This window comes from Corynebacterium oculi, assembly GCF_001412105.1.
GTDB lineage: Bacteria > Actinomycetota > Actinomycetes > Mycobacteriales > Mycobacteriaceae > Corynebacterium > Corynebacterium oculi.
In genome coordinates this window covers 340,925-397,045 of sequence record NZ_LKST01000003.1, presented here as the reverse complement: position 1 = coordinate 397,045, position 56,121 = coordinate 340,925, and the positions used below count along the sequence as shown (strand labels likewise).

Sequence of the window (56,121 nt, the reverse complement as noted above, 5' to 3'; positions counted from 1 at the left end):
GATGTTGAGCAGGCTCTTGGGCAGCGGGCGCACGCCGGGCTGGGTGGAAAAGGAAAGGCCCATCGCGTGTCCGGGGGTGGGATAGGGGTCCTGGCCGATGATGAGCACCTTGACCTCATCAAAGGGGTATTGGAAAACACGCAGGACATCGCTGCCCGCAGGCAGGTAGCCACGCCCGGCCGCGTTTTCTGCGCGGAGAAAATCCCCCATCCGGTGAATCTGATCGGCCACCGGGTCAAGGATGGGCTGCCAGCTTTCGTGCACGGGAAGGCTCATGGCTTAAAAGCTTAGCCACCCCGCGTGATAGGCGGGGGCCTCTCCCCCCACGGTCACGCCGTCGCCGCGCTGCACCGTGCCGATGCGACGAAAACCCGAGGGGATATTGCCGGGCGTGGTGGCCAGGATCGTGTGGTCCTCTCCGCCGCCGAGCACCCAACGCCAGGGGTCGATCCCCAGGTGCTCCCCCACCGCGCGCATGGCGGGGGTGGGGGCGATGGCCTGGGGATCGAGGTCGATGCCCACCCCGGAGCGGCGGGCCATCGTGCCGAGATCCGCGATGAGGCCATCGGAGTTATCAGTGGCGGCGGTGGCGCCGGTGGCGCGCGCGATCATACCGCGCCCGGGGGGCAGCTGGGGGTTGGTGTGCGCGTCGCGGAAGGCCCTAAACTCCTCGGGCACCCCCCGGCCGTGGCGCTCCAGGAGGGCCATGCCGGCGGCGGAGTCCCCGATGGCTCCGGCGGCCACGAGGACTTGGCCGGGACGGGCGGCGTCGATAGTTAAGGGGCGGCGATTCCCGCCGAGGGAACCCACCGCGGTAACGGCCAGCACCAGGTGTTCTCCCGAGGTGAGATCCCCGCCCACCAGTTCCGCGGAGAAGCGCTCTACTTGCTGCTCGATCCCCTCCGCGATGCCGCGCACCAGGCTCACCGGGGTCTGCGGCGGCGCGGAAAGCGCGAGCAGGGCGCTGATGGGGCGCGCGCCCATCGCCTCGATGTCCGCAAAGTTTTGCAGGATCGCCTTGCTGCCTACCTCCTGCGGGGTGGACCAGTCGAGGCGGAAGTGGCGGCGTTCCACCAGCATGTCCGTACTCACCACCACCCGGGAGTTGGGCTGGGCGCTCACCAACACGGCCGCGTCATCGCCGTTAACCGAGGAGGGCGCGGCCGCCATAATCTCCCGGATGACCTGGTGTTCACCGACCTCCGCGATGGTGGGGCCTGGCGGGGAGGTAGGCATCACTGTGTCCTTTCATTAGACTCACAAGCCATGAGCGATGTGGATAGCACGGAAAGCGCCGAGGGAGCCGAGCACACCGGGAATACTGTGAGCACGGCTACACCCGCGCGGACTTCCCCTGAGTTTAGCCGCACTCCCATTTATCTGGCGCTGATCCTGGCCATCGTGGCCGTGCTCGGCGCCATCATAGGCGCGCGGGTGGTATTTGAGGGAGCCGCCAACCAGCCGGTTGCGCTTTCCACTATCGACGCCCCCGAGGCCGAATCCCCCGCCTGCCGGGATCTTCTAGGAAGCCTGCCCGACGAGATCGACGGCTTCAAGCGCGCCGATCTTGCCGACCCCGCCCCCGCCGGCGCCGCCGCCTGGGCGCGCACCTCGCAGGATCGGGTCACGCTGCGCTGCGGGGTTCATTTCCCCGAGCAGTACACCCGCGTTTCCGAGACGGAGACCATCGACGGCGTGCGCTGGCTTCAGGTTTCCGATTCCGAGACGGATCTGAGCACCTGGTACGCGGTGAACCGCGGCCCCACCGTGGCGATCACCGCCGAGGGATTAAATCCCACCGAGGCGGTGTCCGCAGCCGTGTCCGCGCTGCCGGAGCAGCACCGCGACCCGCACCCGCTGCCCCTCGACGATGCCGCGACCCCCGAGGCCGAGCGCTGCGCGCGGTTGATGGATCGCCTCCCCGAAGCACTCGGCGATCACGCCCTCCGGGAGAAAAACCAGGCTAAGGCCGTGTGGACGGCCCCCGGAGGCGATCCCATCGACCTCGCCTGCGGGGTAGACATGCCCGCCGGATACGCGGCGGGGGAACAGCTCACGCAGATCGACGAGGTGCCGTGGCTCAACGATGACGGCGTGTTCTATGCCCTGGGCCGCGAGGCCATCGTGGCGGCCACCGTTCCCCCCTCCGTGGGCAACGCCCCCCTGGTGGACCTCAGCGCCGCCATCACCGCGAACCTGGCAGCCGCCGAGTAATCCCTGTTCAGGGCCCTAGCGGTGGCTCAGGGCGGTGTCCACCATCACCCCGAGCAGTTCCTGGTAGCCCACCCCGCTGGCTGCAAAGACCTTGGGGTACATGGAAATGGGGGTAAAGCCCGGGAGCGTGTTGATCTCATTGAGCATGGGCCCGGATTCCGTGACAAAGAAGTCCACGCGAGCCAGGCCCTTGCAGTTCAGCGCCCGGAAGGCCGTCAAGGCCATGTCCTTGAGTTGCGCGGTGGTTTCCGCCGGGAGCTGGGCCGGGATTTCCGCCGAGACCACGTTGTCCAGGTACTTGGTGTCAAAGCCATAAAAGCCCTCCTCCGAGTCCTCCGTTCCCACCAGGCGCGCCGGTGCCGAGGCCACCAGCCTGCCATCCGGGTACTCCAGCACCCCCACCTCCACCTCCGCGCCGGCGATCTCCGCCTCCACGATCACCTTGGAATCCTGCTGCCGGGCCGTGGCCACGGCAGCCTCCAGATCGACCCAATCCTCCACCTTGGAGATGCCGATGGAGGACCCACCCCGAGCGGGCTTCACAAACACCGGCAGGCCCAGGCGATCCTTCTGCTCCTCGGTGAGTTCCTCCCCTCCGCGCAGCACCGCCTCGGCCGTGACCGGCAGGCCCGCGGCCACCACGAGCTTCTTGGTGTATTCCTTATCCATGCCGCAGGCGGAGGCCAGCACGCCCGGCCCCACGTAGGCCACCCCGGCCAACTCGAATAGCCCCTGCACGGTGCCGTCCTCCCCGCACGGGCCGTGGAGCACCGGGAAGAAAACATCGGCGGTGGCGTAGGTGCCGCTGCCGTCGGTAAAGCGCAGCGCCCCGCGGTGTGCCGGGTCGAGGCTCAACGCGATCTCGGCGGCGTCGGCCACCTCGGGCAACTCCGCATTCCCCACGGGATCGGTGGTGCCCACCACCCAGCGGCCCTGGCGCGTCACGCCCACCGGAATGACCTCATAACGCTGGGGGTCAAGGTGGCTCATCACCGCCGCCGCGGAAATACAGGAGATGGAATGCTCGGGGGAATGGCCGCCATACACCACGGCCACACGGATCTTCTCCGCCATCATTGCTTTAATACTCTGCTTTCTTTGATCGTTCCATCAGCGAGGTCATCATCGCCTCCACCGACATTCCATCGTGGCATACCGCATGCACCGCCTGGGTGATCGGCATATCCACCCCGTGCCGGCGGGCCAGCTGCGCGATAGACGTGGAGGACACCACCCCCTCCGCCACCTGGCCCCCGGTGGCCTGCCGCGCCTCCTCCATGCTGCCGCCCTCCCCCAGGCGCACCCCAAAACGGTGGTTGCGTGAAAGCGAGGAGGAACACGTGGCCACCAGGTCGCCCAGGCCCGCCAACCCGGCCAGGGTACGCGGCTGCGCGCCGAGCGCCTGGCCAAGCCGGGTGATCTCCGCCAGGCCCCGGGTGATCACGGTGGCCAGCGTGTTATAGCCCAGCCCCAACCCCGTGACGATCCCACAGGCCACCGCGATGACGTTCTTGCAGGCCCCACCCACCTCGCAGCCCACCACGTCCGCATTGGTATAGGGGCGCAGATACTCCGTGGCCACCGCGTGCTGCACCGCCACCGCCCGCTCGGTATCCGAGCAGGCGATCACCGTGGCGGCCACCTGTTCCTCGGCCACCTCCTTGGCCAGGTTCGGGCCGGTGAGAACGGCGATGCGCTCGTGCTCAATCCCGGAATCCTCGATGACCTGATTCATCAACTTGCCGGTGCCCATCTCCACCCCCTTGGAGATGCTCACCACCGTGGCGCGCCCGGGTATGGCCGCGCCCCACTGCGCGAGGTTCGCCCGCAGGGTTTGGCTGGGCACGCCCAGCACCACGATCTGCGCCTGATCCAGGGCCCACTGCGGGTCCGCGCTGGCCCGGATCTGCGCGGGAAGCACAATATCGGGAAGATAATCGCGATTGCGACGCTCCGCGTTAATACCGCGCGCTACCTCCTCGCGCCGGGCCCACAGGCGCACGCTGTGTCCGGCGTCCGCACAGACCTTGGCCAGGGTGGTGCCCCACGACCCCGCACCCATCACCGCTACCGCCACCATCCGCGTGCTCCTTTCCTCTGGCCGCTTCCCGCCGCGCACCCCGTACTCATGTGCCCAGGGTAACTTTTCTCCTTGAGCATAGTGTCCCCGGCTCTCCCGCGTGGCGTGGTGGCGCGGGCCGGAGAATGCGGGGAGAATGGGCGACGATTAATGTGAATTACGGAAAGGGCTAGTTCTCGTGAGCACGCACTCCGCCGCCACCTACCTCACCGGCCGGCACCACAGCATTCCCAAGGACCCGGCCAGCGAGTTCCCCAAGACCACCCTGGCCGCCGGTGCCGTGCTGTGGCGGGTAAAAGAAGAAACATTCCAGGTGGCCGTGGTGCACCGCCCCCACTACGATGACTGGTCTCTGCCCAAGGGCAAGGTCGATCCCGGGGAATCCCTGCCCACCACCGCCGCCCGCGAGATCTTTGAGGAAACCGGATACCGGCCCGCCCTGGATCACCTCCTGGGCAAGGTCACCTACCCCGTGGGCGAGCGCACCAAGGTGGTGTACTACTGGGCGGCGCGCGTCACCGACGGGACGTTCCGGCCCAATGACGAGGTGGATGAGCTGCGCTGGGTGACTCTCGACGCCGCCCAGACCCTCCTCAGCTACGACGTGGACGTGGAGGTGGTGAACGCCGCCGCCGAGCGGCTTAACGAGCGCGCCACCGCGCGGGTGATTCTGGTGCGGCACGGCCGCGCCCACCAGCGCCGCAACTGGGCCGGAGACGATGATCGCCGCCCCCTAGATAAAAAGGGCCGCCGCCAGGCGGAGATGCTGGTGCCCATGCTCCTGCCTTACCAGCCGGAGCGGCTCTACAGCGCGCAACCGGATCGCTGCCAGCTCACCGCCGCCCCCCTGGCCGATGAGTTGGGGCTCAACGTGGCCGTGAACCCCGGCTACGGGGATCAGGGCTGGGTGGGTGATCCCGATCAGGCCCGGCGAAAGTTGCGGGAGATCATCGCGGGCGGGGGCACCTCCGTGGTGTTTAGCCAGGGCATCTACATCCCCGAGGCGGTGGCATGGCTGGCCGCCGAGGTCGGCCTGCCCCTCGATGGGGCTGAGACTGCCAAGACGCCGGAGGCCAAGAAGGCGAGTTGCTGGGTGCTCTCCTTCCGCGACGAGGCCCTGGTGGCGTCCGAGTACCTGGCTAGCCCGCTGCCGGTGAAGTAAGCGGGGTAACCCTGGGCTTGAACCCGGCTCTGGTTCCTTCAAAGGCCTCGATCTGCTCCTCCTTGCGCAGGGTCAGGCCGATGTCATCCAGGCCCTCCATGAGCCGCCAGCGGGTGTAATCATCTACCTCGAAGGAGTAAACGCTCTCCCCCGCGCTGACCGTGCGGTTTTCCAGATCCACGGTGAGCGCCAAGCCCGGTTCCTGCTCCATCTGCTTCCACAGCAACTCGATGTCGCTTTCTTCCATGCGCCCGGCCAACAGTCCGGCCTTGCCGGCGTTACCCCGGAAGATGTCCGCAAAGCGCGGGGAAAGCACCACGCGGAAGCCGTAATCCATCAGCGCCCACACGGCGTGCTCGCGCGAGGAGCCGGTACCAAAGTCCGGGCCGGCCACCAGCACGGAGCCGTGGCGATAGGTGTCCTGATTGAGCACAAAGCCGGGATCATTGCCCCGCCAGTTGGCAAAGAGGCCGTCCTCAAAGCCCGTGCGGGTAACCCGCTTGAGATACACTGCCGGAATGATCTGATCCGTGTCCACGTTGCTGCGCTGAAGCGGCACGCCGATGCCGGTGTGGGTGGTGAATTTTTCCATGATCGCTCGTCCTCTCTCTCGCTGCCGTTGGTGCTGCCTTAGAGCAGGTCTGCCGGGCTGGCCAGGTGCCCGGCGATAGCGGTGGCCGCCGCCACCGGGGGTGAAACCAGGTGGGTGCGCCCGCCAGGGCCCTGGCGGCCCTCAAAGTTACGGTTGGAGGTTGAGGCCGACCGCTCTCCTGGCTTGAGCTGATCCGGGTTCATGCCCAGGCACATGGAGCAGCCCGCCGTGCGCCACTCCGCCCCGGCCTCCAGGAATACCCGATCCAGGCCCTCCTTTTCCGCCTGCTGCTTCACCATCGTGGAGGAGGGCACCACCATCATGCGCAGCCCCTGAGCAATGCGGCGGCCGCGCAGAATATCCGCCGCGGCGCGCAGATCCTCGATGCGGGCGTTGGTGCAGGAACCCAGGAACACCGTGTCAATGGCAATGTCCCGCAGCGGGGTGCCGGGGGTGAGATCCATGTAATCCAGGGCTTTGGCCGCTGCGGCCTTCTCCGCCTCGCTGGTGAAGTCCTCGGGATTGGGCACGGCGGCGGACAGGGGCAGGCCCTGCCCGGGGTTGGTGCCCCAGGTGACAAAGGGGGTCAGGGCGTCGCCGTCGATATGCACCACCGTGTCAAAGGCCGCGCCCTCGTCCGTGGGCAGGGTCTTCCAGTACTCCACGGCGGCGTCCCACTGCGCGCCCATGGGGGCCAGTTCTCGCCCACGCACGTATTCAAAGGTCGTCTCGTCCGGGGCGATCATGCCCGCGCGCGCTCCCGCCTCGATGGACATGTTGCAGATGGTCATGCGGGCCTCCATCGAGAGTTGACGGATCGCCTCCCCGCGATACTCGATGATGTGCCCCTGCCCGCCGCCGGTGCCGATCTTGGCGATGATCGCCAGGATCAAGTCCTTGGCCGTGACCCCCGGTTGCAGGGTGCCGGATACCTCAATGGCCATCGTCTTGAAGGGCTTCAGGGAGAGCGTTTGGGTGGCCATCACGTGCTCCACCTCGGAGGTACCGATGCCCATGGCGATCGAGCCGAAGGCCCCGTGCGTGGAGGTGTGGGAATCGCCGCACACGATGGTCATGCCCGGCTGGGTGGCCCCCAGCTGCGGGCCCACGGTGTGCACGATTCCCTGGCGCACGTCGCCCATCGGGTGCAGGCGAATACCAAACTCCTCGCAGTTCTTGCGCAGGGTGGCTACCTGCGTGCGCGAGGTCTGATCCGCGATGTCGAGCAGGTTGCCACCGATGACCCCCTCCGTGGGCACGTTATGGTCCTCGGTGGCCAAGTGCAGATCGGGGCGGCGGATCTTGCGGCCGGTCATGCGCAGGCCGTCGAAGGCCTGCGGGGAGGTAACCTCATGGAGGAGTTGCAGGTCAATGTAGATGAGGTCCGGCTCCCCGTCCTTGCCGGGGGAAACGATGTGATCCCGCCAGACCTTCTCGGCCAGCGTCAGCTTCTCACTCATGATGGCACTCCCGTTTCATTATATGGAATCTGCGTGTCACTATGTGAGATACCATACGCCATGCGCCACCCTTACACACCTTACCTTCCCCTAACTTCCCATCTTACGGAATGATAGGATCACTGTATGGGACATTACGACGCCTCCGGGATCAAGGTGCTCGACCGCGCCGTCTCCATCATGGTGACGGTGGCTCATCAACCCCGCAGTCTCACCGAACTCTGCGAGGCCACGGAACTCCCCCGCGCCACCGCGCACCGGCTCGCCACCGCGCTAGAGGCCCACCGGATCCTCGCCCGCACCGCCGAGGGAAAGTGGACCATCGGCCCCACGCTCACCAGCATCGGGGCGCGCTCCAAAAATCACCTCATCGAAGCCGCCAGCCCCACCATGACCGCGCTCATGGAGCGCACCGGGGAATCCGTGCAGCTCTACCAGCTCACCGGCACATCCCGCACCTGCATCGCCGCCCTGGAGCCCTCCTCCGGGCTGCAAAACACCGTGCCCATCGGCTCGCGCATGCCGCTCACTGCGGGATCGGCGGCCAAGGTATTTCTGGCCTACGCCTCCCCCGACCTGCGCGAGAACATTCTCCCCCAGGCTTCCTTCGACGCCGCCGCGCTCGACGAGGTGAGAAGCCGCGGCTGGGCCGATTCCATCGGGGAACGCGAGGTGGGCCTCTCCAGCCTCTCCGCCCCCATCACCGATTCCGCCGGGGAATTCCTCGCTGTGCTCTCCCTCTCCGGGGTTTCCGAGCGGCTGCGCCCCAGCCCCGGAGAACTCTGGGGCGCGGCCATCGTAGACTCCGCCAGACGCCTCTCCCAGGCGCTCTAGGCCTTGCGCTGGCCTTGGAGGAAATTCCAGGTCATCTCCGCCGCGTTCGGGTTGGAGTACCACTCGTGCCCTCCGCCGGGAACCAGCACCTCCTCCACCGGGCGGGTGCAGCCCGTATGCGAGGTCGTGATGCCGTTATGTGTCTCCCCCGTGCATCCATTGCGGGAGGCGTAGGAGGCCACCACGTCCCGGGTAGCCGCCACCGGGACGCCATGACGCGAACCCCCCTCATAGGGCGCGGTGGAGTCCGCGTCGCCATGAATATCCATGAACGGCACGGCAGCGGAAGAACAGCCCTCGTTGGTGGGTAGGTAATACGCCCCCGAGACCACGGCCACTCCCGCCACCAGATCGGGAGCCTTGCACGCCAGGGTGGCCGCCATGCCACCGCCATTGGACATGCCCGCCGCGTACACGCGGCCACGATCCACGTTGAGCACCAGGGAAACCTGATCCACGATCTGCCGCACCGCCGCGATGTCCTGCTCCGCGGTGGTCTTGGCGTAGGGGCCACCCGCCCAGGCGTTCTCGATGCCGCGCGGATAGATCACGATGGCCTCGTCGGCCGCGGAAGAAGAGGCATAGTTGGAGTAACCACGGAACTTCTCCGGGCTATCGCCCCAGCCGCCAAAGGCCAGGAGAACGGGGGTGGGCTTGAGCGGATTGTAATTGCGGCTCACGCTCACCAGATAGCTACGATCCGGGCCGTTGGGCACCGGAACTGTGATCTCCCGCAACTCTCCCGCCAGCAAGCGCTGCGGCAAGGAACTGAGCTCCGTGGGAAGGTCAAAGGTTGAGGCGGAGGCGGCGGTGCCAGCGGCTCCGACGCCAAGGAGGGAAACACTGGCCGCAAACGCGGCGACGGCGTTCTTGAGAAGTTTCACACCGGACTACTTTAGACGAAAGGAGATGCCGCCGCGCAAGGCTGGGAACCGGCTGAATGCCTGGTCAGGGCGGATGGAGAAATAAAATCCCCTCCACGGCTGATGCGTGGAGGGGAGATAAAGAGTACCCCGTACGGGATTTGAACCCGTGTTACCGGCGTGAGAGGCCGGCGTCCTAGGCCACTAGACGAACGGGGCGCGCCGTCATACTGACTCGGATTACAGTAGTGTAAGCACAAGGAAACAAACAAATTGCCTGCTCAAGCCCCTAAGAGGGGGCTACCTCGGCGTCCGGCTCGCCCGTGGCGCGGTTGCGCAGATCCCGGCGCACGATCTCAATGCTCCACATCCACACGATGTGCCCAAAGAACTCGGAAAAATGCTCCGCCGCCGGCTGATCCCACGGCGCGGGCACCACGCCAATGAGCGGCATGAGCACCACGTGGAAGGCCACAAAGATCACCACGCCGAACACCGCCCCCTGCCACATCTTGATAGCCGGCCAGTACTCCGCCACCAGGCAATAGAGCACCGCGAAGGAAATGGCGAAGGCAAAGTGAAGGATAAAACTCACGTAGGGGAGCTGGTTACCCAGATAGGAGTAGGTGGCGTGCGTGGCCTCGGGGCTCATGCCGAGCAGTTCCAGGAGCGCCTGGGGTGGGTTGGTGGCGTTGCGTTCCGGCGTGCGGGGCGGGAACGGCACCTCCCAGCCGAACTTGACGATCCCGGAGAAAAACCCGGCCACGATCCCCACCCACAGGGCGGTTCCTAGGCGTCGGCGGGCGGGCTCGGTGATAGTTCTTGGTGAAACGTGCGGCATGTGTGCTCCTCGGCATAAAAAAATCCCTCACCGAAAATCTCGGTGAGGGATGAAGTGGTACCCCGTACGGGATTTGAACCCGTGTTACCGGCGTGAGAGGCCGGCGTCCTAGGCCACTAGACGAACGGGGCGCGGCGATAAAATCGCTGCTGGCCTACCAGGACTCGAACCTAGAATGACGGTACCAGAAACCGTAGTGTTGCCAATTACACCATAGGCCATTGCTGCTTCCCAGCGGCTTTCCGCGCTGTGCAACGGGGAATACTATAACCATAACCCCGGAACACCCACAAACCACCAGGTTGCAGGGCTTTATGCGGCCCTAGGCGCCGAACGGGGTGCTCTGGCGCGCCGCCCGCAGGCGGGCCAGGGTGGATTCCTTACCCAGGAGTTCCATCGACTCAAACAGCGGCGGGGACACCGCGGCCCCCGTGATGCCCACGCGCAGCGCGCCGTAGGCCTTGCGGGGCTTGAGCCCCATCTCCTCGATGAGCGCGGCGGAGAGCGTCTTTTCAATCTCCGGGTGCGTCCATTCCCCCAGGGCTTCCAGGCGCTCAATGGAGGTATCCAGCACCGCCACGGCGTCCTCCTTGAGGTTCTTGCGGGCGGCCTTCTCATCAAGAACCAGGGCATCATCGGCCACTAACAGGAACTTCAGCAACCCATAGGCATCGCCCAGCACCTTGATCCGGGTGTGCACCAAATCCGCCGCGAAGGTGAACTTCTCCTCCGGGTAGTCCGCGGGGAAATCCGTGTGTTCGCTGAGGTAGGCGCGCAGGCGCTCGCGGAAATCCGCCGGTTCGAGCAGGCGGATCTGATCGGCGTTGATGGCCTCCAACTTCTTTTGATCGAAGCGGGCGGGGTTGCCCAGCACGTCGGCCACGTCGAAGGCCGCCACCATCTCCTCGCGGGAGAAAATGTCCTTCTCCGAGGACAAAGACCAGCCCAACAGCGCCAGATAATTAAGCATTCCCTCCGGGATGATGCCCGCCTCCACGTGATTGAAGAGGTTGGACTCGGGATCGCGCTTGGAAAGCTTCTTATTCCCCTCTCCCATCACGAAGGGCAGGTGCGCAAACTCCGGCACCCTGGTGGCCACCCCGATGCGGATCAGGGCTTCATACAGGGCCAATTGGCGGGGGGTAGAGGAAAGGAGATCCTCTCCGCGCAGCACGTGCGTGATCCCCATGAGGGCGTCATCCACCGGGTTGACCAAGGTGTAGAGGGGCTGGCCATTGGAGCGCGCCACCACGTAATCGGGCTGGGTTTCCGCCTTGAAGGCCATGTCCCCGCGCACCAGATCGTGCCAGGACCAGTCGTGATCCGGCATGCGCAGCCGCCACACCGGCTTGCGCCCCTCGGCCTCGAAGGCGTCGATCTGCTCCTGGGTGAGGTCGCGGTCGAAGTTATCGTAGCCCAGCTGCGGATCGCGGCCGGCGGCGAGGTGGCGTTCCTTGACCTCCTCGGCGGTGGAGTACGCGGGGTAGACCTCCCCGGCGTCGATAAGCTTCCTCAGCACCTCCGCGTAGATGTCCATGCGCTGCGACTGGCGGTAGGGCTCCTGCGGGCCGCCCACGTCGATGCCCTCGTCCCAGTCCAGGCCCAACCAGCGCAGGGAGTCGATGATGGCCTGGTAGGATTCCTCGGAATCGCGCGCGGCGTCGGTGTCCTCGATGCGGAACACCATCCGGCCGCCGGTGTGGCGGGCATAGGCCCAGTTAAACAGGGCGGTACGCACCATGCCCACGTGCGGGGTGCCGGTGGGCGAGGGGCAGAATCTCACGCGAATGTCACTCATGCCCCCTATTTCACCACACCCGCCCCGCCGATGTTGTGCTTGGCCACACCGCACTGTAGGCATAGAAAGATGAAAAACCTTTCTGTCTCCGAACACACCATCACCGTCCCCCTGAACCGCGCCGATCCGCAGGACCCGCGCCGCATAGAGATCTTTGCCCGCGTGCTCAGCCGCGATCCGAACCAGCCTTACCTGCTCTATTTGCAGGGCGGGCCCGGTTACGAGGCCCCTCGGCTCTGGCCCGCCTGGATTCGGGTGGCCTTGGAGCGCTACCAGGTGGTGCTGCTGGATCAGCGCGGCACGGGCCGCTCCACCCCGGTGGGTGTCCCGCAGGCCGCGGACTACCTGCGCCACCTGCGTGCCGACGCCATCGTGGAGGACGCCGAGGATCTCCGCGAGCACCTCGACCTGAGCCGGTGGTCCGTACTGGGGCAATCCTTCGGTGGGTTTAGTACCCTGCGTTACCTCAGCACCCACCCGGACTCCCTCGACCAGGCGTTCTTCACCGGCGGGCTCCCCTCCCTCACCCATAGCCCGGAGGAGATTTACGCCGCCACCTACGCCTCCATGAAGCGGCACACCGAGGACTACTACCGGCGTTTCCCCGAGCACCGCCCGCGCGTGGCGGCACTGATGGAGCGCGCGGCCCGGGGAGAGCTCGTGCTTCCCGACGCCGAGGTGGTCACCCCCTCGCGCCTGCGCAGCATAGGGCACCTGCTGGGCACCAACGACGGCTGGATCCAGCTCCACGGCCTGCTCGACCTGCCCTGGGACGCCCCCACCTTTGGCCACGACCTCGCCGCCGCGCTCCCCTTCACCGGCCGCAACCCCCTCTACTACGTGCTCCACGAGTCCTGCTATGCCAACGGCACCACCACCGACTGGGCCGCGCACCGGGCGCTACCGCAGGAATACCGAGACGACCCCACCCTGCTCACCGGGGAGCACGTCCACCCCGAGTGGCTGGACTCCGTGCCCGCTTTCCTCCCCTGGAAAACCATCGCCCAGGAGATCGCGGAAACCGCCTGGCCGCGCCTGTACGACCCCGCGGCGATCCGGGATGCGCACGGGGCCGCCGCAATCTACGCCAAGGACGCCTACGTGCCCCTGGAGTTCTCGCTGGATACCGCCCGCCTCATGCCCGCGCTGCGCACGCTGATAACCAGCGAGCACGAACACAACGGGTTAAGCGCCAGCGGTGGCGAGATTCTGCGTCACCTCTTTGACCTCAGCGAGGGGGCGAGGCTGCGCTGATTCTTGCGCGGCGCCCCGCTCAGCTCCCCCGCTAGGCGTGCTCCCGCTAGGCTCGCTCCACCGGGTTGCCCAGCGTACCCACGCCGGGGATCTCAATCTCGATGAAGTCCCCCGGCTCCATCGCCGCCGTGCCCGCCGGGGAGCCGGTGCAAATGATATCCCCGGGCAGCAGAGTCATCGAGGCGGTGATGAACTCGATCATCTCCCCCAGGTTCATAATCATCTGGTTGGAGTTGGAATCCTGCTTGATCTCCGTGACGCCCTCGTGGGTGAGCCGGGCCTTGATGGGAAGATCATCGACGTTATCCAGGTGCGTCTCGATCCAGGGGCCCAGCGGGCAGAACGTATCAATACCCTTGGCGCGCGCCCACTGACCGTCGGCAAATTGCAGGTCACGGGAGGAGACGTCGTTGACCACCGTGTACCCCAGCACCACGGAACGCCAGTCCTGTGCCTTGACGTTCTTACATGGCTTGGCGATCACCAACGCCAACTCGCCCTCAAATTCCACGCGAGTGGCAAACTCCGGGATCTTAATGGGTGCGCCTGGCCCCACCACCGCTGTGGGCGGCTTCAAAAAGAGCGTGGGAGGCAGGGTCTCCGCGGACTTCTTAAACACCTCGGCTACGTGATCCGCATAATTACGCCCGATGGCCACCACCTTGCTCGGCAGCATGGGGGCAAGCAGGCGCACCTCACTCAGCGGCCATTCCTTGCCGGTGTACACGGGCGGGGTAAAGGGCGTGCCCTCAATTTGTTTAGCTGTGGTGCCCGCGTCATCCACGACGCAAAAGCACATACCCTCGGGGGTTGCAATTCGACCAAAACGCATGAGGAATATCGTACTGCACGGCCGCCGAGCACAGGACAGCGAGCGGGGATTGGGAAAGCACCGGCGTATAAATGTCTACTATGACAATCCTCCTCATCCTCTCCGGGCTGTTGCTCGCCACGGTGGTCGTGGTGGCCCTGGGTGACCGCCTTGCGCTGCCCTGGCCCGTGCTGCTCACCCTCGTGGCGGCGGGCGGCATGTTCCTCCCCTGGCCGGTGGAACTCAACGTTCCCGCCGAGCTCATGCTGCCCATCTTCCTGCCCCCGCTGCTCTGGGCCCTCGCGCGCCGCACCTCGTGGTCGGTCATCAAAACGCAGATCTCCACGATCGTGTGGATGTCCGTGCTCCTCGTCTTTGCCACCATCGCCGCGCTCACCGGCTCGATCCTCCTGCTCCTGCCCGGCGTGGGGGTGGCGGGGGCCATCGTCCTAGCCGCCGCGCTCGCCCCGCCGGACCCGGTGGCCGTGGACGCCGTGGCCGAGCCCGTGGGGATCCCCAAGCGAATCACCACCTCGCTACAAACCGAGGGGCTTTTCAACGACGCCGCCTCCATCGTTGCCTTCCACGTTGCCCTCGGCGCCGCCCTCGCTGGCTCCGATCTCTCCTGGCTGCATGGCCTGGGCAACTTCGCGTGGTCGGTGGCCGGGGCCGTCATCATTGGCATCGCCGTGGGCCGGGGCGCCGCCTGGTTCACCGATCACGTGGATAACACCGCAGCCCGCAACGCCCTGACCTGGGTGCTTCCCTTTGCCGTCTACATCCTGGCCGAGGAGGTGGCGGCCTCCGGCGTGATCGCCATCGTGATCGCCGCCGTGGAGATGAACTCGCGCGCCTCCCTAGGCGCCGAGGATCGCCTCACCGGCGAGGCCTTCTGGGAGCCCGTGGAAATGCTTTTCACCGGCGTGGCCTTTGGGCTCATCGGGCTCAACGTGCGCGCCGCCATCGACGAGGTGGGTTCCGATCTCTGGCACGCCGTCTGGGTGGGCGTGGTTCTCTCGCTCGTGGCGATGCTCGTGCGCTTCGCTTGGCTTTCCCTCTCCCTGCGCACGAATACCCGCAAAAACCGCGAGTTCGCCGCACCCCTGCGCCGCCAAGAGGTACTGCTGATGACCTGGGCCGGGATGCGCGGGCTGGTCACCCTCGCCCTCGTGTTATCCATTCCCGCCAGTATCTCCCCCACCCTGCACCACGAGGCCGCCGTGATCGCCCTCGTGGTCCTGCTCTGCACCATGGTCATTCCCGGCCTCACCCTCCCCTGGCTCATGGGCAAACTCAATCTTGAGGCAGGCCCGGACGCCGCCGGCGATGAGGCGATAGAGGCTTTACGACGCCGCGCCCGGCAAGCAGCGTACCGGCACGTGAAGCAGGAATCCGGGAACCTGCCCCCGGAGGCCACCGCCGCCATGAGCGGGTGGCTAGAACGGCAATTTGACCAAGGTGAGGGGCACCGGGAGGAACGACGGAAAGAACTCAGCCGCTGGCGCGAGGCCGCAAGCACGATCCGCGTGGGTGCCCTCCAGGCCGCTCAGGAAGAACTCCTCAGCGCCCGCTCGGAACGCGGAGTCAACCCCGCCTATGTGGACGAGGTGCTCTCCTCCATTGACATGATGCTCGTGGCCGCCAAACGCTAGGCCGCTTTATGCGTGTTGCGAGTGCTTTCTTGGGCCTTCTGCGCGCCGCGCCTACGAGACAACGCTATTGTTCTTTCTGTATCTTCCCTCCCCTCCCGAGCGGAAAGGACGCGTTCTTTTTGCCATGACGCAGCACGCCACCTGGAAGCACGTTCTCGCCTGGACCGCCACCGCCATCGGCGGCATCACCATCATCAGCGGGGCCTTTTCCTCCCACCTTTTCCTGCGCGATCTTTTCCTCGGGGCCGCGATCCTCCTGCCGGGGGCGTGGTGGCTCGTGTCTACTCGGTCTACGGCCCGCTCCTCCCGCCGGTGGCCCCTCATCGTCATACTGAGTGCCCTTCTCCTGCTCTTCGGGGTGCTTCTCACCCCGGCGGCGGAAAAGGGAGACGCGACATCTCAAGGCTCAGGCGCTCCCTACACCAGCACCGTCACGATCACCACCGCCACGCCGGATCCCTCTGTGGCCAAAAACCCTCCCTCGACGGCTCCTCCTTCGACGACAAAGAAACCGACGGCCTCTGAGGATTCCCCAGATCACCACAATGAACAGCGTCACCGCGCCCGCCCGCCCTGCGAAAATAATGACCTCGACCAAGGAAAGAGTGACCCCCAGCGCGTCAATGTTCCCCCGGGAGACCCCCAGCGCGAGCAATATGAAGAGGAACCCGAGGGCCCACGGAAAATCACCTACATCGAAGAAACTATCTACGAAGAGGTGATTCCGGGCGGACTTCTGGAATCAGAAGTACTGACGGAGCCCGCGGACGAGCACTACTCAAGCTGCCAAGAAGCCCGCGACGCCGGTGCCGCACCGCTGTACCCCACGTCTCCGGGGTACAGCCTGGCGCTGGATAAGGATCAAGACGGCGTGGCCTGCGAGGAGGAGTAGGGCCATGTGCCTCAAGAATTCTTAGCCCCAGTGAGAATCAGCAGCGTCACAATCGCTGGCTCCTGAGCCGCAAGGGCATGAATGCGGCGTTCCGCAATGTGCAGAGCCGAACCCGCGGTCACGGTCACAGATTTATCTCCTATGGTGACGTTCACCGCCCCCTTTTGCCCCATAATCACGATGGGTGTCCCCGCGCTATGCTCCGCCATAACGTCTCCGGCGCGGAAAGCCAGACGCACCATCGTCACCCCCTCCAGCCGAGCGAGAACCTGAACCTTGGGCTTTGCGGATCCCGCCCCAGATTCCTCCACAACCAGGTGACTCTCGGCCAGACCCTCAATATAGTCCCACCCGTCTCCAGTCATAGCATTTCCTCCTTCGCATCCTCTTTTACCGCCACCACCGCAATAGCGGCAAGATTATCGCTGTATTTGTTAAACACCGAACGCATGGCCAAAACCCGACGACGCGCAGCGGGATGAAGAATCAGATTCTTCACGATAGTGACCACTCCCTTTATCCCCTCATCGGCAAGGTTGCGGCGAGGCTTCAGCAACTCCATGCCGGCATGCTGGACAGAAATAACGGTAAAACCATGCCCAGTGAGCAGATCAACCCACTCCTGGGTAGTTAAAGGACGCGCATTCACCTTGATGGAGCGAGCGAGAGCCCGACGAATCTCCGTCTTAGCGGAATCATCAAGGTTATCGGGTTCTAGGCACAACTCATGAATCGCATAGCGCCCTCCCCCGCGCAACACGCGATACGCCTCCGACACAATGGCGTCTTTCCCCTTTGCCCCCTGCATAGTGAGCATCGCCTCGCCAAGGACAACATCGGTGGAATGAGACAACAACCCGGTATCCTCCGCCTTAGCCAGAGTCACCACCCCCGCAGCACCCACCACGTCCCCGGTCAAGGCCACAGACTCGGGATCCTCATCAACACCCCGATACGAGGCCGGCGAGGTATCAAGCAGCAGACGCGCAGTTTTACCCAAACCGGGAGCCAACTCAACGACATCCGCCCCGCCGGTACGGGCCCCAGCAATGAGTTTCTCCGTGAGTTCCCGACCACCCGGGCGCAAAACACGCTTACCCAGCCTGGCCAACAACCAATGACCAGGGAGATCTTCCACGCGGCGATCGGGCATGGGAAGAACATCGGACATAGGAGAACCCCCTCAAAAAGTTACGCGGATAGTGGGATTTACACTACACCATTGAAGTAGAAATGGGGATACTTGTGACGAGAATCACCACAGGGGATTTATGATCATATTCCTGCACATTAATTCTGAAGTGGGAGTTCAAAGAACTATTACTTGCGCCTGAGGAAATTGATAAGTTTTCCTAAATTTTACCAGTTCACCTAGAGAGCTAACAGCTCATCCCCGCTAGCGCGGGAACACGGACTGATCCTCCCCGGAGGATCTGATCTCCCCAGATTTCAGGTCCTCCCAGGTCTGAGCCCGATCGACATCTCTCCATACTGGTGTTTGGGGGGCGTCCTCCGGCACCGCCCAGGTCTTTTTATCGCTCATTTCGCCACTTCCTCCCTATACCCTTTTGAGATTAGACAATCACATGCTCACAGAAACAACTCATCCCCGCTAGCGCGGGGAACACACGATGACGCTGCGCCACCACACAGGCCAGCCCGGCTCATCCCCGCTAGCGCGGGGAACACCTCTTGGAGGATGAATCACTGAAGGCTCGATTGGGCTCATCCCCGCTAGCGCGGGGAACACAGCGTTGGGTGCTTTGGGTGGTGCCCTTGCTGGGGCTCATCCCCGCTAGCGCGGGGAACACCACCTTTCTGGCTGGTTTAACTAGCTTGAATGAGGCTCATCCCCGCTAGCGCGGGGAACACTTGATAAAGCGGCTATGCAAGGTAAGTCAGTTGGGCTCATCCCCGCTAGCGCGGGGAACACGCAATAGCGACGGCGATGGGGGAGGAAGAACTCGGCTCATCCCCGCTAGCGCGGGGAACACTCATCAGGAGTGGACATCACCACATCAGTGTTAGGCTCATCCCCGCTAGCGCGGGGAACACCATAAAATAAACGCCCGGCATAATAACCAGGCGGGCTCATCCCCGCTAGCGCGGGGAACACCCAGGAAGGGATCTGGGGCTTTTGTGAGGAGTGGGCTCATCCCCGCTAGCGCGGGGAACACCCTCGAAGTCCAACGAATCTCGATCCACCGGCAGGCTCATCCCCGCTAGCGCGGGGAACACTGCTGTATGATTTGTGACTCGTTAGCACGCATGGGCTCATCCCCGCTAGCGCGGGGAACACCCATCATCTAGTCGCGTTTTAGTTACTACTAAGGGCTCATCCCCGCTAGCGCGGGGAACACACTTGATTAACTGCGTTAATCCAAGAGCATACCGGAAAATAGATACAACTTCTCCTCGTCACACCGCCGCCGCGATCCGGTCACCCACCTCAGCCGTCACCGTATCCTCAGACCGTTGTGCTACATCGTCTGCCACGGCTTTCTCGATGCGTTCCGCGCCTTGTTCGTCTCCCAGGTGTCGCAGCATGAGTGCTACGGAGAGGATCGCCGCCGTGGGGTCGGCGATTCCCTTGCCTGCGATGTCGGGGGCTGAGCCGTGAACGGGTTCGAACATGGAGGGGTTTTCTCCCGAGGCGTCGATGTTGCCGGAGGCTGCGAGGCCGATTCCTCCGGTGATTGCTCCGGCTAGGTCGGTGAGGATGTCTCCGAAGAGGTTGTCGGTCACGATCACGTCGTAGCGTTGGGGGTTGGTCACCATGTAGATGGTGGCGGCGTCGATGTGATTGTATTCTACGGTCACATCGGGGTACTCGCGCGCCACCTCGTCCACGGTGCGTTGCCAGAGTCCACCGGCGTTGACCAGGACGTTTGTCTTGTGTACGAGGGTGAGGTGCTTGCGGCGTTGCGCGGCACGGCGGAAGGCATCGCGTACCACGCGTTCCACGCCAAAGCGGGTGTTTTGGGAGACTTCGGAGGCAACCTCGTGGGGGGTGCCTTCGCGGAGGGTGCCTCCGTTACCGCAGTAGAGGCCTTCGGTACCTTCGCGTACCACGATGAAGTCGATGTTTCCTGGGTTGGCTAGGGGGGTTTTCGCCGTGGGATAGAGCACCGAGGGGCGGAGGTTCACGTGGTGATCGAGGGCGAAGCGCATTTTGAGGAGCAGTCCGCGCTCTAGTACGCCGGGTGGGACGTCGCCGGGGGCGCCGATGGCGCCGAGCAGGATGGCGTTGTGTTCGCGCAGGAGGGCGAGGTCGGCGTCGTTAAGCAATTCCCCGGTGCGCAGGTAGCGGCGGGCTCCGAGGTCGAGTTCCGTGGTTTCGACGTCGGAGCGCACGGCTCGCAGTACCTTGAGGGCTTCGGCGGTGACTTCGGGGCCGATACCATCGCCGGCGATCACTGCAATTTTCATATCGCGAGATTCCTTTCTCACATGGTGAACATGTGAGGCCAGTCTATCGCGATTTTCTCCGTTAGTTCAGCGAAAGCTGGAATGCCGTGGCATCAAGGGCGCTGGCGATGGAATCGAGCAATTCGCCGGGCACCTCGTGCTGCACGCGCAGGATCAGCATGGCCTCGTCGCCGCTGCTGGCCTGGGTGAGGGCTGCGGCCTCGATGTTGATGCCGCGCTCCCCCAGCATGGAGCCCACCGTCCCCAGGGCGCCGGGGGCGTCCGTGTAGCGCAGGAAGATGTTGCGGCCGGTGGCGCGCATGTCTACGCCGCGCCCATTGATCCGCACAATCTTTTCCACCCGCTCCAGGCCCGGCAACGCGCCGATCACGCTGGCCTGCGCACCGTCAGCACCGATGACCTTGACCTCCACCACGGAGCGGTGGAACGCGGACTCGGAGTGGGTCTCCACCTTGAGTTCCACACCGCGTTCCTCTGCGATGCGCGGGGCGTTCACAAAGGTCACCGGAACCTGGGAGATCTCAGAGAAGAGCCCGCGCAGGGCGGACAGACCCAATCCCTCGACCTTCTCCGTGGAAAGCTCCCCGCGGGCGGAGACGATCACGGTATCCGGGGCGGCACCGAGCAGGGAGCTTGCCAGCGCGCCGAGCTTACGGGTGAGTTCCATCCAGGCTGCCACCTCCTCCCCCACGCGCCCGCCGGAAACATTCACGGCGTCCGGCACGAACTCGCCGGCCAGCGCCTTGAGCACCGAGGCCGCCACGTCCGTGCCCGCGCGATCTTGTGCCTCCACGGTGGACGCCCCCAGGTGCGGGGTCACCACCACCTCGTCGAGGGCAAACAACGGCGAATCCGTGCAGGGTTCCGTGGCGTACACGTCAAACCCGGCCCCCCGAATCCGGCCGGATTTGATGGCCTCGGCGAGGGCCTGCTCGTCCACCAGGCCACCGCGGGCGGCGTTAATGAGAATCTGCCCCTCCTTGGCCTTGGAGAGCAATTCCGTGCCGAACATTCCGGCGGTTTCCTTGGTTTTGGGCAGGTGAATGGTCACAAAGTCGCTGCGGCTCATCAGATCCTCAAGATCCGTCAGCTCCACGCCCAGCTGGGCGGCGCGCGCCGGATTGGCGTACGGATCATAGGCGAGGATCTCCGCGACGTCGAAGGCCTGGAGACGCTGGGCAAAGAGCTGGCCGATGTGGCCAAAACCCACGATGCCCACGGTCTTGCCAAAGATTTCCACGCCCTTAAAATCGGAGCGCTTCCAGGTGGCCTCGCGCAGCGTGCGATCCGCCGCAGGGATCTGCCGCGCGGTGGCCAGCAGGAGCGCGATGGCGTGCTCGCAGGCGGAGTGGATATTGGAGGTGGGGGCGTTGGCCACCATCACGCCGCGCTCCGTGGCGGCCTCCACGTCCACGTTATCCAGACCAACACCGGCACGGCCAACGATCTGGAGTTTCGGCGCGGCCTTGAGCACCTCCCGATCCACGGTGGTGGCGGAGCGGACGAGGAGGGCGTCCGCCTCGGGAACGGCGGCAAGAAGCTCGGCGCGATTAGGGCCATCGACCCAGCGCACCTCCACCGCGTCCCCGAGAGCATCGACGGTGGACTGGGACAATTTATCGGCAATAAGAACAACAGGACGGGACACGGGGGATTACTCTCCTTGCATGATCGCAGTAAATACCTTCGATCATTCTACGACGTAGATCACCGCCGCGCCCTGTTTTCTACTCACTGGTAGGAAACGAACCAGGGGCGTGGCTCCACCGCGTAGGTCTGCTCCGGGGTGAACATGGGGGTGTCCTCGTCAAAAAAGTTCTTCCACGCCATGAACCAACCCGGGCCGAGATCCTGGCGCATGACGTTCCACGTATCGAACTTCTCTTCCGCCACCCCGTGCCCGTCCGCATGCAGAACATAGGCCAATTCCGGATGATCGGTGCGGATATTCTCCCGATCGCGCAGCATTTGGAGCTGGAATTGATGGAGCACAAAGGTCTTCTGCGGAAGGTTATTCTTCTTGGTCAGATCGGCCAGCCAGTCGGCCACCGCATTGACCTCCTCCGCCTCCACGCTTCCCACGCGGGTCAGCGGCTGCTCATCCGGCCCAATGCGCCATTCGGGATCGAGCGCCAGCCCCACGTTGGGGCGCTTGAGCAATTCCTCGTAGCGCTTGGCCTGATCCAGGAAGTTCGCCCTACCCGATTGCAGGTCCAGCACCGCGTATCCCCCAGCCTCGGTGATGGCATCAATGTAGGGCAGCAACTCCTCCGGGGTGGCCTCGTTAGAGTAATCACCGTCTTCGCCGGGAAACTCGGAGGCCACGGTGGCGATGATCTCAAAGGCCGGGATCACCGGCTCGGCGGGGTTGAGTTCCTGGTATTGGGCAACCAGATCGCGCACGTAGGCCACCGATCCCTCGGGGTCCTGCTCCCCCATCACGCCCAGTGCCCCTCCGGAGGGGTGCCCATACAGCGCGATCATGCGGCGGCCGGGGAATGCCATGGTGCCGCCCCCGGGAAGTTCCGTGGTCACGGTCTGCGCCAGGCGGATCTTTTCCGCGAATTGCTCTCCGGTACCAAACCCAGCCCCCAGGGCCACCACGGAGCGATCCTCCAGCCCGGCCACCATCTTGGTGGCCTCCTCGCTCACGCGCGGATCGGGATAATCCATCAAGCGCACCTGAGCGCCGTAGGAACGAGCATTGGCCACGTCCAGGATCGGGGATTGGGGCGAGGCCACCACCACGGGCGCGGCGGCGCCGTCGCGGGCGCTTTGTACGGGGAAGCTGCCGTTCTCCGTGTCTGGCGCGGCCGACTTGGCCGCGGCTTCAGGGGCGTCCTCGGCGCCCTCCGGGGCGGCTAGCCACTCGGCCACCAGCTCGGTGGGTTCCGAGGGTTGAAAATCGGCCACCGCCTTGGCCATATTCTCCGGGGCAGGGATCGGGTTCTTCCCAAAGTGCAGCGAGGTCAGGGCGCTGAGGGCTTCATCACCGCCGGGGTCGCTCACGAAAGTGACGTTATCCGGAGCGCCCGGAAGCCGCACGTCTCCCACCGTGAGCACCGTGGCCGCCCCCAGGCGCGAAAGCTCCTTTTTCACCTGCTCGGCGTTCTCCTCGGTCAGTCCCAGCACCGGGGCGTGCGCCGCCATGCCCAAGGACACCGCGCGGAGCCGCTGCGGTTCCGCTCCGGCTACCACCACGGCGGTTTCGGACTTATCAAAGAAGAGTTGAGAGGATTCCAGCCCGGAGCGATCCACCCCGGCCAGTACCTGGGGGCGATCGCCAAAGCGCTCGTCCACGCGGCGGTTACGATTCTCCGCCTTGGCCGCCTCCACGGTATCTGCGGGCACTGTCGCGCTATCCACGGCGCTTGGTTGCGCAACAGATGGTTCCTTCTCATCGGAGGAACAGGCCACCAATAACCCGGCGCTCATTCCCACTGCGGTAAGGATTCCTAGCGTCCCACGAAACTTCACTCAACTAACCTCTTTTCTCTACTCTTCTTCCGAGCGCTCTTCCCCACTCATCGTAGCCAATTCCGTCTTCCCGCCTCGGACTACCTCCTTGCCCATCGCCTGCGCGATCAATCCCAGCAGGCGCTCGGCGCGATCCGCCAGGAACTCCTGGGCGCGGCCCGCATACAGCAGCTCCGGATCAAGCTGGTGCGTGGCCAAGACCGCATCAAACTCCTCGTCCTCCATCAAGGACTTGGACTGCACCCTGGGCAGATAGCGTGCCGGGCTAAAGCCATCGAGCACCACCTCCGTGCGCTTGCCCATCGGGGTGCGATTCAACACCCCGCCGGCCAGATGCGCGACCACGCCGTTGTCCCGGCACCACTGCGCGGGGAAAATCTGCGCATAGGTGGGGTTAAGATCGCGGAACGTCCAGCGGTCAAAGGGGGCCGAGGTGCGCCAGTCCCGCGCGCCCCGGCTCATCAGCAGGGCGTAGATCCCGTGGAACACGCCGGAATCCTCCCCCACGGTGTACAGCCGCTCCTCGTGGAACACGGCATCGCGCACCGTCTTGGGCTCCTGGGTGGTTTCCTCCCTAATCCAGGCGGTGACCTGATCCACGTCGTGCGCCATACGGTTGATCACGGCGGCGGAGCCGTACAACTCCCCCAGCACACCCGACCAGAACCAGCGATCCAGGCGATCCCACGCCTTGGAGGTGGTCAGCGCGGCCGGGGTATCGGAGAGCAACGCGAGAATGACGGAGAGCGGCACGATCTGCGCCACGTAGGGCACCTGGGTGAGATCAAAGATGCAGCGCTGGATCAAAAACTCGGCGGACTCGCGCAGGGTAATGCGAATATCGTGGGCGGCCCGGCGATATTCCTCCAGGTTAAGGGCCAGGATGTCCTCCCGATTGCCCGCCGCGTGGCCGCGCCTCGCCGTGGCCAGTAGCGAGACGGCCGTGAGGAAGGCCGTGCGGTCGATCCCGTCCAATGCCGGGTACTTGCGCAGAGCCTTTTCCGTGTCCGCCCAGTCCTGGGCCAGGGAGAAGTGCTCGTCCTCCGTGGCAAAGACGGCGGTGAGCAGCTCAAAGACGTCCATCTGCAAGCCCGCGGAGTTGGCCTGAGCAAAGATAGAACCCACCCCGGCACGCGCGGTTTCGCGCGAAAGGCGGATCATGGGCACCGAGTATGCCGCGAGTGGGTAGACGATCTTCTGATAAAACGCCTTGACGGCCGCGCGGGTCGGCTCGTCCGCGCCGTCGATGAGGTCAAAAAGTTTATCGGTAGCCCCCGCCCCCAGCAGGGTGGACACGGGAATGCACTGCTCTCCCACCTCCTCCGGGGCGAAGTGCGAGCAGATGGTGCCGTCCTCGGCCACCGCAAACACGGCCTCGTCGGGAAGCACGTCCCCGGAGGTGGCTTTATCCACGTCCACGTAAAAGGCCCGGCGCACCGGGCGGCCCCGGAAGTCCACGCCGTGAACAAAGCCATCGCCCTGGAGGCTGTGGTAAAGGGTGGTCAGGCGCTGCTGGCCGTCGAGAAGCAACATACCCGGCGCATTCCCGGTCTCCGGTGCGCCGACGATCGGGCGCGGGCGGAAGCGCATGGGGGTATTGCGGGTATCCAGCGCCATAAAGCAGCCCACCGGGTAACCGCGCAGGACGGTAACGATGAGCGATCGGATTCGATCTACGTCCCAGGCGTAATCGCGCTGAAAGTCGGGAAGCTGAATGTCCCCGCGATCAATGCGGGCGAAGAGGTCGGTGAGGCCATAGCTTGGCGTGGAAAATCCCATGCAGCCTATGGTACTGCGCGAATCCTAATGCCCGCACACATGTTCATGCCCCTTGTGGCCGGGTTCTTCCACCTGGATCGTGGAATGTTCTATCCCCATCTCCCGCAACGTCCCCTGCGCCGCGTCCAGCACCTGGGAGTACCCTTCCTGGCGCACCACCAGGTGGCACGTCACCAGCGCCTGGTTGCCGTCCGTGGACCACAGGTGAAGGTCGTGCACCTCGCACACCCCAGGCACCTCACGAAGGCGCCGCTCCACCTCCCGCGTATCGACGCCCTCGGGCACCTGGTTGAGCAGCACCCGCACCGAGGTTCGGGCGAGCGCCACCGAGCGCGGAATAACGAGTGCGGCAATGATGAGGGAGGCGATGGTATCGGCCGCCACGAATCCGGTGAACGCGATGATAAGCCCCGCCACGATCACCGCCACCGACCCCAAAAGATCGGAGAGCACGTGCAGGTATGCGCCCTTCATGTTGAGGCTATCGTGCTGGCGGCGGGTGAGAATCATCGCGGAAATGGCGTTGGCCACCAGGCCGATGAGCGCCACCAGCACCATCGTGGTGGTATCAATGTCCGCGCTCTGCCCAAACCGCCCCAAGGCCTCCACCACGATCCACACGGAGATAATGGTGACCGCCACCGCATTGAGTGCCGCCGCCAATACCTCCACCCGGCGGTGCCCGAAGGTGGCGCGGCTGCTGGGCGGACGACGCCCCACCAGCATGGCCAGCAGGGCGAGGATCAGCCCGGTGGAGTCCGAGAGCATGTGCATGGCGTCAGACAACAGCGCCAGCGAGCCGGAGAGAAAGCCAGCGATAAGTTCCGCAAAGAAAATAGCCCCCGTGAGGGTAATGACCCCCAGCAGGGACTTTAGCGAACTGGGGGCGTGACTGTGATCGTGGTCATGATCGCTCATAACGACGATTGTAGCGCCCCGAGAGCATTATTGAAATCTTTTTGAGAATACTTTTTAGGCAGTCTCATTCAGCGGGGCCTTGACCCAGCTCATCAAATCGCGCAACTTGGCGCCCGTCTCCTCGATGGGGTGCTGGGCGATCTTTTCGCGATGAGCCTCCAGATCCTTATTTCCGCCCTCCACGTTAGCGATCAGGGCCTTCACGAAGGTGCCGTCCTGAATATCCTTGAGCACCTCGCGCATACGCTCCTTGGCCCCCTCGTCCACCACTCGCGGGCCGGAGAGGTAACCGCCATACTCGGCGGTATCGGAGATGGAGTAGTTCATGTTCTTCAGGCCGCCCTCGTAGATAAGATCCACGATGAGCTTCATCTCATGCAGGCACTCAAAGTACGCCATCTCCGGGGCGTAACCAGCCTCGGTGAGCACCTCAAAGCCGCTGGTGATGAGGGATTCCACGCCGCCACAGAGCACGGCCTGCTCGCCAAAGAGGTCCGTCTCCGTCTCCTCCCGGAAGGTGGTGGGAATAACGCCCGCGCGAGCACCACCGATGGCGGCGGCGTAGGAAAGCGCCAACTCGCGCCCCTCACCCTTGGGGTCCTGCTCCACCGCAATGAGGCAGGGCACGCCCTTGCCGTCCACGTAGGTACGACGCACCAGGTGGCCCGGCCCCTTAGGGGCAACCATGCCCACGGTGACGTTGGCCGGAGGCTCGATCAGCTTGAAATGAATGTTCAGGCCGTGGCCAAAGAAGATGGCGTCCCCGTCCTTGAGGTTCGGCTCGATCTCCTCGGAGAACAGGCTGGCCTGCGTGGTATCGGGAGCCAAGATCATGATGACGTCAGCCCAGGCGGCGGCCTCGGCGTTGGACTTCACCTCAAAGCCCGCCTCGCGGGCCTTGTCTGCGGAGCGGGACCCCTCGCGCAGGCCGATCACCACCTCCACACCGGAATCGCGCAGGTTCTGCGCGTGTGCGTGCCCCTGGGAGCCGTAGCCGATGATGGCCACCTTGCGCCCCTGAATGATGGACAGATCGGCGTCAGCGTCGTAGAGAACTTCAATAGCCATGAGAGTGACTCTCACCTTTCTTCGTCAAGGAGTACCGGGAGGTTCCTCTTGTCACCTTACCGGATTTTTGTTTCATTATGTGAGATGAACCCTCCCCCAGCGTCCCATCAGATGAAACGGCGGGGGTGGAATCATGAGCGGGAGGGCGTCGGAGATAGCGTACGCGGCCCGCGATTGAGGGCAATCTGCCCGGATTGCAGCATCTCCCGGATACCAAAGGGCTCCAGGACATCGAGAAGAGCCTGCAACTTGCCCGGCATACCCGTGGCCTCAATAACCACGGACTCCGGGGCCACGTCCACCACGCGGGCCCTAAAGATCGTGGCGGCGTCCACCACCTGCGGACGAGTGTGATTATCCACGTCCACCTTGACCAGCAACAGGGCGCGGGCCACCGTGGCGTCCTCCTCCAGGCGCACCACCTTTATCACCTGGATGATCTTGTTGAGCTGCTTAGAAATTTGCTCAATGCGCACCTCATCCGCGTCCACCACAATGGTAATACGATTGATGCCCGGCGTGGATGTCTTGGCCGAAACCAAAGAAACCAGGTTGAAGCCACGGCGGGTGAACATGCCCGAGACGCGGGAGATGATGCCATCCACGTCCTCCACCAGCACGCTCAAGATATGGCGGGTCTTATCCTGTTGAGCCATTACGCCTGCTCCTCCTCGACAAATAGCGGCCGCAGGTCATGGGCATAACGGATCTCCGAGTTGGAGGAACCCGAGGCGATCATCGGCCAGACATGCGCGTCCTGGCCAACGATGAAGTCCAGCACCACGGGGCGATCGTTGATCTCCCGCGCCCACCGAATAGCCGGAATGATCTCCTCCTCCGTGGTCACCCGGCGCGCCGCGCAGCCCAGGGCCTCGGCCAGCCCCACAAAGTCGGGCACATACTCGTTCTGTTCGCGCAACTTGGTGTTGGAATAGCGCCCGCCATAAAAAAGCGTTTGCCACTGACGCACCATGCCAAGGTTGCCATTATTAATCAGGGCCACCTTGATCGGCATGCCTTCCACCGCCGCGGTGGTGAGTTCCTGGTTGGTCATCTGGAAGCAGCCATCGCCGTCAATAGCCCATACCTCGGCCTCCGGGGCGCCGGCCTTGGCTCCCAGCGCCGCGGGGATCGCATACCCCATCGTGCCCAGGCCGCCGGAGTTGAGCCAGGTGCGGGGATGCTCAAAGTCCAGGAACTGCGCCGACCACATTTGGTGCTGGCCCACGCCAGCGGCATAGATGGCCTCCGGCCCGGCCTCCCTGGACAGGGCCTCAAGCACCCGCTGCGGGGCAAGCATCCCGTCCGAAGGTTCTTCATAGCCTCGGGGGAAGCGCTCGCACAGATCATCCAGATAGGCCAGCCAGGACGCCGTATCCGGGCCCTTCGCCCCGGCCTCCCGGTACGCGCGGGAAAGCCCGGCCAGAACTGCCTTCGCGTCCCCCACGATGGGCACATCGACGGCCCTGATCTTGCCGATCTCCGCAGGGTCGATGTCTGCGTGGATCACCTTGGCCTCCGGCGCGAAGGCATCTACCTTGCCGGTGACGCGATCGTCGAAACGCGTGCCAATGGCGATGAGCAGGTCGGAGCGCTGCAAGGCTCCCACGGCGGGCACCGAACCGTGCATGCCGGGCATGCCCATGTGCAGGCGGTGTGATTCCGGGAAGGATCCCAGGGCCATGAGCGTGGTGACCACCGGGATATTGGTGGCCTCCGCGAACGCGCGCAGTTCCGCCGCCGCGTTTGCCTTGATGACCCCGCCGCCGATGTACAGCACCGGCCGCTCAGCTTGGGTGATGAGTTCCACGGCCTGCGCGATCTGGCGGCCGTGCGGGTTGGTCACCGGGCGATACCCCGGCAGGTCAATCTTGGGTGGCCAGGAAAACTCCATCTGGGCATCCTGAACATCCTTGGGAATATCCACCAGCACCGGGCCGGGGCGTCCGGTGGAGGCGAGGTGAAAGGCCTCCGCGAGGGCCTGTGGGATGTCCTGCGGGTCAGTCACCATGAAGTTGTGTTTGGTCACCGGCATGGTGATGCCGCGAATATCGGCCTCTTGGAAGGCATCCGTGCCCAAAAGACCGCTGCCCACCTGGCCGGTGATGGCCACGAGGGGAACGGAATCGAGGTTGGCATCGGCGATCGGGGTCACCAGGTTCGTTGCCCCCGGGCCCGAGGTGGCGATGCACACCCCCACCCGGCCCGTGACCTGAGCGTATCCCTCCGCGGCATGACCCGCGCCCTGCTCGTGGCGCATGAGCACGTGGCGAACCTTGGTGGAGGAATACAGCGGATCATACAGGGGCAGCACGGCCCCGCCGGGAAGGCCAAAGACCACATCGGTTCCCAGTTCTTCCAGCGAGCGCACCACCGCCTGGGCCCCGCTCATGCGTTCTGGGGCCGAGCGATCGGCCGCGGCCTTGCGAGCAAGCGTGGACGGCAGCGGAGGTTGCTTTGCTTCCGCGTTCACGAGTGTCAGGCTCCTTGCGTATCAGTGGTTCTGTTCAATAGCGATTATGCAGTGTGGCGCGGCCTCCGGGGGTGGGGCTGCCGCAGACTATGCGAAGCGCCCTCGCGCATCCACCGTGGGTGGGTGTTGCGGAGGGCGCTTGCTCTTCGACCTCAACTGGCCGCTACGGCACGCGCCGCTCGGGTACAAGGAGAAGTCGAATAATGAGCATGGTGGACACTATACACCACGGCGTGACCAGGGCCATTATTTTTATTCACTGTGCCTGCCCTCTTACTCTTTAAGCCCCGCCCACCGCGGCACCCCTCCCCATACCAGGATTTTTCTCCCTCCCACCTCATCTTCGCGGCTCCGTCGATCCTTTTTGAGCAATGTCACAGGCGTTGGCTACCATGTGGGACATGAGTCCTGAAGCACCATCCGCCACGCAGTTCCGCCCGGAGCGCTTCCATTTTGCGGTGGTGATTTTCATGGCCCTCATCATGCTGATTCCCATCAGCCACTCTCCCGCGCTGCTTGGCGGATTCTTTATCCTTCCGGCCCTTTACCTGTGGTGGCTGGTACGGGCGCGCACCAGCGTCGACTCGCGGGGAATCACTGCCCACTACGCTTTCCGCGGCTCGCGCACGGTGACGTGGGAGGACTTCGAGGGCATCGGATTCAAGGGCTCCACCAGTTTCGCCCGCTCCCGCACCGGCGAGCAGTTTTCCCTCCCCGCGGTGAGCTTTAACTCCCTCCCGGCGCTGGCACAGGCCTCGGGCGGGCGCATCCCCGACGCACTGACCGTGGGACGGGAAGCGGTAGACGACAAGGTAGCTATTGTGCGTCGCAATGGCGAGCGCGTCCTCATCACCCGCGAGGAATACGCCGCTATGAGCAAAGAGCAGAACAAAGAGCACACAGAACAACCCAAGCGCTGATTCCCGTACCGCCCCTCCCGGGCCCGCTCCGGGCACGGCACGAGGCAGTGCTCACGCAGTTTCCCTTATATGAGGAGTTTCCCGTGATCCCGCTGCGATCTAAAGTCACCACCGTCGGCCGCAATGCCTCCGGCGCGCGCGCCCTCTGGCGCGCCACCGGCACCAAGGAACACGAGTTTGGCAAGCCCATCGTGGCCATCGTGAACTCCTACACCCAGTTCGTGCCCGGGCACGTCCACCTGAAAAACGTGGGCGACGTGGTGGCAGACGCGGTGCGCGCCGCCGGCGGCGTACCCAAGGAATTCAACACCATCGCCGTCGATGACGGCATCGCCATGGGCCACGGCGGAATGCTGTATTCCCTGCCCAGCCGGGAGATCATCGCAGACTCCGTGGAATACATGGTCAACGCCCACACCGCGGACGCGATGGTGTGCATCTCCAACTGCGATAAGATCACCCCCGGCATGCTCAACGCCGCCATGCGGCTGAATATCCCCGCGATCTTCGTCTCCGGCGGCCCGATGGAGGCCGGAAAGGCCGTGGTGATCGACGGGGTGGCCCACCCTCCCACCGACCTCATCAGCACCATCACGGCCTCGGCCGACGAGAGCGTGTCCGACGCCGGTTTGACCAAGATGGAGAGCATCGCCTGCCCCACCTGCGGTTCCTGCTCCGGCATGTTCACCGCCAACTCCATGAACTGCCTCACCGAGGCGCTTGGGCTCTCCCTGCCGGGCAACGGCACCACCCTGGCCACTCACACCGCGCGCCGCGCGCTCTTTGAAAAGGCCGGGGCCATGATCGTGGACATGTGCCGACGTTACTACGGGGAAGGCGACGATGCCGTGCTGCCGCGCAGCATCGCCGCCAAGCAAGCCTTCAACAACGCCATGGCCCTGGACATGGCGATGGGCGGTTCCACCAACACCGTGCTGCACACCCTGGCCGCCGCCCAGGAGGGCGAGGTGGACTTCACCCTCGACGACATTGACGAGCTCTCCTACCGCATCCCCTGCGTGTCCAAGGTCTCCCCGAACTCCGATTATCACATCGAGGACGTACACCGCGCCGGCGGCATCCCCGCGATCCTGGGTGAGCTGCATCGCGCGGGTCTGCTGGAAAAGGACGTCCACACCGCTCTCTACGGCTCCGTGGACGAGTGGCTCGACGACTGGGACGTGCGCGGCGGCAAGGCTATCGACGCCGCGAAGGAACTCTTCCATGCCGCCCCCGGCGGGGTACGCACCACCGAGGCATTCTCCCAATCGAACCGCTGGGACAGCCTGGACATGGACGCGGAGAACGGCTGCATCCGCGACGTCCCCCACGCCTACACCGCCGACGGCGGCCTGGTGATCCTGCGCGGCAACCTCGCCCCCGACGGCGCGGTCATCAAGTCCGCCGGCATCGACGAGGACCTCTGGCACTTCTCCGGCCCCGCCCGGGTGGTGGAAAGCCAGGAGCAGGCGGTATCCACCATCCTGACCCGCCAGGTGCAGCCCGGCGAGGTAGTGGTGATCCGCTACGAAGGCCCCTCCGGGGGGCCGGGCATGCAGGAAATGCTGCACCCCACCTCCTTCCTCAAGGGCGCGGGCCTGGGTAAGAAGTGTGCGCTGATTACGGATGGCCGCTTCTCCGGCGGTACCTCGGGGCTTTCCGTGGGGCACATGTCCCCGGAGGCCGCTCACGGCGGGCTGATCGGGCTGGTGGAAAACGGGGACATCATCACCATCGACGTCCACAAGCGCAGGCTTACCCTGGACGTCCCGGACGAAGTGATTGAGCAGCGACGCGCCGCGATGGAGGCCCGCGAGAAGCCGTGGACCCCGGTGGATCGCAAGCGCACGGTGTCCAAGGCGCTGCGCGCCTACGCCGCCATGGCCACCTCCGCGGATAAGGGAGCCGTACGTCAGGTGGATTAGTCATAAGCGGTAAGATGGCCGCACTATGCCCTCGCAGCCCTCACCGCTTCCTCCCTTTCTGCCCCACCTGCTCAGCGCCCTCGGCCTCGTCGTCGGCATCGCCGCCACGTTCCGGCAGTTCGGAGCCACGGACTTTCCCGTAGACATGGTGATCTACCGAGAGGGAGTATGGGCCTTCCTCCAGGGGCGCGAGGTGTACTCGGTGCCCATGATGGCGGGCGATACCGCGCTCCCCTTTATCTACCCACCCTTCGGCGCATTGGCGCTCGCCCCGCTATCCCACCCGGCGCTCAGCCACGACCTCGCCGGGGACATCATGGTGGCCGCCTCTAACGGCCTGCTTCTGCTGTGCCTCTACCTCGTCATGCGGGCGGTCATCCCCGCCGGGACTGCCCCCTGGGTGCTCCCGCTTAGCGCCCTGAGCTGGGGAGCCGTTCTGAATATGGAGCCGGTGGAGCTCAACAACGGCTTTGCCCAGATCAACATCGTCATCATGGCGCTCGTGGTGCTTGACCTGGTGCCCCGGAGGCGTCGCCTGCCCCAGGGTTGGCTCATCGGCCTCGCCATCGCTATCAAGATCACCCCGGCCGCCATGCTCCTGTACTTCCTCCTGCTCAGGAGGGTGCGGCCGATCATCACCGCCGCCTGCTCCGCCGTGGCCGCCACGGGAGTGGGCGCTCTGGTGCGCTGGGACGCCACCAAGGAATACTTTGGCTCCGTGCTCCTGGGCATGGGCACCGGGGAGGACTTTGGGGTAGATCCCACCTACACCTCCAACAGTTCCCTACAGGCCATGCTCACCCGCTGGTCTCCCACCGAGGCATGGGCACAGGATCATCACGGGGTACTCACCGCCCTGTGGGCGGCGATTTCTCTCCTGGTGATCCTCCTGGGTTCCCGGATCATGCGTAGGCTCATCGACGCGCGCCGCCCCACCGAGGCCTGGCTGATCGGGGCGCTCGTCATGCTCCTCATTTCCCCCGTTTCCTGGTCGCACCACTGGGTGTGGCTCGCCCTCATTCTCCCCGTGGCCGCCTGGCATCTCTACGACCGTTGGTTCCTCGGCATCGTCACGGGAACCTGGACGCTCATCGTGGTCTCGCGTCCTCCCAAGTGGTGGTTCGGTGACGGCATCAGTTACACCGAACTCTCCTTTTGGCAGCGCTTCCTGGTTTCCGATTACGTGTGGCTAGCGCTGCTTTTCATGCTTGCCGTGGCCCTGGCGCAGCCCAGAACCCGGCCCTTTCCCGCTAAGCCAGCGGGTTAACCCCCGCGCCGAACCACCACAAAACACCCAATCCCACGGCCGCGAGCACCAGGCCCAGCCAGGAGCTTGCCAACGGGCGGCGCGCCCACCCCCGGGAGAAGTCCAGGGCATACCGGCCAGGCCCCGTGAACTGCACCGCAAGCGCGGCGGTGCCAAGGATCACGTAGAGCCAGATGTCTTCCGGCCAGGAAAAGACGTCAAGCCCCGCCCCGGAATGCGCCAGGGCATCGGCCGCCATGAAGCCCGTGACCACGGTGGCCGCCACCGCGAAGAGCGGGGTGATAAGCCCCAGGAGGATAAAGACGCCGGCCGCCAGGCCCGTGGCGGGAATCGCCACGGCGAGCGCCTGCGGGGCCGCATAAGCCGCGTACTGGCCCTCAAGGCCGGAAAGCCCCGCGGAACCGCCCAGGTGGAAGAACACGCTCAGGGAATGCAGGATCAGCCATCCGCCCAGGCCCAGGCGCAGGATCAACAGGCCAAGATCCAGGGTTCCGCGACGCGCCTCGACGGCGTCCTCACGATCCGCCTCATCCGTCTCATCCACCACCGGAGCCGCCGCCCCGGCGTAAGCGGGTGCGGAGGGCGAGGAAACGCTCTGTTCCCCGCTCCCGGGGATTTCGGACCGCCGCTCCACCCGCGTCACGGCAGTCGCCGGGGCGGGCGTGGTGGCCTCGGGGCGAGGCTCCGGCTCGGTCTTGGGGGCCTTAGGCGCCTCAGGAGGCTCGGGGCGGTCGAACGTGGCCGTCGGGGCGTCGGAAAGCAGCGGCGCGCTGCGGTCTGCCTTCTTCTCTTCGGCCGGAGGCGTCTTCTCCTCGGCCGGGGCGGCCTCGCGCGGGCGGATCTCCTGGGGCGCCGCGCGCCCCACCTTCTTGTAAGGGTCGGTGGGGCCATCAGCGGCAGGATTAAAGGTGGGGATATCCAGATCGTCTGCGTCGGCCTTATCGGCCCGGTCTGGGGTAGCGGAATCGTGGCTCATGTCTGCCAGGATAACCAGACCGCGAGGCCCACCCACCCTGGCGCGCCGATCACGGCCGGGGTAGCCAGCATTAGCATTGGGAAAGCAGCCCGCGCAGGGCGTCCTTTTCCGCCTGCGTTACCCACAGCCCATACCTCTGCTTCACCGCCACCTGCCGCTGGGCGTACTCGCACCGAAACTCCACGTTCGGCGGCAACCACGTCGCCGCGTCCCCCGCCCCCTTCTGGGCGTTCAAGCCACCGTCCACCGCCAGGAGATTCAACGGATCATTAGCCAGGTTGCGCCGGGTGGCCTCGTCCCACTGCTGTGCCCCCTTCACCCACGCATCCGCCAGGGCCACCACGTGATCAATCTGCACGGCGCGTGAGGTCTCCGCCCCGCGCACAAAATCCATCACCTGACCCGAGTAGGGATCACGCAGCACCCCGGAGGCCACCACGCACTCGTGGGTGCCGGGCTTGAGCACCACGGAGTCCAGATCGCGGCGCAGAATATCGTTGCGGGTATCGCAACCGTTGTGCCCGCCGGCTACCTCCACGTCATCGGACCACGCCTGCCCAAAGGCCTCCCTGGAATAACCCGTCATCGGCGCGCGCCCCTTCACGGCCAGAGATTCCAATTGTTCCTCCACTCCCTGCGCCGGTACGGGGGGCACGCCGGGGGCGGGCTGCTCGCCGGACTCGTAGTAGGACACTCCCATGAGGCACAGGAGGCACACCACGGCGGCGGTGAGCGTTTTCTTCATCATGGGATTCACGCTAACAAGTGCGTGGGACAGGCCGTATCGAACGCTATTTCCGCAGTTCAGCGGAGGCTTCCACCACCGCCTCGGTCAGGCGAGTCAAGGCGGTGGATTCCAGCCTCCAGCGCTGCCAAAACAGGGGAACCTCGTGCACGATCCCGTCCAGGGTGACCAGTTCCCCGGCGCGCACGAGCGGCTGGGCCTGCTGCTGAGGCAACAGCGCCCACCCCAGCCCCACCCTGGCCGCCTCCATGAAGGCCTCCGAGGAGGGAATGTGGTTGACCCTTCGACGCCGTCGCACCGCAGCGTCCAGGCGCCCCTCCAGGTCATCGTCTTGCAGGACATCGTTGGGCCCAAAGCGCAGAACCGGCATGCGCGCCCAGTCCATGCCCTCGGCGGTGCTATACCGGCTGCGCAACTCCGCGGTGGCCACCGCGCGGTACGTCATGGTTCCCAGCGGCACCACGTGGCAGCCCGATACCGGGGTTTCCTCCCGGGTGATGGCGCCCAGCACGTCGCCCCGGCGCAACAGCGCGAGGGTGTGGGCCTCGTCCTCAAGGCGCAGTTGCAGGGCCACGCCGTCCCACGTCGCGGCGCGGGCCAGCACCGGACGGAACCAGGTGGCCAGGGAATCCGCGTTGACCGCCACGGAGAGCGGCACGCGGCCGATGCGCCGACCCAACTGGGCATCGGCCTCGGCCTGGAGCAGGGCCATGCGCCGGGCTGTTTGGGCAATGACCTCCCCGGCGTCCGTGGGCCCCACCGGGGTGGTGCGGCGAATGAGCACCCGGCCCACCTCGCGTTCTAGGGCCTTGATCCGCTGGCTCACCGCCGAGGGGGAAATGCCGAGTTCCTCGGCGGCGGCCTCGAAACTTCCGCCATCGAGAATGGTCAGGAGGGTGAGCATGTGTGTGGGATTCACGGGCGGCCACCATGATTTTCATCACAGTTAAAGCCGCTCCGGCATGGCAGAACGGGCATGGATGAAGCATATCTGCACCCGCTGAAGAATAACAAGATTTACTTCACGGCCCGCCTCACAGAAACTGTGGTCATGTCCATCATGCTCGCTGGTTTCCTGCTCGGCATCTCCCTCATCGTGGCGATGGGGCCACAAAATATCCTGCTCATCAAGCAGGGCATCCGCAAAGAGGGCATCACCGCCGTGATTCTGGTGTGCATCATCTCCGACGTCATCTTGTACGTCACCGGAGCCTTTGGCATGGGGGCCGTTACCACCCGCTACCCCCTGGCGCTGACCGTGCTCAAGGTCGTGGGCGTGATCTACCTGGCGTGGTTCGCCTTCCTCTCGCTGCGCGACGCCCTCTTCACCCGCGCTACCGAGAAGGTACACATCATCGCGGAAACCGAGCCCACAGCCCCTTCCGGGGCACACCTCCCGCAGGAAGCCACGGGCGACGTCGCGGTGAAAACACGCACCACCGCTCCCGCAAAGGCTTCGGCCACAACCACAACCCGAACCTGGGTGCGCCCGGCCCTGGCAGCCCTAGCCCTGACCTGGCTCAACCCCGGCGCCTACCTCGATGGCATGGTGATGATCGGCGGCTACTCCCTGCAATACGGTGCCACGGGGCGCTGGGCGTTTGTGGCCGGGGCCCTGGCCGCCAGCGCCCTCTGGTTCGTCGCCGTGGGCTACGGTGCCGGGAAACTCTCCGGCCCGCTTTCCCGGCCCGCCGTATGGCGCTGGCTCAACGCGGTCTTTGGGGTCATTCTCATCGCCCTGTGCGTCAAGCTGGCCCTACTCTAGGGGTTCTAGGCCCGCTTGGAGGCCGTGGCCCCGGCCCAGATGTTGATCCCGGCGTCGCTGGCGGCGGCGTCGATAGCCGCGAGTTCTTCCTCGGAAAAGTCGAGGTTTTTCAGCGCATCCAGGTTCGCGTCCAGCTGCTCCACGGAGGAGGCTCCCAGCAGCGCGGAGGTCACCTCGGGGCGGCGCAGAACCCAGGCGATCGCCATCTGGGCCAGGGACTGCCCGCGCTTCTTGGCGATCTGATTCAATTCCCGCACCATCGCCAGGTTCTCCGCCGAGAGCATGGAGTCCTGGAAGGACTTTTTCCCCGCCGCCGCGCGGGAATCCTGGGGCACGCCGTCGAGGTAGCGGTCCGTGAGCAAGCCCTGGGCCAGGGGCGAAAAGGCGATCACGCCCAGACCGTTATCCGCCGCCGTCTCCAGCAGGCAGTCCCCGCTTTCCTCGCCCGGCTCCTCCACCCAGCGGTTGAGCATGGAATAACTCGGCTGGTGGATCAGCAGCGGGCAGCCCTCCTCCTCCATGATCTCGGCGGCGCGCTCGGTCAACTCCGGGCCGTAGGAGGAAATGCCCACGTACAGGGCCTTGCCGGAGGCCACGATGTCCCGCAGCGCGTACATCGTCTCTTCCAGCGGCGTATCGGGATCGGGGCGGTGGTGGTAGAAGATGTCCACGTAATCCACGCCCAGGCGGCGCAGCGATTGATCCAGGGAGCTCACCAGGTACTTGCGGGAACCCCCGAAGCCATAGGGGCCGGGGTGCATGTACCAGCCGGCCTTGGAGGAAATAATCATCTCATCGCGGTAGCCGGCGAAGTCCTCGCGCAGGATCTTGCCAAAGTTCTCCTCCGCGCTGCCCGCGGGCGGGCCATAATTATTGGCCAGGTCAAAGTGCGTGATCCCCCGATCGAAGGCGCGGTGCAGGATCGCCCGCTGGGTTTCCAGGGGCTTATCCTCACCGAAGTTATGCCACAGGCCCAGGGAGATCGCCGGGAGTTTCAACCCCGAGCGTCCCACCCTGCGGTAGGGCATGGCTTCATAGCGGTCTGGTGCGGGCTGATACGTCATGCCCGCCACCCTACGCCTTTCACGAGGCTATCGGGCCGCTCCGGTTTCCGAGTCCTCCTCGGCACCCTCCGGGCCCTCGTAATCCACGGAGTCATCCTCCATGAGCTCGGTGGTCACCTCCTCCTCGATGGAGGTGGTGAGCACCTCATCGGTGACGTTGGAGGCCTGGGTGTGGCGCTGCAACTCGCGGGCATCGGCCCGGGAGAAGTCCTCGTCCGGGTGCTCGCGGTTGTAGGTCAACTCGCGGATACGATCGCGGCGGGTGATCTCCTCGTTGATCGTGGAGCGGTTCTTCACCCACCAGTACACCAGCATGCCCACCATCACGATGCCGGTATATCCGATGGCCGGGTACACGTAATTCATCAGCGCCTCGAAGCCAAAGAAGCTAATGCCGTATCCGATCAGGCACAGCACCAGGTACACCGGACGGTACCGGCTGGGGTTGCTGGCCGTCATGCGCCGACCCAGCGCGTAGAACATGCCGATGGCGGTGTTGAAGATCATGGCAAAGATAATCAGCGCCATGATGAACGCCAGCACCGGCGAGATGCTCTCATAGAGCGAGAGCATGGGCACGCTCGCGCTGCCCACCTCGCGGAAGTTCAAGAAGAGCACCACGGCCGCCACCACCAACAGCACCATGTAGGTGAGACCGCCCATCACGCCGCCGCGTACCACGGCGCGCGGATCGGAGTGGTTGCCGCCGATGACCAGGCACATAGACACACCCAGCAACAGGGCCAGGCCGTTGTAGTTCAGGGCGGACAGCCACCACGGGCTCACCGGGGAGTCGGTCTGCTGGGCGAGTTCGCTGATCCCCTCGGTGCTCTCCGCGAGGTTAAGCATGGTGTAAATGAATACGCCGATCACCGCCACGATAATCAGCGGGGTGATCCCGCCGATGATCTTGGACACCTTATCCACGTCCAACAGGCCCACGGCCATGACGATCACCGTCATAATTCCCGAGCCAATCCAGGCCGGAATATCAAACTGCTGTTCCAGGTTGGCCCCAGCGCCCGCCAGCATGACAAAGCCGATGGCAAAGAGGGTGGCCGTCACACCAATATCCAGGATCTTGGACATCACCGGGTGAGCCACGTTGCGGAACACCATGTTGTGCTCGTCGGCCATGAAGTAACTGCCCAGGCCCAGGATCACGGCTCCGGCGATGGTCATGATAATGCCCGAGATCACCGCGCCGATGATGCCCACGCTACCGAAAGAAATGAAGTACTGAATGACCTCCGCGCCCGTGGCAAAACCGGCTCCCACCAGCAATCCCACGAACGACAAGGCGATCGAAATTGACTTCCTCACAGCAAGAAACAGCTCCTTAAAGCTCACTCGACGTCCCCGCGCCACCGGGCCCAGGCCGGGGCAGGCGCGCCTCCCCCAGGCGCACCCGCCGCCACAGCGCCGGGGTATGAACGAGGTACCAGGGTAGCCGTTTCTGGACGAAAGCGACAGTTATGCCTGAAGTTTCCGCGCTATCAGCTCATTGACCTGCTTAGGATCGGCCTTGCCCCGGGTGGCCTTCATCACCGCGCCCACGATGGCACCGGTCACCTTCGTGTTCCCCGCCTTGTACTTCTCCACGATGTCCGGGTTCGCCGCCAGGGCCTTCTCCACGGCCGCCTCAATGGCGCCATCGTCGCGCACCACCTCCAGGCCGCGCGCGGCCACCACGGCGTCCACGTCGCCTTCGCCCGCCAGCACGCCGTCGATAGCCTGGCGGCCCAGCTTGTTGGTGAGCTTGCCTTCGCGCACCAGTTCCGCCACGTGCGCCACCTGCCGCGGGGTCACCGCCACCGCGTCCAGCTCCACGCCCGCCTCGTTGGCCTTCTGGGAAAGGTAGGACACCCACCAGGCACGGGCCTCCTCGGCGGTGGCCCCGGCCTGCGTGGTCTCCACGATGAGGTCCAGGGCGCCGGCGTTGACGAGGTCACGCATCTCGGCGTCGGAAAGCCCCCATTCCCGCTGAATCCGCGCGCGGCGCACCCACGGCAGCTCCGGCAGCGTGGCTCGGATCTCCTCTACCCACTCGCGCGGGGCCAGGACGGGGGGAAGATCGGGATCGTTGAAATAGCGGTAGTCCTCCGCCGTCTCCTTGGGGCGCCCCTTGGAGGTAGAGCCGTCGGACTCCTGGTAGTGGCGAGTTTCCTGCACGATCTCCTCGCCCGCCTCCAGGGCCGCGGCCTGGCGCTGCATCTCAAAGCGCACGGCCTGCTCCACGGACTTCAGCGAGTTGATGTTCTTGGTCTCCGTGCGGGTACCAAACTCCCGCGTGCCCGCCGGGCGCAGGGAGAGATTGGAATCCACGCGCATGGAACCTTGATCCATGCGGGCATCGGATACGCCCAGGGCCTTCACCAGGTCGCGCAGGGCGGCCACGTACGCCCTGGCCACCTCGGGGGCCCGCTCCCCCGCCCCCTCGATGGGCTTGGTCACGATCTCGATCAGCGGAATGCCCGCCCGGTTGCAATCCACCAGGGAGGCGGTGGCGCCGTGAATGCGGCCATCCGCCCCGCCGAGGTGGGTCAGCTTACCCGTGTCCTCCTCCATGTGAGCGCGCTCGATCTCCACGCGCCACTCGGTGCCATCATCGAGGACCACGTCCAGGTAGCCGTCGTAGGCGATGGGCTCGTCATACTGGGAGATCTGGTAATTCTTGGGCTGATCGGGGTAAAAGTAATTCTTGCGCGCGAAGCGGGAGGACTCCGCGATCGAGCAGTTCAGGGCCAGGCCAATCTTAATGGCCCACTCCACGCCCTTGGCGTTGACCACGGGCAGCGCACCCGGAAGGCCCAGGGAGACCGGATCGACGTTGGTGTTGGGCTCCGCGCCAAAGTGCGCGGAGGAGGAGGAAAACATCTTGGTTTCCGTGGCCAATTCCACGTGCACCTCTAGGCCCATCACCGGGTCAAACTTCTCCAGAACCTCATCAAAGTCCATCAGGTCATAGCTCGCGGCAGTCATAGCCCCACAGTCTAGTGCTCAGCGGCGCGGCGGCACACGGCGGGCGGGCCTTTCCTTACGGTTTTTGCTTATCGACGCCCACCTGGCCTTAGTCCCCCGCGCCCTCGCCGTGGGCAGCCTGCCGCCGCCTATCCGCCACCCCGCAGGCGGCCGCGACCATCGCCCCGGAGATGTTGTGCCACACGGAAAACACGGCACCCGGCAAGGCGGAGAGCGGATCGAGGTACCGGGTGGCCAGGCCCGCCGCCAGGCCGGAGTTTTGCATACCCACCTCAATGCTCATGGTGCGGCGCACCGAGCTTGGTTGGCCGGTCACCCGCGCCGCCGCGTACCCCAGGAGATAGCCCAGGGCGTTGTGCATTATCACCGCCACCACCACCGCCAGGTCCGCGCTGAGGATCCTATCCCGCGAGCCCGCCACCACGATCGCCACGATGAGCGCGATCGCCGCCACCGAAACCCAGGGCAGCGCGGGTAATATCCGCTCCACCGCCGCGTGAAAGAGCCAGCGCACCACCAGGCCACCCACCACAGGGATCAGCACCATCTGCACGATGGACAGCGCCATCGAGGAAGCCTGAAGCGGCATGTACTCCCCCGCCAGCCACAACGTGAGCAACGGGGTGAACACCGGGGCGAGCAGCGTGGAAATGGAGGTCATGGCCACCGATAGCGCCACATCACCGCGCGCGAGCAGGCACACCACGTTTGAGCTGGTGCCGCCCGGCGCGCAGCCCACCAAGATCACCCCCGCCGCGATCTCCGGGGGCAGGCGCAGTATCCACACCACCAGCACCGCCGCCAACGGCATGATGACGTATTGTGCCACCACCCCCAGCAGCACCGGCCAGGGGCGCGCCGCCACGAGCAGGAAGTCCGCCGGGCGCAGGCTCAGCCCCATCGCGAACATCACCAGACCCAGAAGCCAGGTGGTGGCCCCGGACAAAGTGGATACTGCGGCGGGGGCCGCAAATCCTCCTACTCCTCCCAGAATCACCAGGAGGGGAAAGCCCACGGCAGCAAGAAAATAGGCGCGGTGCTGGTTCTCTATCCGCTGCGTGGCGGGGGTGGCTGGGCGATGGGGCATGGCGGCCTCCTTGTCCTGGGTTCACGAGCCCCTGCGGCGGAGTGCGTAAAAGGCCTCCACCGCAGGGGCGATGGAGGCCACTTTATCCGGTGATGGTGTTTAACCAAACATCGCCTGCGCGGTCTCGTAACGCCGCAACGGCACCTCCTTGAGCGTGCCCACGGCCTCGGCCAGGGGAATCATCTCGATATTCTCGCCGTGCAGGGCCACCGTCTTGCCAAAGTGCCCCTCGTGGCAGGCCCGCGCCGCGCGCACCCCGTACCGGGTGGCCAGCACCCGATCGAAAGAGGTGGGGGTTCCGCCGCGCTGAATATGGCCCAGCACCGTGGTGCGCACGTCATGGCCCAGGCGGGCGTGAACCTCGTCCGCGATCTGCTGTCCGATCCCGGTGAAGGTCTTGTGCCCAAACTGATCCACCTCGCCCTCGCGCAGCTCCATCGTGCCCTCGGCGGGCAGCGCACCCTCGGCCACCACGATGATCCCGTACTTCTCGCCCATCTGGAAGCGGCGTTCCATCGCCTTGCAGATGTCTGCGATGTCGAAGGGAACCTCGGGGATCACCGTGTAATGCGCGCCCCCGGCCATGCCCGCGTGCAGGGCGATCCAGCCCACGTGGCGCCCCATCACCTCCACGATCATCACGCGGTTATGCGATTCCGCGGTGGTGTGCAGGCGGTCAATGGCGTCGGTGGCCACGGAGACGGCCGTGTCGAAGCCAAAGGTGTAATCGGTGCCGTTGACGTCGTTGTCGATGGTCTTGGGCACGCCCACCACGGGGATACCGTTATCAGAGAGCCACTTGGCCCCCTTGAGGGTGCCCTCGCCGCCGATGGGGATCAGCGCGTCCACCCCAGCGTCGGCCAGGTTGGCCTTGATCTGCTCCAGGCCCGCCTTGAATTTATCGGGGTGGAGCCGGCCGGTGCCCAGGATCGTGCCGCCGCGCAGCAGGATCTTGTCGATGCGCTCGTCGTCGTAGAGCTGCACGCGGCGATCTTCCATCAGGCCCACCCAGCCGTCCTCGTAACCGACCACCGTCGATCCAAATTCGGAGCTGGCCGTGCGCACGATGCCACGGATTACAGCGTTGAGGCCAGGGCAGTCACCACCGGAGGTGAGGGTCGCAATACGCATGGAGACCATTCTAGGTAGTCTCCCCGCTCAGCGCCGGACGCCGTTGCCGATCCCCGCGCTAAGATCAGCCGGTATGGGAATGATGGAGATCAAGAAGCCTCAAGACGTCAATACCGCCGCCGTGGTGGCCACCGGCCTACTCGGCGGCTGGCTGTCCGCCCGGGAGACGGGCATCCGGCCGCTCGGCGGCGCGCTGCTGGCCGCCGCCGGGGTGTGGGCCGGGCGCAGCTGGTGGGCCAAAACCAACCCGGCCACCACGGCCGCCCTCACCGCCACGTACGTGGCGGGCTTTGGGGCCAGCCACCCGCTAGCCAAGAAGATCGGCTCCTGGCCCGCGGTGCTCACGGTCACCGCCGCGGCCTCGGGGGCCGCGTATCTGCTTTCCGACGCCCGCTAAGAATCGGAAGAATCCCGTGCGACGGTCGGCGCGGCTTAGGCCCGCCCAGCCTCGAAGGCCGCGCCCACGCGGTAGAGGCGATCGTCGGCGAAGGCCGGGGCCATGAGTTGCAGGCCCACGGGGAGGTTCGTGTCCGAGGCAAAGCCGGAGGGCACGGACATGCCGCATAGCCCGGCGAGGTTGAGCGGCAGGGTGCAGAGATCGAAGTTGTACATGGCCAGCGGATCGGCCGCCTTCTCCCCCAGCTTGAAGGCCGTGGTGGGCGTGGTGGGCGAGGCCAGGATGTCCGCCTGCTCGTATGCCTTGGCAAAGTCCTGAGCGATGAGCGTGCGCACGCGCTGGGCTTGCAGGTAGTAGGCATCGTAGTACCCCACGGACAGGGCGTAGGTGCCCAAGATGATGCGGCGCTTGACCTCCGGGCCGAAGCCCTCGGCGCGGGTCATCGCCATAACCTCGTTGGCGGAGCGGGAACCATCATCGCCCGCGCGCTTGCCGTAGCGCATGCCATCAAAGCGGGCCAGGTTGGAGGACACCTCGCAGGGCAGGATCAGGTAATACGCGTTGAGGGCGTCGTCGAAGTGGGGGCAGTCCACCTCCACGAGCTGCGCGCCCTGGGATTCCAGCTGGCGCAGGGCCGCGTGGTAGTTCTCCATCACTCCCGGCTGCCAGCCCTCGCGGTCGAACTGCTTAATCACGCCCACCTTGACCCCGCTCAGGTCTCCCGAGGCCCCCTCGCGGGCGGCCGCCACCACGGGGGCCACCGGCCTATCCACCGAGGTGGCATCAAAGCGATCGTGGCCGGCGATGACCTCGTGCAACAGGGCCGTGTCCAGCACGGTACGCGCGCAGGGGCCGCCCTGATCCAGGGAGGAGGCGCACGCGATCAACCCATACCGCGAGACGGTACCGTAGGTGGGCTTCACGCCCACGGTGTTGGTCAAGGCGGCGGGCTGGCGGATGGAGCCGCCGGTATCCGTGCCGATTCCCAGCGGGGCCTGGCCCGCCGCCAGCGCCGCCGAGGTGCCGCCGCCGGAGCCACCGGCGGTGCGCTCAAGGTCATAGGGGTTATGGGTGGGGCCGAAGGCGGAGTTCTCCGTGGAAGAGCCCATGGCGAACTCGTCCAGGTTGGTCTTGCCCAGGATCGGGATACCGGCCTCGCGGATCTTCCGGGTCACCGTGGCGTCATAGGGCGCGCGGTAGCCCTCCAGCATCTTCGAGGCCGCCGTGGTGGGAGCGTCGGTGGTGGTGAAGATGTCCTTCAGCGCCAGCGGCACGCCGGCCAGCGGCGAGGCCGGGGCCTGTCCCTGGGACAGGGATTCGTCCACGGCGTCGGCGGCGGCGAGGGCCTCCTGCGCGCCCACGTGGAGGAAGGCGTGCAGGGCGGCGTCGGTAGCCTCGATGCGATCGAGATGGGCCTGGGTGACCTCCCGCGAACTCACCTCGCGGGCGTGAATCTTAGCGGCCAGCTCGGCGGCGCTCAGGGAGGTCAGGCCGTCCTGCGGTGTGGTGTAGGTGCTCATATGTTTTACTCCCCCAGAATCTGCGGTACGACGAAACGCTGCTGCTCCACCTCGGGCGCCTGATCGAGGGCCTGCTCGGCGGTGAGCATGGCCTCGTGGACATCGGCGCGCATGGTGGTGCTAATGGAATGCGGGTGGCTCATGGGCTCTACCCCCTGCGCCGCGACCTTCTGCACGCCGGAGACGTTGGCCACGATGCCGTCGATCTGCTCGGCATACTGCTCTAATTCTTCCTCGCTGAGCGCAAGGCGGGCTAGTTCTGCGAGGTGGGCCACCTCATCGCGCGAAATCTTAGGCACGCTCTCAAATCCTTCTTCGGCTCGTTCGTTCCAGACTCCCGCCCATGATAATCCACCCCGCACCCCGGCTATCCCCCGCCCACGCGCGACCATGAAAGGCTCCCCTTAGCGCCATTGCCCGCTACCATGTTTTTCGTGCCCTATCTCATTCGCGTTCTCCTCCCGGACTCCCCCGGCAGCCTCAGCATGCTCACCCAGGCATTCGGGGCCATCGACGCCAACATTCAATCCGTGGACGTGGTGGAGGCCTTCCCCGACGGCACCGTGATGGACGACCTCGTCATCAGCCTGCCCACGGGCACCCTGGCCGATGGCCTAATCTCCGCCGCGCAATCCGTGGACGGCGTGCTCGTGGACTCCATCCGCCCCTTCTCCGGCCGCGTGGATCGGCGCGGACAGATCGAGATGCTTGCCGACGTCGCCCGCCACGCCGACAGCGTGGCCTCCGCGATGGAGGAACTAGTGCGGGTGCTCCCCCGCTCCATGACCTCCTCCTGGGCCATCGTGCTCACCACCCGCACGCCCGTGGCCCGCGTGGCGGCCTCCCCGGCCGCCCCGGAGGATAATCAGAACAACCCCGAGGCCATACCCGTCGCCTCCGCGCGCACCCTGCAACCGGAGGCGGAAGATTGGGTTCCCGAGTCCTGGGCGCTGCTCGATTCCGCCCTGGCCGCCGCGCCCCTACCCGGAACCGACCTCGTGGTGATCGTGGGCCGCCCCGGCGGGCCGGACTTCCTGCCCAGCGAGGTCTCCCACCTGGGGAACCTCGCCACGGTCTGCGGGGCGATTCTAGGTAAACAGCCCTAGCCCCGAGCGGGCGGCATAGCCCCCATGCCAGCCCCCGTGCCGCGCTGCCCCATGCCACCCATCATGCCGCCGCTGGATTCCCCGGCGGTGACCTGGGTTTCCTCGCCATCCACCCGCACGGTGTAGGTCTGGCCCATGGTCACCTCCTCGCTGGAAAAGACCACGTTGCCAAAGTCCTTCTCCGCGGTGTAGGAGGCAAGCACCTCGCCCTGATCGTTGAGGATCTCGATGCTCGCTCCCGCCGAGCCGGAGGCGCTGGCCTGAACCCAGCCCTGATCCTGCGTGGACGAGGGAGCCTCGGCCATGCCCGCGGAGCCGATGGCCGCCAGGGTGCCGCCGGTGATGGTGAAGTCACCGTTGTAGTCCAGGGCGCCGTTGCCCCCATTGGTGGGTCCCCACACGGTGACCTCCCCGCCGGACATGGTGACGTCGCCGTTGGAATCCAAGCCGTCACCGCCGGCGTTAACCACCACGGTTCCTCCCGTGATCGTCAGCTGCTCGCCGCTGGATTGATCCATGCCGCCGGGGCCGCCCGCGCCCCCGGGCATACCGCCCTGCGGCCCGCCCTCGGGGGGCATCGGCGGTTCCATCTCCGAGGCCGCCCCGAACCCTGTGTTCTGCGTGGTTTCCGTCTCGGCCGCTGTGTCCTCGGTGTCCTCAGTGTCCTCGGTGTCCTCAGTGTCCTCGGTGTCCTCAGTGTCCTCGGCGGCCTCTGCCGCCTCTGCCGCGTCGGTGTAGCCGGAGGCGTTGATCCCATCATCGGCGGCGGTCAGGTTGAGTTCGCCCGCGGAGATGGTGATGAGCCCGCCTTCGAGGGCCTCCTCGGACTCCTCCACGGTGAGGTTTGCGCCATCGGCCACCACGGCGACGTCGGCGTGCACGCCGTCGTCCCCGGCGCGCACGGTCGCCTCGCCGGAGTGCAGGCCCACCGCGCCGTCGGAATGGAGGCCATCGTCTTGGGCGTCGATGGTGGCCTTCGTTCCCTCCAGCAGAAGGTAGGTGCCCGCCACTACGCCCTTATCGGCGCTGGTGACGGTGATATCCCCGCCGGTGAGCAGGACGTCCGTGGCGGCGTCGATGCCGTCATCGCCCGCCGTGAGGTTCAGGGTACCGCCGCTGATCTCCACCCACCCCTTAGCCGGGTCCTCGTCGTGGTTGGAGCGCAGGGCGTCCCCTTCCGCGGCGGTGACCGTGATCGTGCCGCCCTCGACAGTCAGGGAGTCCTTGCCGCGTAGGCCATCATCGGCGGCGGTGATGTTCAGCGTGCCGGAGAGCACCACCAGATCGTCGGTGCTGGCGATGCCGTCGGCCCCCTTGCCCTCCACGGTGAGGCTGCCCGAGCCTGAAATGGTGAGATCGGCGGTGGAGTAGATGGCGGCGTCCGCCTCGGCGTCCTCGGCGTAGGTTGAAGCATCGGAGACCTTGTTCTCCCCGCTCAGCGAGATCGCCACGTCATCGGCGGAATCGACCTGGATCGCCGGGCCGTTCGGGTTGGCGATGGTGGCGTTGTCCAGAATCAGCACCACCCGATCCTCCTCACCGGCCGCCACGGTAACGCCGGCGTTGAGGGTGCCGCTAAGGCGGTACACCCCGGCCTCGGTGATGGTGACGTCCTCGGAGCCGGACAGCGCTATCTCCTGGGCGTCATCGGCCGACCACTCCTCCTCGCTCACCACGGTGGCCTGGGAGTTTCCGGCGCGGACCTGCTCGGCGCTGGGCGCCTGGGTGGTATCGGCGATGGTGGTGCCGTCTGCGGCGGTGACCTCGGCGGCAGCCGCCGTGGGTTCGCCGGTGCCCTGCCCGGAGCAGGCGGCCAGGGTGAGGGTGGAGGCCACCAGGGCGGCGGCGAGGAGCTTGCGTGCGTGCGTTTTCATGATGATTCCTTCAATGGTCGTGTCTTTGGGTTCTTGGATGGGTTAGTGGGAGTAGTACTCGCGCATGATGGGGGTCCACCTGTTGTACGCGAGGCCTGGGTTCAGCGCCGCCATGCCGGTGCCGAACTTGGAGACGCGCGCCGGGCGATGCCCGAGCGACCACAGCACTCGATCCAGGCGGCTGGGGCTGTTGCCGGACTTGGTCTCGATGTAGACGATCCCGAAGCCCCGCACGGCTTCCGACGCCGCGCCGTGGCCGAAGGCGATGTCCGTGTCGATGGTCGCCCGGCCCAGGTCATTGGGGCACAGCGTGGTGCGCCGATACTGGTTGAACAGCACCGGGCGCAGGGCACGGTGGCGAGTGGGCACCCGCGCCGCGCCCAGGGTGGCATCCACCCACGCGGCCGTGTGCTGCGGAACCATGTTCTCCAGGGCCTCGGCCACCTCGATGGGCACGCGCTGCTTGACCGTGAGGCCGCGCGGGCCCGCCGTCTTGATCTCACAGAAGGAGACCTCGGTGTCCTGGTACACCCTGGTGCGTACCTTGAACCGCCGCCTTCTCTTCTGCGCCGTCATGCGGTAACTGAGCAGATCATCGGTGTCAAAGTACACGGTGCGATAGCGTTGCTGGCGCACCCCGGCGATCTCTAGCACGCGGGTATCCTGCGGAATGTGGCGCAGCACCTCCGCTAGCTGGGTCGCGTGCATGACGTATTTGCGATCCACGCGGGTGAGCATGGCGGCCTCGGCGTTGATTTCTTCGAGCGTGATGGGGGCAAGCCCCTCCATAATGTTCACTGTGCTGGTCATACTGCTCATGCTGCTCATGCCAGGCCCGCCATTTCCGGATGGGTGGACAGGGGCTGCGCGGGGTTACCGTACGGCTGGCTGCCGGGCCGAGTATCCAGGCGTACCGATACCCAGGTGGTGTCATTCACACAGTCCAGGCGAATGACCTTGACGTCCATTACCCGCGCATTGAGGGTGCGTTCCAGGTGTTCCACCAGTTCCGCCCTCTCCGTGATCGCGCGCTCCACCATCATCTCCTGGGAGGTGGAGCGGCCGGTAAACCACCGGGAATCGGCCAGGGCGAGCACCGCCACGATGGCCACGATCACCGCCACGGCCGTGACGGAGGGAGTGCCGCTCAGGCCCGCCACCAGGCCGATAGCCAGGGCCGCGAAGTAGTAGGCAACCTCCGTCTGGGAGATTTCCGAGGAGCGCAGGCGGATGATGGACAACACCCCGAAGAGCCCCATGCCCAGGCCCATGCCCACCTCCTGCGTGGCCAGGGTGGCGGCCACGCCGAGCACGCCGACGTTGACGCCCAGGAAGGCCACCACCAGATCCGCGCGGCGGTGGCGGGGGAAGTAGATAGCAAAGACAAGCAGGGAGATAGCGAGCACGTCGATGACGGGCATGACGAGGGCCGTGGGAATAGCGGACATCAGGGACTGACCTGTCTCGGGGAGTCGGTGTGTTACTGCCATTAACTATGGCGGGCACCCCTGAAGAGAACGGTGAGATCAGCTACCCATTCAGTGAGAGGTTACAGGGAGGTAATTGTATGTTTCTTGAACACTTCCTGTGTGGGTTAACCTGGCGATACTCCCCACGATCAGCTAGACGCCCCACAACAGCAGGCCCAGGACAATAACGATCAGCGGCGAAAAAAACGCCACCACCGCCGCCACCCCCAACGCCACCGAGCGATTCCGCCAAGCGCTCCACCCCGCCGCCCCACACAGCGCCACCATGAGCGGGATCGCCACCCACTCCCGATAGGGATACCACTCGGGCGGCACGAGCCAGGACGCATATCCCACCACACACACCAGCACCACAGCCAGCCACCCCATCATGGGGGAGCTTTCCCGCCTCAACATTTCTCCACCCTTCCCCTTGCCGTGACGTTGAGGTCCGGGACATCCCATCTGAACAGGGGATATCAGGTTCACCGGCCCCACCATTCCCAGGTATTTCCCTACCAAAGAGAACCCTACTCATTTCCTTCGCCGCCCACGATGAACAAAATGAAAAATCCCCCGGAACTCCCTACAGTTCTCCCCGCAGCAGCGCCGCAAAGCCCTCCTCGTCAAGCACCGGAACCCCCAGCTGCCGCGCCTTGGTCTCCTTGGAGCCCGCGTTCTCCCCGGCCACCACGTAGGTGGTTTTCTTGGACACCGACCCCGCCGCCTTGCCGCCCCTGGCGATGATGGCCTCCTTGGCCTCATCGCGGCTAAAACCTTCCAGGGTGCCGGTGACCACCACGGTCATTCCTTCGAGCACCTGCGCGGGCCGATCGCTAATGTCCTCGCTCATGGTCACCCCGGCGGCAGCCCAGCGCTCCACGATCTCCCGGTGCCAGTCCACCTTTCCCCAGTCCACCACGGAGGCCGCGATGGCCGGGCCCACGCCCTCGATCTCGGCCAGTTCCTCCACCGGAGCGCTCAGAATCGCCTGCATATCGTGGTAGCGTTGCGCCAATGCCCGCGCGGCGGTGGGGCCCACGTGCCTAATGGACAGCGCCACCAGCACCCGCCAGAGATCGGCGTGGCGGGCCTGCTCCAGGTTCGCAATGAGCTTGCGCCCCGAGGCGTTCACCGCCCCCTTGGTAGTGGTGTACACCGCCGAGGCCTTCAGGTCCTCCTCGGTGAGGTCGAAGAGGGTGGATTCATCCCGCAGCACCCCGGTGCGGATCAAGTCCTCCGCGCCCTTTTCTCCGAGCGCCTCAATATCGAATCCGCCCCGCCCCGCCAGGTAGGTCAGCCGCGCGGAGAGCTGCGCCGGGCAACTGCGATGATTGGGGCAGCGCCAATCCGCGTCCTCTTCCTTTTGTGGGGCCAGCCTCGTGCCGCACACGGGGCACAGCGTGGGGAAAATGAAGGCGCGCTCGGTGCCGTCGCGGCGCTCCACCACCGGGCCCAGCACCTCCGGGATCACCTCACCGGCCTTGCGGATCACCACCGTATCTCCGATCAGCACCCCTTTGCGCTTGACCTCGGTCTGGTTGTGCAGCGTGGCCATGGCCACGGTGGAGCCGGCCACCTGCACCGGCTTCATCACCGCAAAGGGGGTGACGCGCCCCGTGCGGCCCACGCCCACGCGAATGTCCAGCAGGCGCGTGGTCACCTCCTCCGGGGGATACTTATAGGCGATGGCCCAGCGCGGGGCCCTGCTGGTGAAGCCGTACTGGCGCTGCTGGTTCAGGGAGTCCACCTTGACCACCAGGCCGTCCATCTCGTGCAGGGCGTCGTGGCGGTGCTCCTCCCAGTACTTCACCTGCTCGTACACCTCCTGCGGGCTGCCCACCAAGCGGGTGTAGGGGGAGACGGGCAGGCCCCAGCCCCGCAAAGCCTCGTAGGCCTCGTATTGGCTTTGGGGCTCGAAGCCCTCGCGCGCGCCGATCCCGTGGCAGATCATGCGCAGCCTGCGGGTGCGCACGTCCTCCACGTTTTTCTGGCGCAGCGAACCGGCCGCGGCGTTGCGCGGGTTGGCAAAGGGCTTGCCGCCGGAGGCAATGCGCTGGGCGTTGACCTCGGAGAAGTCCTCCACCGCGATGAACACCTCCCCGCGAATCTCCACCATCTCGGGGATGTCCTCGCCGCTCAGCGCGTGGGGGATGTCCTCGATCACCCTGGCGTTGGCGGTGATGTTTTCCCCCACCGCGCCGTCGCCGCGGGTGGCAGCGCGCACCAGCCTGCCGCGCTCGTAGATGAGGTCGATGGAGAGGCCGTCGATTTTCAGCTCCGTGAGGTATGCCTGAGCCGGGGTGCGGGCAAACCACTCCCCCAGCTCTTCCGTGGAAAAGGCGTTGTCCAGGGAGTACATGCGCTGGGGGTGTTCTACGTCCTCGAATTGGGAGGAGTCCGGCACCGGGGAACCTACCTGCTGGGTGGGTGATTCCGGCACCGCCAGTTCCGGGTGCTCGCGCTCTAGATCCAGCAGCCGCTGAAACAGGGCGTCGTATTCCGCATCGGGGATCACCGGCTGTTCGTTGTCATAGAGCCTGCGGTGATGGCGGATCTCCTGGGCCAGGTCCTCCCACTGGCGACGCAGGTGGGCTTGATCTTCCTGGGTGCTGGCACTCGTCCCGGTGTTCTCACTCACGCTCACCGATTGTATCCACCCCAACCCCACGTACTGTGGTGGGCATGAGCAACTTCAATCCCGGCGCGATGCTCTCCTTTGACCTGGAGACCACCTCTGCGGACCCCACGCAAGCCCGCATCGTCACCGCTGCGATGGTGCGCATTGATTCCTCCGGCGCGCAGCCTGAGGAATTGCTGGCGGATCCTGGGGTGGACATTCCCGAGGCCGCTCAGAAGGTGCACGGGATTAGCACGGAATACGCCCGCGAGCACGGAAAACCCCACGAGGAGGTGCTGCGCGCAACGGTAGACAGCATCGAACAAGGGTGGGACGATGGGCTGACCCTCATCGTGTTCAACGCCGCCTATGACCTCACGGTGTTGCGGCATTTGACCGGGGATTTCACCGTCACCGGCACCGTGTATGACCCCTTCGTCGTGGATAAACTCAAGGATCGTTACCGAAAAGGCAAAAGAACGCTGAGCGATATGGCGTCACACTACGGGGTGCGCATTGATAACGCCCACGAGGCCACCTCGGATGCCCTCGCGGCCGCCAGGATCGCGTGGAAGCAGACGAAAATCTACCCTGAGCTGCTGAAAATGTCCGGGGAGGAGTTAATGGAGTTTCAGGCCGTGGGGTACTACGAGATGCAGGTGGAGTTTAAAAGGTACCTGGAAAACCGGGATCGAGACGCCAGCGATGTCCACACGGCGTGGCCCATGCGGGACAGGTGAGCGCATCCCACGTCTGAGGAGTAGGGTCTGGTGTGTTCCCGGATGGGCCTCACATAGCGTGCGCGGTGATCCCTAGAAACCACTCCGCCAAGGCCCACTCCTCCGATCTAGTTTCCCATAAGGAGACAAGCCCATGCTTGGCACTCTTCTTTCCTCCGCCCTCTCCGGCCTGCTGGCCCTGAACCCCTTCATCTCCCCTGCCGATCACATCCCGGACATCGCCTCGGGTTCCACCGGCAGCGACGTCGCCTCCACCTCCCCGGCCAAGGAGGAGGCCAAGGGCGACGTGGATCCCGGCTTCTTCATTCACGGCGGCCAGCTGGCCGTCAACCGCGCCGTGTTCCAGGAGGAGCAGGCGGCCGGGCACAAGCTGCTCACCGTTTCCTTCACCGGCGATCACTCCGCCACGATCCAGCAGGCCGAGACCTTTGACTATGACAAGGACTCCGCCGCCCTGGATCGCATCATGGAGGTGCTCAAGATCAACGGCTACGATCAGGTGTCCATGATGGCTCCCCCTCTGGTGGCCGAGTAACCGACCGCCACGGCGGTCACGGGCGGCGGGTGATCCCGCCGCCTTTTCTTTTCTTCCCCACATACCCCCGGAGGGTATATAGTGAAGGAATGATGACCACCTACACCGTTACCGGAATGACCTGCTCCCACTGCGAACACGCCGTGCGCGAGGAGGTCTCTGCCATCCCCGGCCTCACCGTCACCGAGGTCTCCGCCGCCCAGGGAACCCTGGTGCTGGACAGCACCGAGCCCCTCGACGAGGCTACCGACGCCGCCGTGCGGGAGGCCGTGGCCGAGGCGGGTTACTCCGCCAGCCGCTCCGCCGCCCGATAGGCCTGCGTGGCCTGGGCAAAGGTAGAAAAGGGGCCTTCGGCCACCACGTCGATGGCCTCGTCCTTGGGCGAGTATTCCCACAGGATAGCGTGGAGATCGCGGTGCTGAGGGCCGACGCCCACGCCGAGGCGCAACCCGGCGTCGAGGTGCTCGCCCAGGGCGTCGATAAGCTCGGTGTCGCGAATCTCCCCGGCGGAAAGCAGTACGGTACGCGCCTGGCTGCGGCGCACGGCGGCCCAGGGCGGAACCTGGCCGCACATATTCAGTAGCGTTTCCTCCCGCACCCCCTCGATCACCGAGTGCAGGCGCGCGCCCATCTCCTCCGGGGGCACCGGGGCGAGCCGATCGAAGTCGTGCGTACCGGGCACCTCGCCCGCCGCGATCCGCGCCACCCACGGCTCGTCGATCTGCACGATGACCTCCGCGCCCATGCGCCGGGTCAGCTCGGCGGCGTGCCCCGCGATCCCCTCGATGAGAGCCTCGGTGAGGTCGCGCAGCGCCCCCGCGTCCGTGAGGGCCCGGTGCCCGCGCGGGGTTTCCAGGTTGGCCGCCAGGGTCCACGGGCCCACGACCTGCGCCTTGACCGTTCCCGGCGCGCCCGCCCATTCCTCCTCGCACACGTCCAGATCGTGGCGCAGGCGATCCCCAAGGCGCAGGTTGCCGGGGCGCAGCACCCAGCCGCGCGGGCCGCGATCCACCGGGATCCCCGGCAACAGCGCGGCGGTGCGCCCCACCGGGTGCGAGTCCAGGCCGCGCTGGGGCAGCACCGGCAGGTGCACCACCTCGCCGGTCTCCCCCAGCACCATGCGCGCCGCCTCCCGCACGGAGGTTCCCGGCAGCACGCCGAGGCCGTAGGCCCGCATCAGCGCCGCGTCCCGCAGATGGTGCCCGAACCCAGCACGATGTCCCCCTGTTCATCGGGCAGGTACAGCACGGCGGCCTGGCCGCGCGCCACCCCGAAGAGCGGCTCGCTCAGCTCCAGGACCATGCTGTCCTCCTCGCGGTGAACGTGTGCCAGGCAGTCCACCACCCCGCCGTGGGCGCGCACCTGCACCTGGCAGTCCAGGGTGCCGGTCATGCCCGGATGCAGGTACTTTAGGCGATCCGCCTCGATCACGCTCACGCTGAGGTCCTCGTGTGAGCCCACGGTCACCGTGCCGGTGGCGGCGTCGATGTCGGTGACGTAGCGGGGGCGGCCGTCGGCGGCCGGGGTCTTGATATCGAGGCCCTTGCGCTGCCCGATGGTAAAGCCGTACACGCCGTCGTGCTGGCGCAGGGGGGTGCCCTCACCGTCCACGATCATGCCGGGGCGCACACCGATGTGCGAGCCTAAAAAGGCCGTGGTGTTGCCGTCCGGGATAAAGCAAATGTCATAGGAGTCCGGCTTGGAGGCGGTGGAAAAGCCATGCTCGGCGGCCTCCTCCCGGATCTGTGGCTTGGGGGTATCTCCCACCGGGAACAGGCAGTGCTCGATCTCGTGCGCGCCCAGCACGCCCAGCACATAAGACTGATCCTTGCGCGGGTCGATGGCGCGGCGCAGGTAACCATCGGGGGTAATTCGGGCGTAGTGGCCGGTGACCACCGCGTCAAAGCCCAGGGCGATCCCGCGCTCTAGCAGCGCCGCGAACTTGATCTTCTCATTGCAACGCAGGCAGGGATTGGGGGTTTCCCCGCGCACGTAGGAATCCACAAAGTCCTCCATCACCTCCTCCTTGAAGCGATCGGAGAAGTCCCACACGTAAAACGGGATGCCGAGCTTATCGCACACCCGGCGCGCGTCCGCGGAATCCTCCAGGGAGCAGCACCCGCGCGAGGATTCCCGCACCGCCTGCGGGTCCTGAGAAAGCGCCAGATGCACCCCCACCACCTCGTGCCCGGCCGCCAAGGCCCGCGCGGCGGCCACGGAGGAATCCACTCCCCCACTCATCGCGGCCAGTACCCGCATAACCCCGTGCCCCTTTCCATACACCTTGGTTCCCCGGCCCCCGCTTATCGACGCCGCCGCGGGGACACGGCCCTATCCGGGGACAGTGTACGCCACCGCCTAAGATGATCCGCATGGCCCGCCAGCACCCACCCGCACCGCA

At 65.4% G+C, this 56,121-nt stretch carries 54 protein-coding genes, 3 tRNA genes and 1 CRISPR repeat array (2 of these 58 only partly in view); of the genes, 16 read left to right on the top strand and 41 right to left on the bottom strand.

Translation table 11 applies throughout. From position 1 onward, the window contains the following. A protein-coding gene (locus Cocul_RS09325; protein ID WP_055122997.1) for a uracil-DNA glycosylase crosses the window boundary here: on the bottom strand, nt 1-276 show its beginning. Its footprint begins 384 nt before the window's first position; 276 of the gene's 660 nt are visible here — the first part of the coding sequence; it begins with the start codon at nt 274-276; the stop codon falls past the left edge of the window. A gap of 3 nt (nt 277-279) precedes the next feature. Beyond that, nucleotides 280-1,236 carry a thiamine-phosphate kinase gene (locus tag Cocul_RS09320; protein ID WP_055122996.1) on the bottom strand — a complete coding sequence of 319 codons (957 nt, stop codon included), beginning with the start codon at nt 1,234-1,236 and terminating at the stop codon, nt 280-282. A 30-nt stretch (nt 1,237-1,266) separates the two neighbouring features. Between Cocul_RS09320 and Cocul_RS09315 the strand changes: the two genes are divergently transcribed. Beyond that, entirely contained in the window at nt 1,267-2,214 is a 948-nt protein-coding gene (locus tag Cocul_RS09315; RefSeq protein WP_082422262.1) for a DUF3515 domain-containing protein, read from the top strand. A gap of 15 nt (nt 2,215-2,229) precedes the next feature. Here Cocul_RS09315 and Cocul_RS09310 read toward each other — a convergent pair whose 3' ends face one another. Together Cocul_RS09310 and Cocul_RS09305 are read right to left on the bottom strand one after the other, a co-directional pair. Further along, nucleotides 2,230-3,288: a D-alanine--D-alanine ligase family protein gene (locus tag Cocul_RS09310; protein WP_055123095.1), complete on the bottom strand. Its 1,059-nt coding sequence runs from the start codon at nt 3,286-3,288 to the stop codon at nt 2,230-2,232. Nucleotides 3,289-3,295: 7 nt separating this feature from the next. Next, nucleotides 3,296-4,294 carry an NAD(P)H-dependent glycerol-3-phosphate dehydrogenase gene (locus tag Cocul_RS09305; RefSeq protein ID WP_055122995.1) on the bottom strand — a complete coding sequence of 333 codons (999 nt, stop codon included), beginning with the start codon at nt 4,292-4,294 and terminating at the stop codon, nt 3,296-3,298. A 178-nt stretch (nt 4,295-4,472) separates the two neighbouring features. Here Cocul_RS09305 and Cocul_RS09300 point away from each other — a divergent pair, with 178 nt between their 5' ends. After that, nucleotides 4,473-5,456, top strand: a complete 984-nt coding sequence (locus tag Cocul_RS09300) for an NUDIX hydrolase (RefSeq protein ID WP_055122994.1) — start codon at nt 4,473-4,475, stop codon at nt 5,454-5,456. Here Cocul_RS09300 and leuD read toward each other — a convergent pair. After that, a complete protein-coding gene (gene leuD / locus Cocul_RS09295; protein ID WP_055122993.1) occupies nt 5,434-6,048 on the bottom strand; it encodes a 3-isopropylmalate dehydratase small subunit in 615 nt (204 codons plus the stop codon). The genes Cocul_RS09300 and leuD overlap by 23 nt on opposite strands. Nucleotides 6,049-6,086: 38 nt before the next feature. Next, entirely contained in the window at nt 6,087-7,508 is a 1,422-nt protein-coding gene (leuC, locus tag Cocul_RS09290; protein ID WP_055122992.1) for a 3-isopropylmalate dehydratase large subunit, read from the bottom strand. 126 nt (nt 7,509-7,634) lie between these two features. Between leuC and Cocul_RS09285 the strand changes: the two genes are divergently transcribed. Beyond that, on the top strand, nt 7,635-8,342 hold the full coding sequence (locus Cocul_RS09285) for an IclR family transcriptional regulator (protein ID WP_055122991.1): 708 nt from the start codon (nt 7,635-7,637) through the stop codon (nt 8,340-8,342). Here Cocul_RS09285 and Cocul_RS09280 read toward each other — a convergent pair. The 6 genes from Cocul_RS09280 to gltX form a co-directional block, all read right to left on the bottom strand. Next, nucleotides 8,339-9,226, bottom strand: a complete 888-nt coding sequence (locus Cocul_RS09280; protein WP_055122990.1) for a CE1 family esterase — start codon at nt 9,224-9,226, stop codon at nt 8,339-8,341. The two genes, Cocul_RS09285 and Cocul_RS09280, sit on opposite strands and share 4 nt — an antisense overlap. Before the next feature lie 125 nt (nt 9,227-9,351). After that, nucleotides 9,352-9,424 (bottom strand) — tRNA-Glu (locus Cocul_RS09275). A gap of 70 nt (nt 9,425-9,494) precedes the next feature. Continuing rightward, on the bottom strand, nt 9,495-10,046 hold the full coding sequence (locus tag Cocul_RS09270; RefSeq protein ID WP_055122989.1) for a YagU family protein: 552 nt from the start codon (nt 10,044-10,046) through the stop codon (nt 9,495-9,497). Between the two features lie 55 nt (nt 10,047-10,101). Continuing rightward, nucleotides 10,102-10,177: transfer RNA gene (locus tag Cocul_RS09265), tRNA-Glu, on the bottom strand. An 18-nt stretch (nt 10,178-10,195) separates the two neighbouring features. Then, nucleotides 10,196-10,267 (bottom strand) — tRNA-Gln (locus Cocul_RS09260). A 101-nt stretch (nt 10,268-10,368) separates the two neighbouring features. Next, on the bottom strand, nt 10,369-11,844 hold the full coding sequence (gene gltX, locus Cocul_RS09255) for a glutamate--tRNA ligase (protein WP_055122988.1): 1,476 nt from the start codon (nt 11,842-11,844) through the stop codon (nt 10,369-10,371). 69 nt (nt 11,845-11,913) lie between these two features. On the opposite strand from gltX, the gene Cocul_RS09250 reads away from it, so the two are divergent. Beyond that, nucleotides 11,914-13,098, top strand: coding sequence for an alpha/beta fold hydrolase (locus tag Cocul_RS09250; protein ID WP_150114436.1), 1,185 nt, complete (start codon nt 11,914-11,916; stop codon nt 13,096-13,098). A gap of 46 nt (nt 13,099-13,144) precedes the next feature. Here the strand turns inward: Cocul_RS09250 and Cocul_RS09245 are convergent, their stop codons facing one another. Next, the gene (locus tag Cocul_RS09245) at nt 13,145-13,930 is read right to left on the bottom strand and encodes a fumarylacetoacetate hydrolase family protein (RefSeq protein ID WP_082422261.1); all 786 of its coding nucleotides are present in this window, start codon (nt 13,928-13,930) and stop codon (nt 13,145-13,147) included. A gap of 80 nt (nt 13,931-14,010) precedes the next feature. On the opposite strand from Cocul_RS09245, the gene Cocul_RS09240 reads away from it, so the two are divergent. Together Cocul_RS09240 and Cocul_RS09235 are read left to right on the top strand one after the other, a co-directional pair. Continuing rightward, entirely contained in the window at nt 14,011-15,561 is a 1,551-nt protein-coding gene (locus Cocul_RS09240; protein ID WP_055122985.1) for a cation:proton antiporter, read from the top strand. Between the two features lie 124 nt (nt 15,562-15,685). Continuing rightward, complete coding sequence (locus tag Cocul_RS09235; protein ID WP_055122984.1) at nt 15,686-16,453, top strand: excalibur calcium-binding domain-containing protein; 768 nt, start codon at nt 15,686-15,688, stop codon at nt 16,451-16,453. Nucleotides 16,454-16,464: 11 nt separating this feature from the next. Here the strand turns inward: Cocul_RS09235 and Cocul_RS09230 are convergent, their stop codons facing one another. The 11 genes from Cocul_RS09230 to Cocul_RS09185 form a co-directional block, all read right to left on the bottom strand. After that, nucleotides 16,465-16,818 carry a cupin domain-containing protein gene (locus Cocul_RS09230; RefSeq protein ID WP_055122983.1) on the bottom strand — a complete coding sequence of 118 codons (354 nt, stop codon included), beginning with the start codon at nt 16,816-16,818 and terminating at the stop codon, nt 16,465-16,467. Beyond that, on the bottom strand, nt 16,815-17,624 hold the full coding sequence (locus Cocul_RS09225; RefSeq protein WP_055122982.1) for a class I SAM-dependent methyltransferase: 810 nt from the start codon (nt 17,622-17,624) through the stop codon (nt 16,815-16,817). The genes Cocul_RS09230 and Cocul_RS09225 overlap by 4 nt, the downstream gene beginning before the upstream one ends. A gap of 225 nt (nt 17,625-17,849) precedes the next feature. Continuing rightward, entirely contained in the window at nt 17,850-17,996 is a 147-nt protein-coding gene (locus Cocul_RS12505) for a hypothetical protein (protein WP_160318510.1), read from the bottom strand. Between the two features lie 57 nt (nt 17,997-18,053). Continuing rightward, nucleotides 18,054-18,813: direct repeats of the CRISPR family, unit length 28 nt; unit sequence GGCTCATCCCCGCTAGCGCGGGGAACAC. Nucleotides 18,814-18,871: 58 nt separating this feature from the next. Then, nucleotides 18,872-19,882, bottom strand: coding sequence for a 3-isopropylmalate dehydrogenase (locus tag Cocul_RS09220; RefSeq protein ID WP_055122981.1), 1,011 nt, complete (start codon nt 19,880-19,882; stop codon nt 18,872-18,874). Between the two features lie 61 nt (nt 19,883-19,943). Then, on the bottom strand, nt 19,944-21,530 hold the full coding sequence (gene serA, locus Cocul_RS09215) for a phosphoglycerate dehydrogenase (protein WP_055122980.1): 1,587 nt from the start codon (nt 21,528-21,530) through the stop codon (nt 19,944-19,946). A gap of 83 nt (nt 21,531-21,613) precedes the next feature. Beyond that, nucleotides 21,614-23,317: a hypothetical protein gene (locus Cocul_RS09210; protein ID WP_082422260.1), complete on the bottom strand. Its 1,704-nt coding sequence runs from the start codon at nt 23,315-23,317 to the stop codon at nt 21,614-21,616. 60 nt (nt 23,318-23,377) lie between these two features. Beyond that, a complete protein-coding gene (locus Cocul_RS09205) occupies nt 23,378-25,138 on the bottom strand; it encodes a GmrSD restriction endonuclease domain-containing protein (protein WP_055122978.1) in 1,761 nt (586 codons plus the stop codon). A 24-nt stretch (nt 25,139-25,162) separates the two neighbouring features. Next, nucleotides 25,163-26,056: a cation diffusion facilitator family transporter gene (locus tag Cocul_RS09200; RefSeq protein WP_055122977.1), complete on the bottom strand. Its 894-nt coding sequence runs from the start codon at nt 26,054-26,056 to the stop codon at nt 25,163-25,165. Nucleotides 26,057-26,110: 54 nt separating this feature from the next. Beyond that, nucleotides 26,111-27,124: a ketol-acid reductoisomerase gene (gene ilvC / locus Cocul_RS09195; RefSeq protein WP_055122976.1), complete on the bottom strand. Its 1,014-nt coding sequence runs from the start codon at nt 27,122-27,124 to the stop codon at nt 26,111-26,113. A gap of 131 nt (nt 27,125-27,255) precedes the next feature. Next, the gene (gene ilvN, locus Cocul_RS09190) at nt 27,256-27,780 is read right to left on the bottom strand and encodes an acetolactate synthase small subunit (protein WP_055122975.1); all 525 of its coding nucleotides are present in this window, start codon (nt 27,778-27,780) and stop codon (nt 27,256-27,258) included. Continuing rightward, on the bottom strand, nt 27,780-29,597 hold the full coding sequence (locus Cocul_RS09185) for an acetolactate synthase large subunit (RefSeq protein ID WP_055122974.1): 1,818 nt from the start codon (nt 29,595-29,597) through the stop codon (nt 27,780-27,782). The genes ilvN and Cocul_RS09185 overlap by 1 nt, the downstream gene beginning before the upstream one ends. A gap of 401 nt (nt 29,598-29,998) precedes the next feature. Between Cocul_RS09185 and Cocul_RS09180 the strand changes: the two genes are divergently transcribed. From Cocul_RS09180 to Cocul_RS09170, 3 genes are all read left to right on the top strand, one after another. Continuing rightward, entirely contained in the window at nt 29,999-30,517 is a 519-nt protein-coding gene (locus Cocul_RS09180) for a PH domain-containing protein (RefSeq protein ID WP_211257118.1), read from the top strand. Nucleotides 30,518-30,600: 83 nt separating this feature from the next. Further along, nucleotides 30,601-32,442 carry a dihydroxy-acid dehydratase gene (gene ilvD, locus Cocul_RS09175; protein ID WP_055123094.1) on the top strand — a complete coding sequence of 614 codons (1,842 nt, stop codon included), beginning with the start codon at nt 30,601-30,603 and terminating at the stop codon, nt 32,440-32,442. A 25-nt stretch (nt 32,443-32,467) separates the two neighbouring features. Further along, nucleotides 32,468-33,709 (top strand): glycosyltransferase family 87 protein, encoded by a 1,242-nt coding sequence (locus Cocul_RS09170; protein WP_055122972.1) that lies wholly within the window; start codon nt 32,468-32,470, stop codon nt 33,707-33,709. Here the strand turns inward: Cocul_RS09170 and Cocul_RS09165 are convergent. The 3 genes from Cocul_RS09165 to Cocul_RS09155 all read right to left on the bottom strand — a co-directional run bounded on the left by Cocul_RS09165 (nt 33,693) and on the right by Cocul_RS09155 (nt 36,349). Beyond that, entirely contained in the window at nt 33,693-34,685 is a 993-nt protein-coding gene (locus Cocul_RS09165; RefSeq protein WP_055122971.1) for a DoxX family membrane protein, read from the bottom strand. The genes Cocul_RS09170 and Cocul_RS09165 overlap by 17 nt on opposite strands. 70 nt (nt 34,686-34,755) lie before the next feature. After that, entirely contained in the window at nt 34,756-35,433 is a 678-nt protein-coding gene (locus Cocul_RS09160; protein WP_082422259.1) for an HNH endonuclease family protein, read from the bottom strand. Between the two features lie 43 nt (nt 35,434-35,476). After that, entirely contained in the window at nt 35,477-36,349 is an 873-nt protein-coding gene (locus Cocul_RS09155; protein WP_055122970.1) for a LysR family transcriptional regulator ArgP, read from the bottom strand. Between the two features lie 132 nt (nt 36,350-36,481). Here Cocul_RS09155 and Cocul_RS09150 point away from each other — a divergent pair, with 132 nt between their 5' ends. Next, nucleotides 36,482-37,195 (top strand): LysE/ArgO family amino acid transporter, encoded by a 714-nt coding sequence (locus Cocul_RS09150; protein WP_055123092.1) that lies wholly within the window; start codon nt 36,482-36,484, stop codon nt 37,193-37,195. A gap of 5 nt (nt 37,196-37,200) precedes the next feature. Here Cocul_RS09150 and mgrA read toward each other — a convergent pair whose 3' ends face one another. From mgrA to Cocul_RS09125, 5 genes are all read right to left on the bottom strand, one after another. Then, nucleotides 37,201-38,268, bottom strand: a complete 1,068-nt coding sequence (gene mgrA / locus Cocul_RS09145) for an L-glyceraldehyde 3-phosphate reductase (RefSeq protein ID WP_150114435.1) — start codon at nt 38,266-38,268, stop codon at nt 37,201-37,203. A gap of 18 nt (nt 38,269-38,286) precedes the next feature. Beyond that, nucleotides 38,287-39,582: a YkvI family membrane protein gene (locus Cocul_RS09140; RefSeq protein WP_245622191.1), complete on the bottom strand. Its 1,296-nt coding sequence runs from the start codon at nt 39,580-39,582 to the stop codon at nt 38,287-38,289. Nucleotides 39,583-39,732: 150 nt separating this feature from the next. Then, nucleotides 39,733-41,241, bottom strand: a complete 1,509-nt coding sequence (gene gatB / locus Cocul_RS09135) for an Asp-tRNA(Asn)/Glu-tRNA(Gln) amidotransferase subunit GatB (protein ID WP_055122967.1) — start codon at nt 41,239-41,241, stop codon at nt 39,733-39,735. 88 nt (nt 41,242-41,329) lie between these two features. Beyond that, nucleotides 41,330-42,328, bottom strand: a complete 999-nt coding sequence (locus tag Cocul_RS09130) for a bile acid:sodium symporter family protein (protein ID WP_055122966.1) — start codon at nt 42,326-42,328, stop codon at nt 41,330-41,332. A 99-nt stretch (nt 42,329-42,427) separates the two neighbouring features. Beyond that, nucleotides 42,428-43,459, bottom strand: a complete 1,032-nt coding sequence (locus tag Cocul_RS09125) for a 6-phosphofructokinase (RefSeq protein ID WP_055123091.1) — start codon at nt 43,457-43,459, stop codon at nt 42,428-42,430. A gap of 73 nt (nt 43,460-43,532) precedes the next feature. Between Cocul_RS09125 and Cocul_RS09120 the strand changes: the two genes are divergently transcribed. After that, a complete protein-coding gene (locus Cocul_RS09120; RefSeq protein ID WP_055122965.1) occupies nt 43,533-43,856 on the top strand; it encodes a hypothetical protein in 324 nt (107 codons plus the stop codon). 35 nt (nt 43,857-43,891) lie between these two features. Here Cocul_RS09120 and gatA read toward each other — a convergent pair whose 3' ends face one another. Then, complete coding sequence (gatA, locus tag Cocul_RS09115) at nt 43,892-45,376, bottom strand: Asp-tRNA(Asn)/Glu-tRNA(Gln) amidotransferase subunit GatA (RefSeq protein ID WP_055122964.1); 1,485 nt, start codon at nt 45,374-45,376, stop codon at nt 43,892-43,894. 5 nt (nt 45,377-45,381) lie between these two features. Then, a complete protein-coding gene (gatC, locus tag Cocul_RS09110; protein ID WP_055122963.1) occupies nt 45,382-45,675 on the bottom strand; it encodes an Asp-tRNA(Asn)/Glu-tRNA(Gln) amidotransferase subunit GatC in 294 nt (97 codons plus the stop codon). Nucleotides 45,676-45,801: 126 nt separating this feature from the next. On the opposite strand from gatC, the gene Cocul_RS09105 reads away from it, so the two are divergent. Then, on the top strand, nt 45,802-46,482 hold the full coding sequence (locus Cocul_RS09105) for an ACT domain-containing protein (protein ID WP_425388789.1): 681 nt from the start codon (nt 45,802-45,804) through the stop codon (nt 46,480-46,482). Here the strand turns inward: Cocul_RS09105 and Cocul_RS09100 are convergent. The 5 genes from Cocul_RS09100 to ligA all read right to left on the bottom strand — a co-directional run bounded on the left by Cocul_RS09100 (nt 46,479) and on the right by ligA (nt 52,466). Next, nucleotides 46,479-48,356, bottom strand: coding sequence for a carbohydrate-binding domain-containing protein (locus tag Cocul_RS09100; protein WP_055122962.1), 1,878 nt, complete (start codon nt 48,354-48,356; stop codon nt 46,479-46,481). The genes Cocul_RS09105 and Cocul_RS09100 overlap by 4 nt on opposite strands. Nucleotides 48,357-48,398: 42 nt before the next feature. Next, entirely contained in the window at nt 48,399-49,166 is a 768-nt protein-coding gene (locus tag Cocul_RS09095) for a polyphosphate polymerase domain-containing protein (protein WP_160318509.1), read from the bottom strand. A 14-nt stretch (nt 49,167-49,180) separates the two neighbouring features. After that, complete coding sequence (locus Cocul_RS09090) at nt 49,181-49,804, bottom strand: DUF4956 domain-containing protein (protein ID WP_055122960.1); 624 nt, start codon at nt 49,802-49,804, stop codon at nt 49,181-49,183. A gap of 174 nt (nt 49,805-49,978) precedes the next feature. Beyond that, entirely contained in the window at nt 49,979-50,242 is a 264-nt protein-coding gene (locus Cocul_RS09085; protein WP_055122959.1) for a hypothetical protein, read from the bottom strand. A gap of 169 nt (nt 50,243-50,411) precedes the next feature. Continuing rightward, a complete protein-coding gene (gene ligA / locus Cocul_RS09080; RefSeq protein WP_055123089.1) occupies nt 50,412-52,466 on the bottom strand; it encodes an NAD-dependent DNA ligase LigA in 2,055 nt (684 codons plus the stop codon). Between the two features lie 44 nt (nt 52,467-52,510). Between ligA and Cocul_RS09075 the strand changes: the two genes are divergently transcribed. From Cocul_RS09075 to Cocul_RS09065, 3 genes are all read left to right on the top strand, one after another. Next, nucleotides 52,511-53,185, top strand: coding sequence for a 3'-5' exonuclease (locus Cocul_RS09075; protein WP_055122958.1), 675 nt, complete (start codon nt 52,511-52,513; stop codon nt 53,183-53,185). Nucleotides 53,186-53,318: 133 nt separating this feature from the next. Next, nucleotides 53,319-53,720: a hypothetical protein gene (locus tag Cocul_RS09070; RefSeq protein WP_055122957.1), complete on the top strand. Its 402-nt coding sequence runs from the start codon at nt 53,319-53,321 to the stop codon at nt 53,718-53,720. A gap of 89 nt (nt 53,721-53,809) precedes the next feature. Then, nucleotides 53,810-54,034, top strand: a complete 225-nt coding sequence (locus Cocul_RS09065; protein WP_055122956.1) for a heavy-metal-associated domain-containing protein — start codon at nt 53,810-53,812, stop codon at nt 54,032-54,034. Here the strand turns inward: Cocul_RS09065 and Cocul_RS09060 are convergent. Both Cocul_RS09060 and mnmA read right to left on the bottom strand, forming a co-directional pair. After that, nucleotides 54,004-54,897, bottom strand: coding sequence for a uroporphyrinogen decarboxylase/cobalamine-independent methonine synthase family protein (locus Cocul_RS09060; RefSeq protein WP_055122955.1), 894 nt, complete (start codon nt 54,895-54,897; stop codon nt 54,004-54,006). The genes Cocul_RS09065 and Cocul_RS09060 overlap by 31 nt on opposite strands. Beyond that, nucleotides 54,897-55,979, bottom strand: a complete 1,083-nt coding sequence (gene mnmA / locus Cocul_RS09055) for a tRNA 2-thiouridine(34) synthase MnmA (RefSeq protein ID WP_055122954.1) — start codon at nt 55,977-55,979, stop codon at nt 54,897-54,899. Before mnmA ends, Cocul_RS09060 begins: the two co-directional genes overlap by 1 nt. Before the next feature lie 113 nt (nt 55,980-56,092). On the opposite strand from mnmA, the gene Cocul_RS09050 reads away from it, so the two are divergent. Continuing rightward, a protein-coding gene (locus Cocul_RS09050) for a spermidine synthase (protein WP_055122953.1) crosses the window boundary here: on the top strand, nt 56,093-56,121 show its 5' portion. Its footprint extends 805 nt past the window's final position; the window shows 29 of its 834 coding nt (coding positions 1-29); it begins with the start codon at nt 56,093-56,095; the stop codon falls past the right edge of the window.

Coding starts and splice junctions, on each gene's coding strand:
- Cocul_RS09285 (WP_055122991.1), top strand. CDS start 7,635: ATGGGACATTACGACGCCTCCGGGATCAAGGTGCTCGACCGCGCCGTC.
- Cocul_RS09315 (WP_082422262.1), top strand. CDS start 1,267: ATGAGCGATGTGGATAGCACGGAAAGCGCCGAGGGAGCCGAGCACACC.
- Cocul_RS09060 (WP_055122955.1), bottom strand. CDS start 54,897: ATGCGGGCCTACGGCCTCGGCGTGCTGCCGGGAACCTCCGTGCGGGAG.
- Cocul_RS12505 (WP_160318510.1), bottom strand. CDS start 17,996: ATGAGCGATAAAAAGACCTGGGCGGTGCCGGAGGACGCCCCCCAAACA.
- Cocul_RS09130 (WP_055122966.1), bottom strand. CDS start 42,328: ATGCCCCATCGCCCAGCCACCCCCGCCACGCAGCGGATAGAGAACCAG.
- Cocul_RS09075 (WP_055122958.1), top strand. CDS start 52,511: ATGAGCAACTTCAATCCCGGCGCGATGCTCTCCTTTGACCTGGAGACC.
- gatB (WP_055122967.1), bottom strand. CDS start 41,241: ATGACTGCCGCGAGCTATGACCTGATGGACTTTGATGAGGTTCTGGAG.
- Cocul_RS09250 (WP_150114436.1), top strand. CDS start 11,914: ATGAAAAACCTTTCTGTCTCCGAACACACCATCACCGTCCCCCTGAAC.
- Cocul_RS09205 (WP_055122978.1), bottom strand. CDS start 25,138: ATGGGATTTTCCACGCCAAGCTATGGCCTCACCGACCTCTTCGCCCGC.
- Cocul_RS09305 (WP_055122995.1), bottom strand. CDS start 4,294: ATGGTGGCGGTAGCGGTGATGGGTGCGGGGTCGTGGGGCACCACCCTG.
- Cocul_RS09095 (WP_160318509.1), bottom strand. CDS start 49,166: ATGACCAGCACAGTGAACATTATGGAGGGGCTTGCCCCCATCACGCTC.
- Cocul_RS09085 (WP_055122959.1), bottom strand. CDS start 50,242: ATGTTGAGGCGGGAAAGCTCCCCCATGATGGGGTGGCTGGCTGTGGTG.
- Cocul_RS09070 (WP_055122957.1), top strand. CDS start 53,319: ATGCTTGGCACTCTTCTTTCCTCCGCCCTCTCCGGCCTGCTGGCCCTG.
- leuD (WP_055122993.1), bottom strand. CDS start 6,048: ATGGAAAAATTCACCACCCACACCGGCATCGGCGTGCCGCTTCAGCGC.
- Cocul_RS09225 (WP_055122982.1), bottom strand. CDS start 17,624: ATGTCCGATGTTCTTCCCATGCCCGATCGCCGCGTGGAAGATCTCCCT.
- gatA (WP_055122964.1), bottom strand. CDS start 45,376: ATGAGCACCTACACCACACCGCAGGACGGCCTGACCTCCCTGAGCGCC.
- Cocul_RS09230 (WP_055122983.1), bottom strand. CDS start 16,818: ATGACTGGAGACGGGTGGGACTATATTGAGGGTCTGGCCGAGAGTCAC.
- Cocul_RS09170 (WP_055122972.1), top strand. CDS start 32,468: ATGCCCTCGCAGCCCTCACCGCTTCCTCCCTTTCTGCCCCACCTGCTC.
- Cocul_RS09090 (WP_055122960.1), bottom strand. CDS start 49,804: ATGTCCGCTATTCCCACGGCCCTCGTCATGCCCGTCATCGACGTGCTC.
- Cocul_RS09310 (WP_055123095.1), bottom strand. CDS start 3,288: ATGGCGGAGAAGATCCGTGTGGCCGTGGTGTATGGCGGCCATTCCCCC.
- Cocul_RS09240 (WP_055122985.1), top strand. CDS start 14,011: ATGACAATCCTCCTCATCCTCTCCGGGCTGTTGCTCGCCACGGTGGTC.
- Cocul_RS09065 (WP_055122956.1), top strand. CDS start 53,810: ATGATGACCACCTACACCGTTACCGGAATGACCTGCTCCCACTGCGAA.
- Cocul_RS09235 (WP_055122984.1), top strand. CDS start 15,686: ATGACGCAGCACGCCACCTGGAAGCACGTTCTCGCCTGGACCGCCACC.
- gltX (WP_055122988.1), bottom strand. CDS start 11,844: ATGAGTGACATTCGCGTGAGATTCTGCCCCTCGCCCACCGGCACCCCG.
- Cocul_RS09320 (WP_055122996.1), bottom strand. CDS start 1,236: ATGCCTACCTCCCCGCCAGGCCCCACCATCGCGGAGGTCGGTGAACAC.
- Cocul_RS09120 (WP_055122965.1), top strand. CDS start 43,533: ATGGGAATGATGGAGATCAAGAAGCCTCAAGACGTCAATACCGCCGCC.
- Cocul_RS09105 (WP_425388789.1), top strand. CDS start 45,802: ATGTTTTTCGTGCCCTATCTCATTCGCGTTCTCCTCCCGGACTCCCCC.
- Cocul_RS09210 (WP_082422260.1), bottom strand. CDS start 23,317: ATGAGCGCCGGGTTATTGGTGGCCTGTTCCTCCGATGAGAAGGAACCA.
- Cocul_RS09245 (WP_082422261.1), bottom strand. CDS start 13,930: ATGCGTTTTGGTCGAATTGCAACCCCCGAGGGTATGTGCTTTTGCGTC.
- ilvN (WP_055122975.1), bottom strand. CDS start 27,780: ATGGCTCAACAGGATAAGACCCGCCATATCTTGAGCGTGCTGGTGGAG.
- ilvC (WP_055122976.1), bottom strand. CDS start 27,124: ATGGCTATTGAAGTTCTCTACGACGCTGACGCCGATCTGTCCATCATT.
- Cocul_RS09220 (WP_055122981.1), bottom strand. CDS start 19,882: ATGAAAATTGCAGTGATCGCCGGCGATGGTATCGGCCCCGAAGTCACC.
- Cocul_RS09160 (WP_082422259.1), bottom strand. CDS start 35,433: ATGATGAAGAAAACGCTCACCGCCGCCGTGGTGTGCCTCCTGTGCCTC.
- leuC (WP_055122992.1), bottom strand. CDS start 7,508: ATGAGTGAGAAGCTGACGCTGGCCGAGAAGGTCTGGCGGGATCACATC.
- Cocul_RS09270 (WP_055122989.1), bottom strand. CDS start 10,046: ATGCCGCACGTTTCACCAAGAACTATCACCGAGCCCGCCCGCCGACGC.
- Cocul_RS09100 (WP_055122962.1), bottom strand. CDS start 48,356: ATGAAAACGCACGCACGCAAGCTCCTCGCCGCCGCCCTGGTGGCCTCC.
- Cocul_RS09165 (WP_055122971.1), bottom strand. CDS start 34,685: ATGAGCCACGATTCCGCTACCCCAGACCGGGCCGATAAGGCCGACGCA.
- Cocul_RS09200 (WP_055122977.1), bottom strand. CDS start 26,056: ATGAGCGATCATGACCACGATCACAGTCACGCCCCCAGTTCGCTAAAG.
- Cocul_RS09180 (WP_211257118.1), top strand. CDS start 29,999: ATGAGTCCTGAAGCACCATCCGCCACGCAGTTCCGCCCGGAGCGCTTC.
- mnmA (WP_055122954.1), bottom strand. CDS start 55,979: ATGCGGGTACTGGCCGCGATGAGTGGGGGAGTGGATTCCTCCGTGGCC.
- Cocul_RS09150 (WP_055123092.1), top strand. CDS start 36,482: ATGTCCATCATGCTCGCTGGTTTCCTGCTCGGCATCTCCCTCATCGTG.
- Cocul_RS09125 (WP_055123091.1), bottom strand. CDS start 43,459: ATGCGTATTGCGACCCTCACCTCCGGTGGTGACTGCCCTGGCCTCAAC.